We start from the raw sequence: 56,225 nt of genomic DNA on the forward strand, positions 1-56,225 counted from the left end.
CGATTCACCCGCCGGCTCGCGGGATCGCGGCACTGCCGCCGGTCGCCCTCGCGCGGCCGCCCCGAAGCCGAAGAAGCGCAAGACTCCGCCGACCGTGCTGAGCTTCGCCAAACCCGCCCGCCACCAGCATGTCGAGGCCGAGCAATCCGGTCCGAAGAAGTTGCCGTGGGGTGAGGGCGAACGCCTGCAGAAGGTGCTCGCCAAGGCCGGCGTGGCCTCGCGCCGCGCGGCCGAAGAGCTCATCGAACAGGGCCGCGTCGAGGTCGACGGCGCGGTGGTGCGCGAACAGGGCCTGCGCATCGATCCCGATACGGCCGTGGTGCGGGTCGACGGCGTTCGCGTCGTGGTTCGCGACGAACAGGTCTACCTGGCGCTGAACAAGCCCAAGGGTTTCCAGTCGACGATGTCGGACGAACTGGGCCGCCCCTGCGTCGGCGATATCGTCGCCGAGCGGGTGATGGCCGGTCAGCGGCTGTTCCACGTCGGCCGCCTCGACGCCGATACCGAGGGCCTGCTGCTGCTCACCAACGACGGCGATCTCGCGCATCGGCTGATGCATCCGTCGTTCCAGGTGTCGAAGACCTATCTCGCGACGGTGCAGGGTGAAATGCAGCGCGGCGTCGGCAAGCAGCTGCGCGACGGCGTCGAACTCGAGGACGGCCCGGCGAAGGTCGACAAATTCCAGGTGCTCGAGGTCGCCGAGGGTAAATCGCTGGTCCGTGTGATCCTGCACGAGGGCCGCAAGCACATCGTGCGGCGGTTGCTGGCCGAGGTCGGGTACCCGGTGATCGCGCTGGTTCGCACGCATATCGGGCCGGTCGCGCTGGGCGATCAACGGTCGGGCACCCTGCGAGTGCTGGGCCGCGACGAAATCGGGAAGTTGTACGAGGCGGTGGAGTTGTGAGTGGTGTGGACATGCTGGACGATCGGATCCGAGGAGGCCGTGACGTGGTGGAATCCGGCATCGGCGACGACGGCATCCCTGGCGCGGAACTCGTCGTCGCCATGGACGGCCCGTCTGGCACCGGCAAGTCGAGTGTGTCGCGCCGTCTCGCGGCGCGGCTCGGCGCCCGCTATCTCGACACCGGCGCGATGTATCGCGTCGCGACCCTGCGGGTGCTGCGCAGCGGTGTCGAGCTGACCGATCCCGCCGAGATCGCGGCCGCGGTCAAGGATCTGCCGCTGACCATCGGCACCGATCCCGGCCACGAGCTGATCGAACTCGACGGCGAGGACGTGTCGGCCGAAATTCGCGGCGACGCGGTGACCAAGGCGGTCTCCGCCGTCTCCGCGGTGGCCGAGGTACGGACGCAACTCGTCGCCCTGCAGCGTGAGATCGCGGCCGCGGCCGGGCGGATCGTGGTCGAAGGCCGCGATATCGGCACGGTCGTGCTGCCCGATGCCGACGCCAAGATCTATCTGACCGCGTCGGCGCAGGCCCGCGCGGCGCGGCGCAACCAGCAGAACATCGCCGAAGGTCGCGGCGACGATTACGACGCGGTGCTCGCCGATGTGCAGCGCCGCGACAATCTGGATTCCACCCGCGCGGTATCGCCGCTGCGCCCGGCCGCGGACGCGGTGCAGGTCGACACCAGCGAGCTGAGCATGGACCAGGTCATCGACGAGCTGTACCGGGTTGTGGCGCAGCAGATTACGGTGGGAGAGCGCAGATGAGCCCGAGTGTGACACCGAGTTCGAATTCCGACACTCTCGCCGGCGACGGCATCTGGACCGACGAAACCGATTGGGAGATCGCCGATTTCGAGGGCGACGCGGACGCGCACGAGCACGTGCCGATGCCCACCGTGGCCGTCGTCGGCCGCCCGAACGTCGGCAAATCGACGCTGGTGAACCGAATCCTGGGCCGCCGCGAGGCGGTCGTCGAGGACATTCCGGGCGTCACCCGCGATCGGGTGTCGTACGAGGCGAGCTGGGCGGGGCGGCGCTTCCTGGTGCAGGACACCGGCGGCTGGGAACCCGACGCGAAGGGTCTGCAGCAGGCGGTGGCCCGGCAGGCCGAACTGGCGATGCAGACCGCCGATGCGATCCTGCTGGTCGTGGACGCCACCGTGGGTGCGACCGCGACCGACGAGGCGGCGGTGAAGGCGTTGCGGCGCTCCAAGACTCCGGTGATCCTGGTCGCGAACAAGGTCGACGGCGAGAAGGCCGAAGCCGATGCGGCCGTGCTGTGGTCGCTCGGGCTGGGAGAGCCGCGGATGGTGTCGGCGGCGCACGGTCGCGGTACCGGCGACCTGCTCGACGATGTGCTCGCGGTGCTGCCGGAAACTCCGCGCGAGGGCTCCGGGGGAGGGGGCCCGCGGCGAGTGGCCCTGGTCGGTAAGCCGAATGTCGGCAAGTCCAGCCTGCTGAACAAGCTGTCCGGTGACGAGCGTTCTGTGGTGCACGATGTGGCCGGAACGACGGTCGACCCGGTCGATTCGCTGGTCGAATTGGGCGGCAAGACATGGCGTTTCGTCGATACCGCGGGCCTGCGCCGCAAGGTCGGCACGGCCGACGGAACCGAGTTCTACGCCTCGTTGCGCACCAAGGCCGCCATCGAGGCCGCCGAGGTCGCGATCATGCTGATCGACGCCTCCGAACCGATCACCGAACAGGATCTGCGCGTGATCGGCATGGTCGCCGATGCCGGCCGCGCACTCGTGCTCGCGTTCAACAAGTGGGATCTGGTCGACGAGGATCGCCGCTACCAGCTCGAGCGTGAGGTGGAGCGCGAACTGGTGCGGGTGCCGTGGGCGCAGCGGGTGAACATCTCCGCCCACACCGGCCGCGCGGTCCAAAAGCTCGTTCCGGCAATGGAAACCGCACTCCAATCCTGGGATCAGCGGATCCCCACGGGCCGGCTCAACACCTGGCTCAAGGAGGTCATCGCGGCGACGCCGCCGCCGATGCGGGGCGGGCGGTTGCCGCGCGTGCTGTTCGCGACCCAGGCGACCACCCGGCCGCCGACGTTCGTGCTGTTCACCACCGGATTCCTGGAGGCGGGCTATCGCCGTTTCCTGGAGCGCCGCCTGCGTGAGGAATTCGGTTTCGACGGTTCGCCGGTGCGCATCTCGGTGCGTGTGCGCGAGAAGCGGGATCGTTCGAAGAAGTAGTGGAAGTGCCGGTGCGGGCGGATGTTTCGTCCGCACCGGACGTCCCCGCCGACTTCCGGCCTTGAGGAGTTCTGCCAAAGGTGTCTGTCGGTGTTCTTCATTGCCTCACGGACATATGCGCATTCAAACATGTTTGGGCGGCATGTCCGGGCAGGCCCGACTTCGTCACAGCAGCGCCGACTTTTCACAAAGAGGCATAGGCCGAGCCGGCCTGTGGCATCGCGGCCGTCCGCAAGGTGCGGGGGAATTGCGTTGTGGGCGGGTCGGACTCGGCGCGGACGAGTCGGCGCTGCCGAATACGCCGTTTAGGTCGCGGTGTGAACCACATCACGCTACGGTGAATCCGCTTGGCCCACAATCGAAGAGGTTTGCCATGTGGAGCATCGCCGTCCTGTCGGTCATCGCCGCCGCCCTCATCGCCGCCGGATTTTCCGCCGGGTTCCCGGACAAGTAGGCCGGGGGATAATGCGGTTCGCGTCGCTCGCTGAGCATTCCGGACTCGGGAACCGAAGCGATCCCACCCTGAATGGCCGTGCGGGTGTGGAGGGTGGGGGCGATGACGCCGCCGATCCGATGCCGCGTGGCTGGTCAACGACCTATCGGTTAACTCGGATTATCCAATGGCGCAGGGGAATACGCCGATCCCGCCTCGGATGATCACGCAGAGTCCTCCGCGTCGAGTCGGTCGGCGACGAACCGGATCGCGCGGGCGAGGTCACGTCCGCGCGGCGCGCTTTCCGCGTCGATCAGCTGGTGCGCCGCCAACCCGGTGAGCAGCACCTGATACAGCGCGCCGACCGTTTCGGTGTCGGTGGCCGGAGGTGTGGCGCGCACGGCTCCCTCGGTGGGTTCGTCTAGTCCCTCGATCAGTCGCGCGAGGCCCGAGCGCGCCTCGCCGAGGTTCTCGGCCAGCCGGTCTCGGATCTCCGGGTGGGCCAGGGCGTCGAAGGTGGCCGACCAGAGGCCGCGGTGGGTGGCGATGCTGTCGATCACCGCGTCCCACCGAGCCTCGAATCGCCCGGCCGGCGGCGATGTCGCCGGGGGTGAATCCGCCACGGCACCGGCCAATTCCGTTCCCCAGTCGCGGGTGGCCTGGGCGAGCGCCTCGCCGAGCAGCGCCTCCTTGGATCCGAAGTGGTAGCCGATCGCGGCCATGCTCACCCCGGCTGCCGTGGCGATATCGCGCACCGTCGTCCGGTCGTATCCCTTGTCGAAAAGGCATTGCCGGGCTCCGGCCAGCAGATCTTCGCGATTTCCCATGCCCGACAGGGTAGCGCATTTGCCTTAGACAAACGTATTGCGCGTTTGCGCAAATTCGCTGTACGGTTCCACCATGCAGCAGACGAGCAACACCACAGTCCTGATCAGCGGCGCGAGCGTCGCGGGCCCGGCTCTCGCGTTCTGGCTTGCCCGATACGGTTTCGAGCCGACGATCGTGGAGAAGGCCCCGGCACTGCGGGCTGGCGGTCAGGCCATCGATGTGCTGGGCACGGCCACCGAGGTGGTCCGCCGGATGGGTCTGCTGGACCGGGTGCACGAACGCAGCACCGGCAAGCGCGGCACGTCCTACGTCGATGCCGGCGGGCGGGTGCGCGCCAGTATCGACAGCGAGACCTTCAACGGAGTCGGCGCGGACGGCGACACCGAGATCCAGCGCGGCGATCTGGCGGAGGTGCTGTACGAGGCGACGTGCGACGGCGTCGAGTATCTGTTCGGCGATTCGATCGCCGCGCTCACTCAGGACGCGGGCGGCGTGCACGTGGTCTTCGAAAATGCGGCACCGCGCACGTTCGACCTGGTGATCGGTGCCGACGGCGTGCACTCGAACACTCGCAGGCTGGTGTTCGGGCCGGAGTCGCAGTTCCTGCGCCACATGGGCTACTACATCTCGATCTACACGATCCCCAATGTGCTCGACCTGGACCATTGGGAACTCGACTACAACTCGCCCGGCAAGATCGCCGGCAGCTATAGCGCGCGATCGAACACCGAGGCGAAGGCGATCTTCGCGTGGGCCTCCGATCGGCTCGACTACGACTATCGTGACATCGCCCACCAGCGCGAGATTCTCACCGAGACCTTCGCCGGTGAGGGTTGGGAGGTGCCGACGCTGCTCGAGCATCTGCCTGCGGCGCCGGACTTCTACTTCGATGCGATGGCGCAGATCCGGATGCAGATGTGGTCGTCGGGCCGGGTCGCGTTGGTCGGCGACGCCGGTTACTGTGCGTCGCCGCTGTCGGGGCAGGGTGCGGATCTGTCGCTGGTCGGCGCCTATGTGCTGGCCGCCGAACTGGCCGCGGCTCGTGATGATCACCGCGCGGCGTTCGCGCGCTACGAGGAGCGGATGCGACCGATGGTCGACGCCTGTCAGAAGTTCGCCGAGGGTGTCGGCGCGTGGTACGCGCCGGGCAGCAGGGCGATGATCGGATTTCGGAACCTCAACGTGCGGATGCTGCGTTACCTGCCGTGGCGCGGACTGATCGGCGGGGCGCCGCAGAAGGTCGCGCGCACGATCTCGCTGGAAGACCCGGAAACGCCGACGCCGGACGCCTTCGCCGCATAACGGCTCGGTATGTCTGTTATGCGAGACCGGTCGGTCGGAAATAAACATCACATTTCAGTAACGGCGCCGAAAGAGTGGTCGATACGGGCGTGACACGCGCAGTGCGGCGGACCCCGGCGAGGCCGGGGGTCGGGGTGGCGGCACTGGGCACCGTCGCGGCCCGGCGGGGGCGGGGCCGCGGCGTTCGATCACGAAAGGTGCTGTTTACACATGCGAAGATTGCGTCGGCAGAGATCCGGGCGCTCCGGTGCGACGCTCGGGCGGACCCTGCTCGCCTTGGCCCTGGCGCTGTTCGTACCGCTGACCGCCGCGGTGTCGGGTCAGCTCCCGCGGGCCGCGGCCGCCTTCGACCCCGCCGGGTTCGACTTCTGGGTCGACTCGAGTATGGGGCCGATCAAATCGCGCGTCTTCCGCGCCGCCGACGGCAACACCGACCGTGTCGTCTACGCCCTCGACGGCATGCGCGCCCGCGAGGATCTCAACGGCTGGGAGATCGAAACGGATATCGCGCACCTGCTGACCTCGTGGAATATCAACGTGGTGATGCCGGTCGGCGGGCAGTCCAGCTTCTACGCGGACTGGAACGCCCCGTCGAGCTTCCTCGGTGTCGCGCCGGGCTCGGGCTCCTCGTCCGGGTCGTCGTCGGGATCCGGTGCGCTGCAGGCCTTTTCGGCCGGACCGGGTAAGTCCTACACCTACAAGTGGGAAACCTTCCTGACGCAGAATCTGCGCGGCGCGCTGCGGGACCGGCTGGGTTTCCGTGCCGACCGCAACGGCGTCTTCGGACTGTCGATGGGGGGCAGCGCCGCGCTGACCCTGGCCGCCTACCATCCCGATCAGTTCAGCTTCGCCGGATCCTTCTCCGGCTACCTCAACATCTCGGCGCCGGGTATGCGCGAGGCGATCCGCATGGCGATGCTCGACGCGGGCGGTTACAACGTCGATTCGATGGCTCCGCCGTGGGGTCCGCAGTGGCTGCGGATGGATCCGTTCGTGTTCGCGCCCAGGCTGATTCAGAACCACACGCGGCTGTGGATCTCGGCAGGCAGCGGACTGCCCACCGCCACCGACGGACCGAATATGGGCACCGTCAACGGCATGGGACTCGAGGCGCTGGCGCTGGTGAACACCCGGGCATTCCAGGTGCGGATGGCGTCACTGGGCGCGCAGAACATCGCCTACGACTTCCCGGCCTTCGGCATCCACGCCTGGAACAACTGGCGTGACGAGGTGTATCGGATGGCTCCGGACTTGTCGGCCAACATCGGCTGACACGGATTCGCCGACGCTTCCCACGGCGCGGATCGTCGGCGGTCCGCGAACCGCCGCCCGGCGGCGTGTCGCTCACACGGCACGCCGCCGGCTCGTCTTTCGGCGAGACCTCCCGGAATCGCGCGCAGTGGCAGAGCCATATCCACAGTCCGCGGCGGTGCGCTCGCCGTAGGGTCGGATGCGGAACCAGGTGGCGATGTCGGGAGGCGAAGTCTCATGGCGGAAGCGCAGCGGTGGTCGTGGTCGAAGATACTGGGCCCCGAGGGCCCGCCTGCGGTGATCTGCATCCGGTTGGCGGTGGGAATGGTGTTCCTCAGCGAGGGGATTCAGAAGTTCGTCTACCCGCAGGCGCTGGGACCGGGTCGATTCGACAAGATCGGGATACCGGCGCCGACGTTCTTCGCCGACCTCGACGGTGTCGTCGAAATCGTGTGCGGCGCCTTGGTCCTGCTCGGTCTGCTGACCCGACCGGCCGCGGTGCCGCTGCTCATCGACATCGTGCTGGCGATCGCGCTGACCAAAGTGCGTGAGCTGCGCCCGGGCGGATTCGGTGGAGTGCAGGGTTTCTGGGGAATGGCTCACGACGCGCGCACCGATTTCGCGATGCTGCTCGGACTGATCTTCCTGCTGTGGGTGGGGCCCGGCCGCTGGTCGCTGGATGTGCTGATCGCACGGCCCGCCGGTCCGTCACCGGCGGGGCGCGTGTCTGCTGGTGGGCGGGTCAATCCACCATGACGGCGACGTCCTCGGAGTGGGACGCACGAGTGGTCGTGACGGTCATGAGCAAGCCGCAGACGGTGAGGCCGGCGGCGACGAGATAGAGGGGGCGGGGGCCTGCGGGCGAGTCGGCGATCAGTCCACCGACGAGTCCCGCGGCGGCCGCGGCGAGCTGGTAGCCGGAGGCGTTGACGGCCATGGCCAGGGTGGGTGCCGCGGCGGCGGTTGTCATCACGCGCGCCTGCATTCCGGGGATGACCGCGAAGCCGAGCAGGCCGATCGAGACGACCGCGACCACGGTGAGCGCGGTGACGGTCGCGACGAACCACGCGCCCACGAAGGTCGCGGCCAGCAGCCCGAGCAGCGCGGGTTGAGCGAACCGTGGGTTGCGGTCGTAGAGCGTGCCGCCGACGAGATTGCCGATCGTCGCGCCGACGCCGTAGGCGAGCAGCAGCAGTGGCAGGCGGCCGGCGGGATGCCCACCCAGGTTCGTGAGCAGCGGGGCAAGGTAGCTGAACACCATCAGCGCGCCGACGTTGCCGACCGCGGTGATCGCCAGCGCCACCAGCACCGGCCCCCGCCGCAGGACCCGCAACTCCGCGACGGCCGAGGTCCGCTGCGCGCCGGCCGCGGAGGGGAACGCCCAGGCGACCGAGACGAGGCCGATCAGGCAGGCGACCGCGATCGTGGCGAACGTCGCCCGCCAACCCCACTGATTGCCGATCCGGGTGCCGATCGGAGCTCCGAGGATCATCGCCAGGTTCATGCCGAATGCCAAGCGGGCCACCATGGTTCCGGCCCGCTCCGGGGCCGCGGACTGTACCGCGATCACGACGGCCTGAGCGAAGAACGTCGAGGTCACCAGTGCGGTGAGCAACCGGGCCGCCAACAGCAGCCGGAAGTCGGGCGCGAGGGCGGAGACGGCATTGCCGACGACCGCGACGGCCAGCAGGGCCACCATCAGGCGTTTCCGATCGATTCCAGCTGTCACGGCCGTGAGCAGCGGCCCGCCGATGATCATGCCGACGGCGTACGCGGTGACCAGCAGACCGGCGGCGCCGACGCTGACCCCGAGGTCGCCGGCGACCTCGGGCAGGATTCCGGCGACGACGAATTCGCCGGTGGTGACGCTGAATACACAGAATATGAGGATGAGGAGTCGGAGCATGCTGGGACGCTAAACTCTCACGTCCACGTGAGAGTCAAGCCCGAACAGCGAACGGAGCGCCAGGTGAAGATCGGAGAGTTGGCCGAACGAACCGGGGTGAGTGTGCGCGCACTGCGGTACTACGAGGAACGAGGTGTGCTGAAGCCGGAGCGAACCGCCGCCGGGTACCGCGTCTTCGGCGACTCCGACGTCCGCACGGTGGCGCACATCCGCACCCTGCTCGCGGCTGGGCTGCATATGGACCTCATCGGTGAGATCCTGTCCTGCCTGTCGGGTGATTCCCTGCTGTTGGACGGCTGCCGCGAACGACTGGAAGTGGAGCGTCGCCGCATCACCGGTGATATCGACCGACTCGTCCACACCCGATCGTTGCTGGACGATCTGCTCGCGACCACCTAGCGCACCTCGATCGCCCGGATCGGCCGCTTCATGCCCCTGGGGATTGCGAGAACGACATACCGACAGCAACAAGATCACCCCGCTCGCGCTGTCGATCCTGCTGTCGAGTATGCCGCGAATCCTGGTGATGGAGAACAACTTCGGCTTCACCTTGGGAAATGCGGAGCTGCTGGCGCCGGTCGTGCACTATCTCGACATCCTGGAGCCGCCGGCATCGGCGCCCGCCGGCGACTGAGACTCAGGGATTTCCGGAGACGAGCGAAACTCCGAAGATGTGGCTCAGCCGCTCTCCCTCGACCAGGAGAAGGAACAAGCCGTAGTACAAATCGAGCATCAGAGCATTGTGCCCTGCCGCGGTGTCGTGCGACATGGAGATGCGCGAGTTCGGTCCCACTGAGCGGGTTCGGTGATATTCGGACCACCCGGAATGTGACACGGTTCACGCCATCTTGTTCACCTGTCACTCCGGAGGGCCAATGTCCACCTCCCTCGAAGCGACGACACCGTCGGAGCCGGTCGATACCACCGGCCGCCTCGACGGCGCGTCCAAACTGCGCATTTTCACCGTCCTCGCGGTGATTGTGCTGTTCACCGAGGTCGCCCCGATGCAATTCGTCATGGTGTCGGCGGCATTGCGCCAGATCGCGCCGACCTTTCCCGACCAGGGCGCGAATATCAACTGGGCGATCATCATCTTCGGCGTCATCGGCGCCGCGGCCTCGCCGCTGATCGGCAAGATGAGCGATATCTGGGGCAAGAAGCGGATGTTCCTGCTCTGCGGGGTGCTGTTCCTGATCGGCTGCGCGCTGTGCGCGATCACCAGCAACTGGATGATCTTCCTGGTCGGGCGAGGTTTGCAGGCCACCGCGATCGCGACCGCGGTGATCTCCTACGGCCTGATCCGCGATCTCATGCCCCGCAAGTACGTGCCGATCGGGCTGGGTGTGGCCTCCACCGGCCTGGGTGTTTCGGCCGTGGCCGGACCGCTGATCGGCGGCTACATCGTCGACCATCACAGCTGGCGGGCGATCTTCTGGTTCCTGTTCGTCTTCACCCTGATCATGCTGCCGCTGGTCGCACTGATCGTGCCGGAGTCGCGGCTGCGCACGCCGCAGCGACTGGATGTGATCGGCGCGGTGCTGCTGGCCACGGGTGCGGTGCTGACGCTGATCTACCTCGACAAGGGGCAGGATTGGGGCTGGGCGAAGCCGTCGACTCTCGCCTGGCTGGTCGTCGGACTCGTGCTGCTCGCCGCCTTCCCGATCGTGGAAATGCGTGTGCGGCAACCGATCATGGATATGAAACTGCTGTTCCACCCGCGAGTGAGCGCGGTGTTGTTCGTCGCGCTGCTGGCGTCGTTCACGATCGGATACCAGGGCTACGCGGTGGGGTACATGACCCAGTCGCCGCCCGCCGCGGATGTCACCGCCGGTGTCGTGCAGGGCACGCTCGCCGAGATCCACGCCCAGACCGGGCAGATGCTGCCGGCGCAGGTCGTGCAGGTGAGCCTGAATCCGGGCTACACCTACGGCGACAATCTGACGCTGCTCGGATTCGCGGTGCACGTGGCCTTGGCGCAGGCGGTGCTCGGCATGATCGCCGGACTGATCGGCGGGTTCTGGATCCGCCGCTCCGGTGCGCGGCTGCCGCTGATGTCGGCGCTGGTGGTGATGGTGCTCAGCGGGCTGGCCTATGCGGTGCTCGACCACGGCTGGAGTGTGATCGCCCTGGTCAGCGCCGTGTACGGCCTCGCCTTCGGCCTGTACTACGCCTCGACGCCGAACCTCATCGTGGAGGGCGTCCCGGCCGAACAGCAGGGCATCAGCGCGGGCATGCTCGGGGTGATGCAGTCGATGGGCGCCGCGATCGGCATCGCGGTGGCGACCGCGTTCCTCAACGCCAATCCGGTGCGCGCCGATATCTCGGTGGCGGGAAAGCATGTGGCCACCAAGGATATTCCGCTGTTGTTCGCCGACCGCGGATATGAGCTCGGCTTCTACTTCGTGGCCGTGGCCGCCGCTGTCGCGCTCGTCGGTGTGGTGTTCATGAAGCACGGCCGCAGCGCGGCCACCGGTGGTACGGCGTTCTGATTCCGGGACACAACGCGGGCGGTGCGGTGGCCGATGCGGGCCACCGCACCGCCCGCGTGCGTGGAACAGTCAGAGGCCGTGCGGTTTCGGCGGCGTGCCGGGCAGCTCGAGCGGCAGCGACCCCGGGGCTTCGAGTTCGCGTTCGAGCAGATCCGCGATCACGTCGGCATGCACCCGGTGGTGGAAGTACCAGCCCTGGGCGGTATCGCACTGCAGTCCGAGCAGCCGGTCGGCCTGATGTCGGGTCTCCACACATTCCGCGGTCACGCTCAGACCCAGATCGTGGCTGAGATCGATGATCGTCTCCAGGATCAGCAGATCGCTGCGGCCGACCGTGCCGGCATTGCGGATGCGATGGATGAACGGCCCCGCCAATTTCACCACGTGCAGCGGAAGCTGGCCCAGATAGGCCAGATTGGAATACCCGGTGCCGAAATCGTCGATGGCGATGCGGATTCCGGATTCGGCGAGGGTGTGCAGCGCCTGCAGCGGCCGGCCGATGGCGTGCATGAAGGTACGCTCGGTGAGCTCCAATTGCAGCCGGTCCGGCGGGATTCCGGTGTCGGCGACGATCTTCTGCACCCGCTCGAGCCAGGCCGGATCGGCGACCTCCTCCGCCGAGACGTTCACACTCACCACCGGCGCCTTGTCACCGAAGCGGTCGCACCAGCGCCGGCCTTCCCGGCACGCCTGCTCCAGCACCACCGTGCCGAGCGCGATGATGTGGCCGCCGCCCTCGGCCAGGTCGATGAACCGGGCCGGACTCAGAATTCCCAGCTGCGGGTGGTGCCAGCGCACCAGGGCCTCCACCGCGACCGGCCGGTGGTCGCCGAGATCCACGATCGGCTGGTAGTCGAGGAAGAATTCGCCGCGGGCCAGCGCGCCCGGGAGATCGGCGAGTAGTTCGGCGCGGGTGTGCTCGCGGCGGCGCCGGCTGGGGTCGAAGACCGCGTAGCGGCCGCGGCCGTCGGTCTTGGCCCAGTACATGGTCGAATCGGCGGCCTGCAGCAGTTCTTCGGTGGTGGTTTCGGCGGCCTGTTCGGAGATGACGCCGATACTCACCCCGATCCGCAACCGGTGCCCGTCGATGTCGAACGGCACGGTGAACGCGTCGAGCACCGTGCGGGCCAGATCGATCAGTTCGCGCCGACGGCGGGTGCGGGGCACCAGAATGACGAATTCGTCGCCGCCCATCCGGGCCACGAGATTGTTCTCCCCGACCGCGCACGCGCACAGCCGGGCCGCCGCGCGGGTGAGCAGTTCGTCGCCGATGGAGTGGCCGAAGGTGTCGTTGACGGCCTTGAAATGGTCGAGGTCGACGTAGCACAGGCCGACTCGCGCGTCCGGATCGGTGAAGGCCTCGGTGAGCGCGTCGAAGAACCGGGACCGGTTGGCCAGGCCGGTGAGCGGATCGTGATGGGCCCGGTAGCTCAGGCGCTCGCGCAACTCGCGCTGTTCGGAGATGTCTTCGACCAGCACCAGCGTGTACTGCGGCCGGCCGTGATCGTCACGGATCAGCGAGACGTTGATATTGGTCCACACGGTGTGCCCGTCGCGATGGCGATACGCCTTCTCCATCTGCGCGTGATCGTGGTCCCCGCGCAGCACGCCCGCGTACAGCTCCCACATGCCCGGCGGATCGTCGGGATGGGTGAGGTCGGTGACCTCGAGTTCGTACATCTGTTCCGGTTCGTAGCCGAGCATGGCGGCGAACGCGTTGTTGACCTCGATGATCCGGCCGGTCATATCCGACAGACCCGTGCCGATCCCGGCCTGGGAGAACACGGCCCGCAATCGGGCCTCACTGGCGCGCAACTGTTCCTCCACCACACTGCGCGCCGCGATATCGGCGGTGCGCACACTTTCCTGTTCGCTGAGCAGCCAGGCCCGGAAGGCGCGCACGTAACCGCCGGCGAAGGCGCCGATCAATTCCGCGGCCCGGCCGGAGGCGATGTCGAGTTCGGCGAAGTAGGTGGCCAGCACCGTCATGGTGCGGCCGAGGACCTCGTCGCCGACGAAATGAGCGCGGGCCAGATCGCCGCCCAGTTCGGCGACCCGCGCGGTACCGCCGGAGTCGGCGGCGTCGATCAACCCCCGGGCGAGGGTGACCAGCAACTGGCGGGCCTCGGAAACGCTCATGGGTACGACGTGATCGCGGACCCCGCCGCCGAGCGCCGCTGCCCATCGGTGCGCCAGGTCGGCGTGCGGACCGTCGGGTTCGGACCCATCCCACGCCATGTCGATGATGGTAGCCGGGGCGTGGACTTCGTGTGAACCGCGGGAGTTTCGCACACCTGTCGAATACGATTGCGTGGCTTCGCCTTCCGGCGGGGTTGGATTCCAGAGAGGTTGCGATGACCAGACCTAGTTGGGCGCCGGAAGGTATCGACCTGGATCGGCCCAGCGCATCGCGGGTGTACGACTATTTCGTCGGCGGGATGCACAATTTCGAGATCGATCGCACGCTGGCACGCCAGATCGAGTCGTTCACCCCGAATGTCGCCGAAACCATGCGCGCCAACCGAGATCTGTTGCGCCGCTGCGTGCGTCATCTGGTGGACGCCGGCATCACCCAATTCCTGGATCTGGGCTCGGGCATCCCGACCGTCGGCAATGTGCACGAGGTGGCGCAGGCGCGCAATCCGCAGGCTCGTGTCGTCTACGTCGATATCGACCCGGTGGCGGTGGCGCACAGCCGGGCGATCCTGGACGGCAACCCGCATGCGGCGGTCGTGCAGGCCGATGTCGCCGAGCCGGACACGATTCTGAACGATCCGCTGGTGCGGGAGGTGCTGGACTTCGACCGGCCGATCGCCGTATTGCTGTTGGGCGTCCTGCATTTCGTCCCGGACGAGGCCGATCCGGCCGGATGTGTGGCACGGCTGCAGCAAGCCGTCGCCCCGGGCAGCTATCTCGCGATCACCCATGCCACCGCCGACGGGCAGCCGATCGAAGTGCTGGAGGCGCAGAAGCTCTCGGGACGCACCTCGACCGAAATCGTGCTGCGCGACAAGGACCATATCGCGGGATTCTTCCACGACTGGCCGCTGCTGGAACCCGGACTGGTGCATCTGCCGCTGTGGCGGCCCGACAATCCGGCGGACGTGGGGGAGCATCCCGAATTCTCCGGTGCCTATGGCGGTTTGGCGTTGCTGAACTGAGCGCGACTGTAGGGTGTGGACGCCCGTTTGAATATGGAAGGAATGCGGTGCGTACACCTTTGCTGATGGTTGTGTTCGGTCTGGCGCTGACGGCCGGTGGGGCGAATGCGGTTGCCGGGGCCGACCCGATTCCCGCTGTGCCCGGTGCCGTGCAGGCGGTATCGGAGCCGATCATCGTCGGTACCGACGGCGACGGCGGAACCACGACCCTCGACGTCGGACAGGAACTGGCGGTGGCCCTGCCCGACAACCCGACGACCGGATACGTCTGGCAGATCGGCGAAGTCGACCGCGGGGTGCTCGCTCAGGAGGGTGACCCGGTGTTCCGGCCGGGCAGCTCGATGCCGGGCGCGCCCGGTACCAGCGTGTGGACCTTCACCGCCGCCCACGCCGGCAGCACCCGCCTGAGCCTGGTGTCGGTGCGGCCCTGGGATCAGGCCAACCCGGGCCAACGGTTCTCGATGACCGTCACCGTGCGGTAGTACGTTCGATATCGAAACGGCCCGTCACCGGAAGGGACGGGCCGTTCGTGTATCCGCGGACGCCTACCGCCCGCGGATTCGGACGAGTATCACCGGTGGGGCGGCGGTTCGTGTCCTGGTGTCGCGGCGGCGTTGTCGTCGGCCAGGCGGCCGTCCGTGAGTCGCAAGCGCCGGCTCACCCGCACCTCGGCGAGGAAGTGTTCGTCGTGACTGACGACCACGATCGCGCCCCGATAGGACTCCAGGGCGCCGACCAGCTGTCCGACACTCACCAGATCGAGGTTGTTGGTGGGTTCGTCGAGCAGCAGCAGTTGCGGCGCGGGTTCGGCGAACAGCACGCAGGCCAGTGTGGCCCGCAGTCGCTCCCCGCCGGAGAGGACGCCGACCGGGAGATGGGCACGCGAGCCGCGGAACAGGAAGCGCGCCAACAGATTCATCCGCTGCGCGGCGGGCAGGTGCGGGGCGGCGGCGGCCAGATTCTCCGCCACGGTCCGGTCGGCATCGAGCAGGTCCAGCCGCTGGGACAGGTAGGCGATCCGGCCGTCGGCGCGGGTGACGGTACCGCTGTCGGGGGTGAGGTCGCCGTGCACGATGCGCAGCAGCGTGGACTTGCCCGCGCCGTTGGGTCCGGTCAAGGCGATGCGCTCGGGTCCGCGGACGGTGAGATCGGCGCCCTCGCCGGCGAACAACTCGCGCTCGCCGAAGCGGAACCGGATGTGCTCGGCGGCGAACAGCGTGCGGCCGGCCGGGACCTCGGTATCGGGCAGGTTCAGCACGATGCGCTGTTCTTCGCGCAGCGCCCGCCCGGCCGCGTCGAGGCGGTTCTTCGCGGCGTCCAGCCGGGCGCCGTGGGTTTCGTTCGCGCGACCCGCCGATTGCTGGGCATTGCGTTTCATGGTGCCGGCGAAGATCTTCGGCAGTCCGGCGTTGCCGAGATTGCGCTGCGCGTTGCTCGCCCGGCGCGCGGCGCGTTCGCGAGCCTGCTGCAATTCCCGCTTCTCGCGCTTGACCTCCTGTTCGGCGGTGCGAATGTTCTTTTCCGCCACCGCCTGCTCGGCCTGCACCGCCTGCTCGTAGTCGGTGAAACTGCCACCGTAGTAACGGATTTCGCCGTCGTAGAGTTCGGCGATGCGATCGGTGCGGTCGAGCAGGGCCCGGTCGTGGCTGACCAGCAGCAGGCAGCCGTTCCAGTCGGTGAGCACATCGTAGAGCTGGTGGCGCGCCTCGAGATCGAGGTTGTTGGTGGGTTCGTCGAGCAGCAGCACATCCGGTCGCCGCAGGAGCTGCGCGGCCAGTCCGAGCGAGACGATCTGCCCGCCGCTGAGGGTGTGCAGCCGCCGGTCGAGCGGCAACGCGCCCAGCCCGAGCCGGTCCAGTTGAGCGCGCGTGCGTTCCTCGATGTCCCAGTCGGTGCCGATGGTGGTGAAGTGCCGCTCGTCGGTGTCGCCGGATTCGACGGCCGCCAGCGCGGCCAGCACCGGGGCGATGCCGAGAACTTCGGCGACCGTCAGCTCTCCGGTCAGGGGCAGATTCTGCGGCAGATATCCGAGGACGCCGTCGACGGTGATGCTGCCCGCCGAGGGGGTCAGTTCGCCGGCGATCAGCCGCAGCAGCGTGGTCTTCCCGGCGCCGTTGGGGGCGACCAGGCCGGTCCGTCCGCCCGGCACGCTGAAGGACAGATCCCGGAACACCGGGGTGTCGTCGGGCCAGGTGAACGACAGGTTCGAACAGACGATGAAGGCATCGGACATGGTGAGACCTCGAAAGTCGTTGCGGCACGGTGCGATCGCGCCGCAGGGTGATCGGGTGAACGACGACATGGCCACGTCGGCGGCGCCGCGTGCGCCTACCGGTGGCCGTGACTTCCGGGTCTATCCGGAGATGTCGAGTTCACCAACCATGTCTGGTCTCCTTGATCTACCGACTCCACCCGACGATAACAGCCGGACCGCATCGCACGGAAAAGGTCAGGTCGGGTTGCCGCTCGTGCGTCGACAGGTCGTCCGGGCGCGCCGCCGCCGCCGTCGCGGCGGCATTCCGAGCCTGTTCCGGGCCGGGATCGCGCCCCGGAGTCCGCTGGTTCGCCCGTGGAACCGATAGTGTCGACGGCATGCCGAGTTCGCTCGGTGTGTTGCTATCGCCCCGCGGTGACCGGCGCCGGCCGGTGCCGGGACCGGACAGGAGTGCTCACGGATGTCGCTGGTCGGACGGGAATCGGAACTCAAATATCTGGACGAGTCGATCACCGGCATCGCCGAGCGCGGCGGCGTCGTCGTCATCGCGGGCGAAGCCGGGATCGGTAAAACCGCGCTCCTGCACGAGGTCGCGGCGATGGCCAGGCTGGCGGGCGTCCGGCTCGTCACCGTGACCGCGACCGAGGCCGAACAGCGGCTGCCCTACGCCGGATTGCATCAGATCGTGTTTCCGCTGTGTTCCGGCATCGATGCGCTGCCGCCCACCCACGCCGCCGCACTGAACGCCGCGCTCGGATTCGTCGACGCGGTCGCACCGAGCGAATATCTGATCGGTGCGGCGCTGCTGACTCTGCTCAGCGATCGGGCGGCCGAACAGCCGCTGCTGCTGGTGGTGGAGGACCTGCACTGGCTCGATGCCGCCACCGCCGGCGTGCTCGGCTTCCTCGCCCGCCGACTGGAATCCGAGCCGATTGTGCTGGTCGTCGCCACCCGGGATGCGCAGACGTCGCTGTCGCAGGCCGGGCACCCGACGCTGGCACTCTCGCGACTGGGCGAGGAGGAGGCGCGGCAGTTGCTCGACACCGCCGCGCCCGGCCTCGATGATCACCGGCGAGAACGGGTCCTGGCGGCCGCGGCCGGAAATCCGTTGGCGCTGAAGGAATTACCGTCGGCCACCGATCGGCCCGAGGTGGCGTTGCCGCTCACCGAGCGGCTGGAACGTGCGTTCGGTCTGCGGGCCGATCAGCTGCCCGAGACGACCCGCACCGTCCTCATGCTCGCCGCGCTCGACGAACTGTCGGTAGCGGAAACGCTCGCGGCCGCCGCACTGCTGGTCGGCGGCCCGGTCGACGACGCGGACCTGACCCCCGCCGTCACCGCGGGGTTGATCGAGATCGATTCCGGCGCAGTGCGATTCCGTCATCCGCTGATGCGGTCGGCGATCCCCGCCGGGGTGCGACCGACCGCCCGCCGCGCCGCCCATCGTGCACTGGCCTCGACCCTGCGCGAGCAGCCGGACCGCGCCGCCCGCCATCACGCGGCCGCCGTCACCGGACCGGACGATGCCGCAGCTGCCGAACTCGAGGCCGCGGCCGAGCGGGCGTTGCGCCGGGGCGGGGTGGCGGCGGCGATCACGACCCTGGAACACGCCGCGCGCCTGACCGAAACGCCGGCGGCGCGGGCGGGACGACTGTTGCGCGCCGCCGAGCTGGCGGTGGAATCCGGCGAGCGCGACACCGTGGATCGACTGCTGCGGGAAGCCGGTCGCCAGGATCTCGACTCGCGCCAGCGCGCCTTGGCGACCTGGCTGGTCAGCGGATTCGACGACGGCGTCGGTGAGGATCCGGCCCGCACCACCGAACTCGCGAAGCTGGCCGAAAACGTTGCGGCGGAAGGGGATCGCGACCTCGCGATGCGCATCCTGTGGGGGACCGCCATGCGCTGTTTCTGGTCCGAGCCGGGTCCGGACGCGCGCCGCGCCCTGCTGACCGTCGCCGACGGTATGGGTCTGCCACCCGGCGATCCGCGGATCGTGGCGATCACCGCCTACGTGGCCCCGTTCGAGCGCGGCGCGACGGTCTCGGAGCAACTGCGCGCACTGGCCGGGCGCACCGGCGCCGATCCGGAGGTGGACCGCTATCTCGGCAGCGCGGCGTTGCAGATCGGCGCCTTCGCGCTGGCCGGCCGCTTCTCCGCCACGGCGATCACCGGCCTGCGGGAACAGGGCAGGCTCGGCCTGCTGACCAGAGCGCTGGCGGTGCGTGCCTGGAGTTGTGCGCGCACCGGTGATCTGGTGGGCGGTGCGGCGGCCGCGGCCGAGGCCGGGCGCCTCGGACCGGAAACCGGCCAGCACTTCATGTACGGTCTCGCCGTCGCCGTCGGAGCCGAAATCGCCGCGCTACGAGGCGATTTCGACGAAGCGGTCGAGCGAGCCGAGGAGGCCGAGCGGATCGGCGCGGCCGCCGGCGCGCGGCCGGTACTGGCCACCGTGCAACGGGCCCGCGCTCTCGTCGCGCTCGGACAGGGCCGCTACGACGACGCGCTCGCCGACCTGCGCCGAATTCTCGACCCCGCCGACCCGGCCTATCAGCTCGCCCTGCGCGCCTACGTCGTGGGCGATCTGGTCGAGGCCGCGGTGCGCGCCGGGCGCGTCGGAGAGGCGGAGGAGATCGTGCGCGAATTCGAGGAGCCGGCCCGGCGTAGTCCGTCACCGGCCCTGCATGTCGGCCTGCGCTACGCTCGCGCCCTGCTCGCGTCGGCCGAGTCCGCGGAAGACTTGTTCACCGCTGCTCTCGACGCCGATCCGGACGGGTGGCCGCTCGAACGCGCCCGCGTCCAGCTCGCCTTCGGGGAGTGGTTGCGGCGGCAGCGGCGCATCGTCGAGTCGCGGGCACATCTGCGGGCGGCCCGCGACACCTTCGACGCGCTGGGCGCGCGGCCCTGGGGCGATCGCGCGCGGCGCGAACTGCGGGGCGCGGGGGAGACCAGCCCGCGCCGCGACCCCGACGCCCGCGACAGCCTGACCCCGCACGAACTGGGTATCGCGCAGCTGGCCGCCGAAGGGCTCACCAACCGGGAGATCGGGCAGCGGCTGTATCTGTCGCATCGCACTGTCAGCACCCACCTGCACCGCATCTTCCCGAAACTCGGTGTCACCTCCCGTGCCGAACTGGCCGGCGCACTGCGCACCGCGACGGATCCGGTGACGTAGCCCGCGCGCGATGACGTACGCACATACCGTCATCCGACGGGCGCGACAGCACACCCGTGCCGCCTACCGTTTCTCGTATCGCAGCCGTGGCAGTGGGCGCGGCGGACGAGAACACGGGAGATGAGCAGATGTTCACCAAGAAGCGGTTCGCGCAGATCGTCGCGGCGGCAGCGGTAGCGGCGTCGCTGGCGGCGTGCTCGTCGGGTACGGATGCGCAGGCTCCCGCCGCTCCGGCGAGCGCCGCGGGCGTCGGCGCCGGTGAGCACACCACGCTCGGGCCGATCAAGCACATCACCGCCGGTGTCCTCGACACCGCCTACGTCGAATACGGTCCGGAGAACGGCCCGGCGGTCGTGCTGATCCACGGCTGGCCCTACGACCCGGCGAGCTACATCGACGTCGGCCCGCGGCTGGCCGCCCAGGGCTACCGGGTGATCGTGCCGTATCTGCGCGGCTTCGGTCCGACGCGATTCCTGTCCCCGGATACCGCGCGCAACGGTGAGCAGGCGGCGGTCGCGCACGACATCGTCGCGCTCATGGACGCGCTGCACATCGACAAGGCGATCCTCGGCGGATACGACTGGGGGGCAAGGACGGCCGATGTGATCGCCGCGCTGTGGCCGCAGCGGGTGAAGGCGCTGGTTGCCGTGAGCGGATACCTGATCACCGATGTCGCGGCCAACCAGCAGCCGCTCGCGCCGGCCGCGGAGGCCGGCTGGTGGTACCAGTACTACTTCGCCACCGACCGCGGTGTGCTGGGCTATCGCCGCAATGTCCACGACTTCGACAAGTACATCTGGAAGACCGCCTCGCCGAAGTGGAACTTCGACGACGCCACCTACGACCGCAGCGCCGGCTCGTTCGACAATCCCGACCATGTCGACGTCGTGATCTCCAACTACCGCTGGCGGCTGGGCCTGGTCCCCGGCGAACCGCAGTACGCCGCGGAGGAGACCACGCTGGCGCAGGGCCCGGCGATCACCGTCCCGACCGTCACCATCGGCAGCGATTTCGACGGCGCCAATGCCGACGGCAAGAGCTACCGCGCGAAGTTCACCGGCAAGTACGAACACCGCACCCTGCCCGGGGTCGGCCACGATGTCCCGCAGGAAGCGCCCGCGGCCTTCGCGCAGGCCGTGATCGACGCCGACCATCTCTGAAACCCGCTGGGAGACAACGCAACACCCGCGCCGATGATGCGGCGCGGGTGTTGCGTTGTCTCCGGGCAGTGGTGCTATGTGCGCGCCCGCGCTCTCGCCGTGCGGAGGCTATGACTGTTGCGCGACGGGTCGCAGGCGGGTGAGTGCGTCGTGGTCGCCGCGTGCGGTGAGGCCGAGCTGCTGTGCCACATTCAGATCGATCACGCCGGTGAGCAAGCCGAGAACCGCAGTGGCGGGTCCGTCGAGGATCAGATCGGCGGCGTCGGTGCTGCCGACGCGGGTCTCGACGCGACCTGCGCCTATGTCGACGACCGCACGCACCTCGTCGACGACGAGTTGAATCACCACCGGTGCGGCCGCGGGATCGGCGTCGGCGGTGAACCATCCGGCTGCGTAGGCCAGCCACTGCGGGAGGAACGCGTCGTCCGGGTCGACCGTATCCATGTACCGCAGTCCCCAGCGTCCCAATGCTCGCAGTGCGGGTTCCAGTTCCCGGCCCGCATCGGTGAGCCGATAGAGAGCCGATGCGACGGGCGGCGGCGCGTCGGCGCGGTCGATCAATCCGGCGTCCTCCAGTTCGCGGAGGCGGGTGGACAGCAGATTCGCGGCGATGCCGGGCAGCCCGTTCTTGAGATCGGTGAATCGGCACGGCCCCTGGATCAGCAGCTCGCGCACGATCAGCAGGGTCCAGCGATCGCCCACCACATCCAGCGCGCGGGCGATCGAACAGTACTGGCCGTAGCTTCGCATGTGTCCACTATATCGGCCTGAAGTAGAGATTCTAAATTTGTTAGTTGAAAAACTCTACTTTCTTGCCCTAGCATGAAATGGCAAGGTCGGTCGCCGAGTGGCCGGGAATTCCCTCTGTATCGGAGCAAGCGCATGACTCGCAGCCAGATCCCCGCCCAGTACGCCACCGGCGCGGCCCGGGCCGATATCGAACGGGCGTTGCTGGCCGCCGGAAAGGATCTCGGCCGCCTGCGGCTCGACGATCTGGCGATGCTCGAGGACTTCCACACCAGTGGGCGCATCGCCACCGGCGAACTGGCCGACCTGGTCGACATCTCTTCCGCCACCGAGGTTCTCGACGCCGGCACCGGTATCGGCGGCACCGCCCGATACCTGGCGGACCGATTCGGCTGCCGGGTCACCGGAGTCGATCTGGTCGAGGAGTATTGCGAGATCGCCCGCTGGCTCGACCGGCTCGTCGGGTTGGACGACCGCATCACCGTGCGGTGCGCCGACGTCACCGCACTACCGTTTCCGGACGGCGCCTTCCAGGTCGTATTCAGTCAGCACGTCCAGATGAATATCGCCGACAAGAACGGCCTCTACCGCGAAATGCGCCGAGTTCTCGCCCGTGGCGGACGGCTCGCGCTCTGGGATATCACCACCTCCGGCGCCGGTGAACCCGACTATCCGCTCCCGTGGGCCGACGGCCCCGGCTTCGGTCACCTCACCACGCCCGCCGCCCTGCGGACGACGATCGAGGTGGCCGGATTCGCCGTCGAGCGGTGGGACGACCGCACCGACGAGGCCGTGGCCGTGATGCGCATGGTGCGACAGCTACCACCGAGCCCGCTCGGCCTGCACGCCTTCGTGCCCGACTTCGCCACGCGCGCAGCACATCTCACCGATGCGCTGGCCGACGGGCGGCTGCGCGCGATTCGCGCGGTGGCGCGGGCGCGGTGACCGGTCAGCGGGGTGTGAGTGCGGCACTTCGGGTGGCCAGGTAGTCGCGTTCGCGTTGATTTCCGGTGAGGCGGGCCGCGGTATCGAAACTGCGTCTCGCCTCGTCCGTCCGGCCCAGGCGGGCAAGCAGATCCGCCCGGACGGCATGGAACAGGTAGTGCTCGGTCAGGTCCAGGCCATCGACGAGACTCAGTGCCGCGGCCGGTCCGTCGACCTCGGCCACCGCCACCGCTCGATGAAGTGCCACAACGGGATTCGGGTCCAGGCGCGCCAACCGGTCGTAGAGCGCGAGGATCTGCATCCAGTCGGTGACCGGATCGGTGTGCGCGGCATTGATCGCGGCGAGCAGCTGATACCGGCCGGGGCGGTTGCGGCGCAGGCAGGTGCGGACGATGGCCCGGCCCTCCGCGACCAGTGCGGCATCCCAGCGGCCGCGGTCCTGGTCGACGAGCCGGACGAAGGCGCCGGTCGCATCGGTGCGGGCGTCGCGGCGAGCGTGGGTGAGCAGCATGAGGGCGAGCAGGCCCGCCGCCTCCGGCTCGTCGGGCATCGACTCGACCAGTGCGCGCGTGAGCCGCACGGCCTCCTCGCACAGGTCCGCGCGCAGCAGTTCCGTGCCCGACGAGGCGACATATCCCTCGTTGAAGATGAGAAACAGGGTGGCGAGCACCGAATCGAGCCGCTCGGGCAGCTCGGCCTCGCCGGGCACCCGGTAGGGGATACGGGCGTCGCGAATCTTGGCCTTGGCGCGGGCCAGTCGCTGCGCCATCGTCGCCTCCCGGACCAGGAACGCGCGGGCGATTTCGGGCGTTGTCAGCCCGCCCAGCAGCCGCAGCGTCAGCGTGACCTGCGCGGGCCGGTTCAGTGCCGGATGGCAGCAGGTGAAGATCAGCCGGAGGCGCTCGTCGGGCACGGCGGTCTCCTCGGCGTCGTCGGGCGGGGTGTGCACGATCGCCGCCTCGGCGTACTTGCCGGCCCTGGCGGATTCGCGGCGCAGCGTATCGATGGCTCGGCGCCGGGCGGTGGTGATGATCCATCCGGCCGGACTCGGCGGCGGCCCGTCCTGCGGCCAGCGGCGCAGCGCGGTGGCGAAGGCGTCGGCGACCGCGTCCTCGGCCGAGTCGATATCGCCGAGCATGCCAATCAGCACGGCGACGGCCCGGCCGTATTCGGCGCGGAAGACGGCGGCGATCTGATCCGGTGTCATCGCGTCAGAACGGCGGAACATCCCGGAACGGGCGGATTTCGATCGGCAACGTGGTGGCCGCCGCGGCCTTGCGTCCCCATGCCAGCGCCGCGTCCAGATCGGCCGCGGTGATCACCCAGATGCCACCGATATGTTCCTTGCCCTCCAGATAGGGCCCGTCGGTGATCAGCCCGTCGGCTCGCACCACGGTCGCGCTGTCCGCCGCGTGCAGGCCGCCGGTGAACACCCACGACCCGCTCTCGCGCAATTCTTCGTTGAGGCGGTGCAATTCGGCGACGATCCGTTCCATGGTCTCGGCATCGGGCGCACCACTGTCGGGTTGGTAGATCGAGAGCAGATACTCGGGCACGGCCCTCTCCTCAGCGCCGGGCGTAGCGGGCGATGATCACACCCGCGGTGGTCGCGACGCTACCGAGGAGGCGAAATTCGGTCAACGGCGCCGCGCCCTCGAACAACCTGGTCCCCGCACCGAGGGTGAGTGGGTGGATCACCAGCGTGTACCGATCGATCAGCCCGGCGGCGTGCAGGCTGCGCACCAGGGCCGCACTGCCGATGATCGACAGATCCTTCCCTGGACGTGCCTTCAGTTCGCGCACGGTCCGAGTCGCGTCGCCGCGCAAAAGAATCGAGTTCTGCCACGCGTCGACGTCGTCGAGGCCGGTCGATGCGACGTACTTCGTCGCCGCATTCATATGTTTGCTGTAGGGGTTGTCGTCCGCCCGTCCCCACACGGTGGTGAAGTCCTCCCAGGTGCGCCGCCCGAACAGCATGTCGCCGGGCCGGGCCATATCCCTGCCCATCTCCCGGGTGAGCACCTCGTCCTGAAATCGCTGCCCCCAGCCGCCGAACGGAAAACCGCCCCGGGTGTCCTCGTCCGCGCGTCCCAGCCCCTGTACGACACCGTCGAGCGTGACATTCATGGTCACCGTGATCGCTCGCATCGCCCTGCTCCTCTCGATTCCGGGAACGCGCACGATCGCGCCCCTCACCTCCTATACGAACGGCCGCCGCCGAAATCGACATCGCGCGAAGAATTGTCGAATCGGTGGCGGCGATCCGATCTGAGCGCCGCCGAGCTACGGCTTCGGATTCGGTGTGAGCGTGGTCTTTCGCGATCGCGTGGCGAGCGCTGAGCGCTGGGCCGCGATCTGGCCGCGCAGGGCGTGGCAGCGGCGCAGGACGTCGGCGCGGTCGGGTTCTTCCGGGATGAGCGGGACGGCGTGCTCGATCATCGTCGCCTGTTCGAGGATCACCCGGAGCCGGTCGGGGTCGGTGACGCGGTCGGCGATCTGTGCCAGCGCGTCGAGCTGGCGGATCATCACGGCCGGTTGCCCGGCACCCGCCTGGCGGATCTTCTCGAACGCGCGCTGCACCAGCCGCTCGTAGCTGACCTGGGCGGCGAGCACCCGGATATGACCGTCCTTGTCGCGGCGCACCGGATTCGGCTCCCAGGTGACCGCGATCCGCGACAGGCAGTCGCCGAGCCAATCGATACACGTCAGCACCGTGAACGTGTCGTTGGTCGCGGAGGCGAGCGCACGCAGTGCGACCTCGACGATCTGATCGACGCCGAAGGAGACGTCCTGCACCAGGCTGCGCATCGAGCCGGTGACGTGGCCGCGGGAGAATTTCTTCTCGATCCCCTTCGCGGCCTGTGCCGGCCACACCCGCGCGATCACCTGCCCCTCGGTCACGAAATGCCCTGGGCGATAAGGTAAATGGATGACCGCATCCGCTTCGGCGGCCAGCCGGATCAGCCGCTCGTAGCGGATGTACTGGAGATATCCGCTGCTGGAGGTGCGCACCTCGCCACCGGAGCGGGCCAGCAGATCGCGGAGTTCCCGCGCCGACGGACCGTGTTTCGCCCCGCTCGCGGTGGTGTCGGCGTTGGCGTCGACCGCCGTGCGCACTTCGCGGGCGATGTCGGCGACCACATTCGGCAGTTGGATCTGCCCGCCGATGTGATTGATGAAGTAGATGAGCACCGCCAGATCCACCACCAGCGAGCCGATCGACACCGTCGCGCTGATGTGCGGGACGAAATTCTCGCCGACCGACACCAGTGCCGCGATGGCGTAGACGAAGGTCGCGACGAAGGTGCCGAGCGTCAGCTGGGTGCCGCGGTCGCGGATGAAGTTGCGCAGCATGCGCGGCCCGAACTGGGTGGAGGCCAGCGTCAGCGCCAGGATCGTGATCGAGAAGACGACACCGACGACGGTGATGATCGCGGCCGCGATGGCGGTGAGAACTTGGCGTGCCGCATCGGGCGTGCCGCCCAGCACCCAGGTGGGCAGGCTCGTGCCGTTGTGGTAGGCCGCGCGGTCGAACGTGAAGGTCAGTCCGAACAGCGCCACCGCGGCCAGGACTTCCAGCGTCGGGACGAACCACAGATTGGTGCGCAGCCGTTCCCGCCACCGATCCGCCTCGAGCGAGATCCCGTGCACGCTGGACCTCCTTGCGTTCTCGCCGACGACGAATCTCCGGCCTGTCGACCCGAACCTACCTCCACCTCTCGGCGGAGATCGAATCGTGGCGCGGCGCGATCGCAACCCGTTGAAGCGACAATACGTTCGCAATTGCGCACCTATTGTCTTAAAATGGCCGTGTTCGATGCGCCCTGCGGATTCTGGAGGCCCGACGTGCTGGAGGTGTTGCGGCACGACCGTTTCCGGCGCTTGTTCACCGCGCAGGTGGTGGCCCTCGTCGGAACCGGTCTGCTGACGGTCGCGCTGGGTTTGGCGGCCTACGATCTGGCCGGATCCGATGCCGGTGCGGTGCTGGGCACAGCACTCGCGATCAAGATGGTCGCCTATGTCGGCGTGGCGCCGGTGGTCTCGGCGCTGACCGATCGGGTGCCGCGGCGACTGCTGCTGGTCTCGGCCGATGTGGTTCGGCTGGTCATCGCCCTGCTGTTGCCGCTGGTCACGCACGTCTGGCAGATCTATGTCCTGATCTTCGTGCTGCAGGCGGCCTCGGCGACGTTCACCCCGGCATTTCAGGCGGTCATTCCGTCGATCCTGCCCGACGAGGAGGACTACACCCGCGGGCTGTCGCTCTCGCGGCTGGCCTACGACCTGGAATCGCTGCTCAGTCCCGTACTGGCGGCGGCCTTGCTGACCGTGGTCGGCTACCACCTGCTGTTCGTCGGCACCGCGGCAGGGTTCGCGACCTCCGCGATCATGGTCGTGCGCACCTCGCTCCCTCGATCGGTGCCCGCCGACCGCTCCAGCTCGCTGCCGGCCCGGATCACCTGGGGCGCACGGCTCATGGCGGCGAGTCCGGTGCTGCGTGGGTTGCTGGCGATGAATGTCGCTGTCGCCGCGGCGACCTCGCTGGTCGTGGTCAATACCGTGGTCTACGTCCGCGACCTGCTGCACGGGCCGGCACCCGCGGTCGCGGTGGCGCTGGGCTGCTTCGGCGGCGGTTCGATGATCGCCGCGCTGGCGATCCCGCGACTGCTCACCGGCATTCCCGATCGGCGCCTCATGCTGATCGGCTGCGCGATCCTGCCCGTCGGCCTCGCCGGTGCCGCGACGCTCGCGGCGCTCGAGCCCGGACCACGCGCGGGCTGGGTGCTGCTGGGGGTGGCCTGGTCGATCATGGGGGTGGGCACCTCGCTGATCAACACGCCCTCGGCGCGCCTGCTGCGCGCCCAATCCGCCGGCAGCACCCGCACGGCCGTGTTCACCGCGCAGTTCTCGCTCTCGCATGCCTGCTTCCTGGTGACCTATCCGATCGCCGGCTGGCTGGGCGCCGCCGCAGGACAGGCCGGCGCGGCGCTGACCCTGATGGTCTTGGCGGCCGTGGCCGCCGTGGTTGCCGCGCGAATGTGGCCGGTGCACGTATCGTCGGGTGCGCAGATGGCCACAGCAGGAAGTCGGTGAACCAGCCCATGACCGGTGAGGAAACCCCCGCAGTCGGCGCCCTGCCGCCCAGCCTGGTGCACATCGTCGAACCCGACCCGGCCCGCCTCGAGGCCGCCACCTCGGTGTTCCGGATGCTCGCCGACCCGACCCGGCTGCACATCCTCTGGGTTCTCGCCGACGGCGAGGCCGACGTCACCGCCCTCACCGAGGCCTGCGGCGGCTCTCGCACCGCGGTCAGCCAGCACCTGGCGAAACTCCGCTTCACCGGCATGGTCGAGACTCGCCGCGAAGGCCGCCGCATCGTGTACCGCATCCGCGACGGCCACCTCGCCCGCCTCGTCCGGGAAGGACTCAATCTCGCCGACCACATCGTCACCGGCGAGCTGCCCCACGAATAAGGCACGGTTCGCGGGCGGTGCTTTCGCGAGCGACCCGCCTGATCCGTGCCGGGCGGCACCGTCGGGTCACGGTGTGGGATCGATCCGGGGTCGGCGGCGAATGCGTTGTCCCCCGAGGGCATCGGCGCCGAATCACTTCTGGGCCGTGTCGATCGGCCCGGAAGGGTGTGAGTCATCATGTCCGCCGAAGATCGAGATGCTCGCCCGCCGGCGTCGGATGCGGAACTGTCCACCGATGATCGCGCCGAACTCGAGCGGTTGCGCGCGTATGTCGCAGCGCATCCACCGCGCCCTTCTCATCGGCATGCCTGGCGCTGGACCGGCGTCGTGCTGCTGCTGGTCCTGACCGCGCTACTGATCATGGGATCGGTGACGACGCGGTTCGTGCGCAGTCAGATCTTCGATACCGACCGCTACGTCACGACCGTCGCACCGCTGGCCACCGATCCGGCGATCCAGAAGGAACTGGCCGACAAGGTCACCGATGCGATCGTCGGTCGCGTCGACATCAAGGCGTACACGGCGGATGCGGTCAACGCGCTCACGCAGAATGTCGGGCAATTGTCGGATCGCCCCCGTGCTGTCGCGGCGTTGAACAGTCTGCCCGCGCTGGTGGCCGATCAGGCCGAGAACTACATCCACCAGGCCGCGACGGCCGTGGTGACCAGCGATCAATTCCGCGAGGCGTGGGACACCGCCAACCGCCGCGCGCACGACGCACTGGTCCACGTGGTCAAGGGTGAGACCAGACCCGGAATCGAGGTCAGCGACAACGGCACCGTGAGCATTTCGCTGAAGCCGATCCTCGCGACCGTGCGCGAACGGCTCGACGCACGCGGAATCAGCTTCGCCGACAAGATTCCCGATGTCGACACGCAATTCGTCATCTTCCATGCCACCGAGCTGCCCAAGTACCAGAAATGGCTGCGCACGCTCGACCGCGCGGCGAACATCCTGCCGTGGGTGGCGCTGGCCACCGCGGCGGGTGCGGTGTGGCTGGCTCCCCGCGGGCGGCGGCTGCGGACCCTCGCACTGGTCGGCGTCGCCGGTGCGGTCGCGATGGTGCTGCTGGCCGTCGGGGTGGTGATCGCTCGCAGCATCTACCTCGATTCCGTTCCGCCCGATACGTTGTCGCCACCGGCCGCCTCCGCGCTGTTCGATACCGTGATCCACCCGATGCGGGTGTCGCTGCGCGCGGTCGCGGTCGTCGGCCTGGTCGTGGCCGCGGTGGGATATCTGGCGGGGTCGTCCCATTCGGCGCAGTCCGTGCGTTCCGGCTTCGGGCGGCTCATGGTCGCCGTCCGCGGCCGGCGTGGGCGCCCGCCCAATGTGGTCGAGTCGTTCGTCGCGCATTACCGCACACCGCTGCGCCTCGCCGTGCTCGGCGGCGCGGTGCTCGTGCTGGTGCTGTGGCCCTACGCGACCGGTTTGGTCGTGGTGGGGATCGTGCTGGTCGCGGGAGCGCTGCTGCTGATCGTCGAAATTCTCGCGCGGCCCGCGGCGGCGCCCGAAACCACCGCGGAGACCGAGCCCACGGCGACCGGGTGACGCGGAATACGGCGTTTCGGTTACGTTTCGGGGTCGATCGCACGGTCCATCGGTTCGTGATTATCCGCGAGGTTTTCCGCGACGAATCGTTAGATGCCCGGTTGGCTCGCCGAATTCGTCCATCGAGCGATGTACCAGGTCGATGAGCGAACCGGGACCATCATCCGCCGCGGCGGCTGGTCAGGAGGCAGCGCAGGGCCGTATGTCACAACCCACCGGAACCGACGTATGTCGGTACGCGCCGGCGGATCCGCCGGCGCGGTTCACGAAAAGGGGTGAGCCGTCGTGACGGCTACGGAACATGGAACACCGAACGGGCGATCCGACACCCGCAATGCGGTAGCGGCGGGCACATCGCTGGCCGCGGCGGCCCTACTGGCCGTCACCGGAATCGTGTCCATCCTGCAGGGCATTTCGGCCATCGTGAAGGACGACGTCTACGTTTCCGGACCGCAATACATCTACAAGTTCGACATCAGCGGATGGGGATGGATCCACCTGATCCTGGGCATCCTCATGGTGGCGGCCGCCGCCGGGTTGTTCACCCGTTCGACCTGGGGCCAGATGTTGGCGATCGCGCTACTGGGTTTGTCGATCATCGCCAATTTCCTGTGGCTGCCGCACTATCCGTGGTGGTCGATCCTGGTCATCGCCCTCGACATCGTGGTGATCTGGGCGATCGCCACCTGGGATCCGCGCAGAATCTGACTTCTAACGCCGGCCGGACCGCGTCTCGGGGACTCGGTCCGGTCGCCGGGCGCTCACCTGCAGCCACCGCATCGGCGCGTCGAATTCCCCCACTCCGTATCGCTCGCGCAGCGCCTCGGCTGCGATCGCGGTCGCGGATTCGAGATCGAGCGAGGAGTGTCGTTCGATCTCGCCGCGCAGCGGGGTGCCCTGGCAGAGGGCGACCGCCGCGGTCTCGGCGGTCGTCCGGCTCGACCCGTCGATGTATTCACCGGTGATCTGTTCGAAGCCGGCCGCCGCGAGTTCGCCGCGAATCCGATCGATGTCGAAATATCCGTGGGGCGTGCGGCGAAAGAACTCGAGCGGCTCGTCCGGTGCCGCCGCGCACAGCGCCTCGGTGACGACCAGGGTCACGACATTGGTCTCGAGCCGGTCCCAGACGTTGAAGATGAACACGCCGCCGGGGCGCAACACTCGCAGGGTCTCGGCGTAGCCGCCGACCTTGTCCGGCAGGAACATCGCGCCGAACTGGCATGCCACCAGGTCGAACGAGCATTCGGCGAACGGCAGGTGCCGGGCGTCGGCGACCTGCCACCGCACTCGATCCGATGCCGTGCGGTTCGCCGCGGTCGTCAACATGGGTTCGTTCAGGTCGGTCGCCACGATGTCGCGACCGTCGAGCTGGGCGAGCGCTCTGGTCAGCACCCCGGTCCCGGCCGCGGTTTCGAGGATGTCGACCGCGTCCGTCGCGGCCACCGCCTGCGCGAGCAACCGGGCGGGTTCGGCGAAGATCATCGGAACCAGCAGCGTGTCGTAGATCTGCGGGATCGATCCGGTGAAGGACGTGTCCCCGCCTTCGGCCGGTGCGCCCGGCCCCGGATCACCACTCACGGCAGGTGATGCTACGCGCGCTCTGCGGCTGCCGGGCGAGATCGCCGCGGCGCCGGGCGGTTTCGCCGCGCGGCGATCAGATGGCGCGCGCGTACGCGAGGGCCTCGGGCGTCTGCTCGAAGATCTGCGTCTCGCCGCCCGCGGGCAGGGCGCCGAGCGCCGCGAGCCGACGGCGATGCTCGTCGCGCAGGCCCGACATCAGGACCGTGATGTTGCGGTGCTGCAGTTTCGCGATGGCGTCCTTGAGGACCAGTGCGCCGGTCGTGTCGAGGGCGGTGACATGCGCCATGCGAAGCACCACCACATGGACGTCGGCGACCTCGGTCAGCTCCAGCAGGAAGCGGTGCGCGGCGGCGAAGAACAGCGGCCCGTCGATGCGGTAGGCGACGATACGGTCGTGCAACAGGCGGTGTTCCTCGCTGAGGTGGTCGCTCTCGTCGAGCGGAACCTGTTGCAGCCGAGCTTCTTTCGCCACCGAACGCAGCGCCAGGACGATCGCGATCGCGACGCCGACACCGACCGCGGTCACCAGGTCCATGGCGACCGTGACCAGGAACGTCGCGGCCATGATGAGTGCGTCGCCGCGTGAGGCACGCGCGATGGCGGTCAGCGACGCGGTTTCCACCATGCGGACCGTCGTGGCCAGCAGCACCCCGGCCAGCGCCGCGACCGGGATATCGGCAACGAGCGGTGCGGCCAGATAGATGATCGCGGCCAGCACCACCGCGTGGGCCAGCGCGGCCAGCCGGGTGCGCGCGCCGGAGCGGACATTGACGGCGGTGCGGGCGATCGCACCGGTCGCCGGCACCCCGCCGAACAGCGGTGCGGCGATATTGGCCAAACCCTGTCCGAACAGTTCGCGGTCGGGATCGTGGCGGGTGCCGACGGCCATGGCGTCCGCGGCGGTTGCCGACAGCAGCGATTCGAGTGCACCCAGCGCGGCGACCGCTAGCGCCGGCGCCACCAGTGATCCGAGGCTGCCCCAGTCGAGGAAGTTCAGGGTGGGAGCACTGAGGCCCGACGGGAGGGCGCCGATGGCCGCGGTGGGGATGTCGAAGACCGCGACCACGACGGTCGCGCCGGCCACGGCCAGCAGCGCGAAGGGCAGCTTCGGCAGGAACCGCCCGCCGACGAGCATCACCGCGGCCACCGCGACGGCGATCACGACCGGCGCGAGATGGGGTTGCGAAATATATTGGCGCACAGCGTCATAGGCCGACTGCCAAACCTTGTCCCCGTGCGCGTGCGCGATGCCGAGAGCGTTGGGGAACTGCTGCAAGGCGATCACCACGGCGATGCCGGCGGTGAAGCCCTCGATCACCGGGGCCGGCATGTATCGCACCGCACGCCCGGCCCCGGCGACCGCGAGCGCCACCAGCACGATGCCGGCCATCAGGCCCACAGCCAGCACCCCGCCCCCGCCGTGCTGGTGGACGATCGGAACCAGCACGACGGTCATCGCGCCGGTCGGTCCCGACACCTGGAAACGGGAGCCGCCGAATATCGCGGCCACGATGCCCGCGACGACCGCGGTGGTCAGTCCGGCCGCGGCGCCGAGTCCGGAGCTGATGCCGAATCCCAGTGCCAGCGGCAACGCCACCAGGGCGACGATCAGGCCTGACAGCAGATCCGGGCCGGGGGTGCGGAGGGCCGGACGCCAATCCGACCAGCGGGGGAGCAGTGCTGCGATGTTCACAACCGGGCTGCCAGACGCAGTTTCAGCGCGGCGAGCTGTTCCCGCAACGCGTCGGGCAGGCGATTGCCGCCGATGGTGGCGAACCAGTGGTCGATGTCGGCCACTTCGGCCACCCACTCGTCGATGTCGACCGCGAGCGACGCTGCCGTCCGGGCGCGCTGCCGGTCGTCGAGGCCGGTGAGATCGAGGGCCTCGATCGCCGGCACGTAGCCGATCGGCGTCTCGACCGCCTCGGCGGTGCCGTCGAGACGCTCCAGAGCCCACTGCAGCACGCGCACGTTGTCGCCGAAGCCGGGCCACAGGAATTCGCCTTCCGGACCTCGTCGAAACCAGTTGACCTGGAAGATCTTCGGCAGTTTCGCCGGGTCGGCGGCGGCGCCGAGCCGGAGCCAGTGGGCGAAGTAGTCACCGACGTGATAGCCGAGGAACGGCAGCATCGCCATCGGATCGCGCCGTACGACGCCGACCGTCCCGGCCGCGGCGGCGGTGGTTTCCGACGACAGCACCGAGGCGGTGAACACCCCATGGGCCCAGTCGAAGGACTCGGCGACCAGCGGGACGGTGGTGGCGCGACGGCCGCCGAAGAAGATCGCCGAAATCGGCACGCCGGCCGGATCGTCCCATTCGGGAGCGACCGAGGGACACTGTCGAATCGGTGTGCAGTACCGCGAATTCGGATGCGCTGCAGGCGTTCCCGAGGCCGGCGTCCAGTTCTCGCCGTGCCAGTCGACGAGATGGGCGGGCGGTTCGGCGGTCAATCCCTCCCACCACACGTCCCCGTCGGCGGTGCGGGCGGTGTTGGTGAAGATCGAATTGCCCTTCGCGATGGTGGCGATCGCGTTGGGATTGGTCGTGGCGCCGGTGCCGGGGGCGACACCGAAGAATCCGGCCTCCGGATTGACCGCGTAGAGCCGGCCGTCGGCGCCGAAGCGCAGCCACGCGATATCGTCACCGACCGTCTCGGCGGTCCAGCCGTCGAGCGCGGGTTCGAGCATGGCCAGGTTCGTCTTGCCGCACGACGACGGGAACGCCGCGGCGACGTAGTGCGTCTTCCCTTGCGGAGAGGTGAGTTTCAGGATCAGCATGTGCTCGGCCAGCCACCCTTCGTCCCGGCCGAGTACCGAGGCGATGCGCAGTGCGAAACACTTCTTGCCCAGCAGCGCGTTGCCGCCGTAGCCGGATCCGTAGCTCCAGATCTCGCGACGCTCGGGAAAGTGCGAGATGTATTTGGTGGTATCGCACGGCCACGCCGCATCCGGCTCACCGACGCCCAGCGGTGCGCCGACCGAATGCAGGCATTTGACGAATTCCGTTCCGGTCGTGAGCTTTTCCCAGACGGCGTCGCCGGACCGCGTCATGATCTGCATCGACACCGCGACATATTCCGAATCGGTGATCTGCACACCGAATTTCGGGTCCTGCGCATCCAGCGGCCCCATGCAGAACGCGATGACATACATCGTCCGGCCGGCCATCGCGCCGCGATAGTGCTCGGTCATCACCGTGCGCATATCCACCGGGTCGACCCAGTTGTTGGTCGGACCGGCGTCGGTCTCGCGCTCGGAGCAGATGAACGTGCGATCCTCCACCCGCGCCACGTCGTCGGGATCGGAGACACACCAGAACGAGTTCGGCTTACCGGTCAGTGGAACGAACGTTCCCTTGTCGACCAATCGTGCGGTCAGCCGATCCCACTCCGCCCGGGAGCCGTCGCACAGGACGATGTGCTCGGGGGCCGTCAGCTCGGCGACCTCGGCGATCCACGCCAGAACGCTCTCGTGGGCCACCGGAACCTCGTCGAGCTGTGCGATGACACGTGAACTGTCGGACACGAGACCTGCCTCCTTGATAAAGCTGCAATGTAGTTAGTTTAGAAAACCTGCAAACAGCGGTTGCATTCGGGCCCCTCGCTCCGCTGGTTCCGGCGCCCTATGCCCGGATCGTCAGGCGAGCTCTTCCAGCGCCTCCGCTTGGCCCGCGACCACGCCGGTCAAGATCGCCCGCGCCACCGCCAGCAATTCGGCGACCTGCGGGGAGGTGAGCTCGTAGGTCACCGACAGTCCCTCCCGCCGGGCCACGACCAGCCCGGCTCGACGCAGAATCGCGAGCTGCTGGGACAGATTCGCCGGCTCGATGCCGATCTCGGCCAGCATCTCGGAGACCGCCTGTTCGCGCTCGCTGAGCAGTTCGAGCACGCGAATCCGGATCGGATGCCCCAGCGTTTTGAAGAACTCCGCTTTCATCTGATAGAGGGGTCTGCTCAGTCCGGGCACGCGATCACTCCTTTTGGTACGCGGCCCCACGGCCTGCCCCGTCGCTCTTGATTGCAGAGTTTAGCAAACAGGAAAAGTGCCGAGCTGTTCGCCACCCCCGATCAGTCGGCCAGCCGCCACGGCGGATTGCGCCTGTTGCCGGCGGCGTGGAACAGGCACAGCCGGTGGCCGTCGGGATCACGTAACCGGGCTTCGCGCCACAGCCAAGGCATATCGGCGGGGGACTGCTCGAATGCGATGCCGGCATCGGACAGGCGCCGATACTCGCCGTCGAGGTCGTCGGTCTCGAAATAGACGGTGACTTCCTCACCGCCCGGTACGGCGTCGACGCGGTCGACCGAGAAGGTGCTCTCACCCGCGGGGCATTCGAATCGCAGATAGTGCTCGGTCTTGACGATCAGGCGCAGACCGAGCAGCAGATAGAAGTGCTCGGCTCGATCGAGGTCCGTGCTGCCGACGGTGACCTGGTTCAGACGCATACCGTCCAGTGTCACCATCGCGGCGCCGGATCGGCTAGCCACGCTCGGGTGGGAGCGCGGCGGTGAGGGGGTGGGCGAGGCGAAACCTCTCAAATCCACCTCGGGCCTCCGCGGGGAGAACCGCGGTGGCGGTCGGTGAATACCGGTAGCGGAGCATGGGGCGAAACGATCTGTCATGCAAACTTTTCCGGCCAGGCGCGAAAGTGGTTGTTCCTCTGCGGTTCTGGCTGCCGCCGGCGCGGACGCTCGGTGACGGGTGATCGAATGTCCGACTTCCGTCTATTCGTTTCCGTGGAGGTCGCCTCACGCCTGCGGAGGCGGACATGGTGTGGCTGGAGGCCGAGCGCGTCGCTTCGGCATTGGAACGCGGCTGCTGGTGGCTGCCGCGCTGGCAGGGCTGGACACCGGAGCCTCGGTAGTGGTGGCGCGCCGAATGTGTTCAGGAACAAAAGAATTCGATGGACAGAAGGGTGCACCCGATGGCTGTGCTCAGGAGGGCCAGCGACAGCGGCAGAAACCAGAGGAGATGAGTGCCGGGCTTGCCCTCGATACGGAACCGCTCCGGTGTGTCCGGGAGATACCTGACCCGGACGACCTCACCCGGCGTCCACGTCCGGCCCTGCCACTGGCCACGCTGCGAGACGGCGACGAACCGGTCCTCGTAGCGGCCGGCTATCGTGCGCGCTCGCGCGACGATCGCCGACTCCCGCATTTCCCGGCCGTCGGCGGTGCGGAAGGCGACCACCGGAGACGAATACTCCACGATCGTTTCGGTGCCATCGCTGTCGGGAACCGTCCGGTGACTGCGCTCGAGGTCGACGATCCGCCCCGCTACCACGACCCCGTCCCGAGCGAAGCGGAGACCGAACCTAGCCGCCTTGGCGCTCAGAGGCAGACCACCCACCCCGCCCCAGAGAAAGACCATGGCGACGAACCAGTAGCCCATCGCAGACCCTCGCGACGCTTGTGGAACGAGCTTCCAGACTGCCACACGGCGACTTCGGAAGAGCGGCACATCGATTCGGCTCGTCATCGTGCCGGCGCATCGGCGAAAATTGACCCTGCCGCCGCCGACTTGTGGCCGCCGTCCGCCTCGGCTGGCGCCGGCCAGACGAGCCGCATCAGGGACCGCGCTCCGCCTGCGCCCCCGGGCGGGATTGCCCACAAGCAGCCGATTTGCTCCAACAAGGGGGTAGTGAGGTAATCTCTTCGAGCACCCGCAAGCGGGAGCAACGGGCTGTGGCGCAGCTTGGTAGCGCACTTGACTGGGGGTCAAGTGGTCGCAGGTTCAAATCCTGTCAGCCCGACAGACGAAAACCCCTCCTGACCTGGTCGGGAGGGGTTTTGTCATTCGCTGACGACATGAAGCTGGGGACCATTTGGGGACCGTAGGTGCCGTGACAGCATGTTTCCGTCCTCGGTCAGCGCCGCCATATCCGGATGCAGATACCGCTGCGTGATGCGCGGGTCAGTGTGGCCGGCTATCCGTTGGAGCCGATGCAGCGGCACCCCGGCGTCCGCCATCCAGGTCAGCCCCGTATGCCGGAGATCGTGACGCCGAAGGTGGTCGTATCCCAGCTTCGTGACTACTGCGTCCCAATGCGTTGCCCGGCGAAGAACGCCAGTGCTGATTCGTCCGCCGCGGGGCCCCACGAACAGCCGCGCGTCAGGTTGATCCCGGCGGCCTTCCAGTCGCCTGGCGACGATCGGGCGTAACTCCTCGATGATCGGAATACGTCGAGCCCGCTTGCCCTTCGTGCCTTTATCAGCCATCCCGCCAGGGCCCGGGGTGGTCTGCCGGCGCAAGGTCCACACCCACCGATCCGCATCGATATCACCGACCCGGCAGCCGGACGCCTCACCGATCCGGGTAGCTGTGCACGCCATGAACGTCACGACATCACCCCAGCCCCGATACTTGTCCGCCGATGCCGCGACCAGCGCATCCGCCAACGTCGTGAGGGCACGCCAATCAGGCAACGCCAGTGCTCGCGGGTCTTCCAGCTCGTCTTCGTAGCGCGCGAATTGCTTCTGCCAGCCGACGACCGCCACGGGATTCTTGTCGATCAACTCGTCACGCACGGCCTGTTCCATGACCCGCACGAACGCGGCCAACGAGTTCTTGACCGTCGATTTCCCGCACCCATCCGCGATCCAGGCAGACACGGCACGGTCCGCAATACCCGCCGTGATCATCGTGACGGGCAGATGACCGACGCTCGGAACGACACGTTTACGCCAGCCCGCGAGATACGGATCGAGCGTCTTCGGCTCGACACCACGCATCGCAAAGTCCATGTTCGCTTCGCCGTAGTCCGCCAGCTTGGCCGTCGCGGTCTTCGGATCGACACCTCGGGACGCGGCGCGTTTGATCTTGTCGAGCCATTCTTGCGCCTCATCCTCAGTGTCGAACGACTCGGACTTGGACGGCCGTGCTCCGGTCGCTGGGTCGGTCCAACGAACGCGGGCCCGAAACGGCTTGGCCCGATCCCGCTTTTCGATGTCACCCCGAACGGGGACACCGAGCGGCACAACCTGTTTGCCGGCCATCACGCCGCCATCGGATCAACACGTTTGCGCCGCAGGTACTCGGCCACGTCATCCGAGTGATACCGGATCACACGGTCCGAGACCTGAACGAAGGGCGGCCCCTGCGGAGGACGAGCCGCACGCCACCGCCGCAAGCTCGATGGGTCGATCTTGAGCATTGCCGCAACCTCTTCCGTTGTGTACCAACGATTCTCGATCACTTCGACCTCCGTTGTCACGCCGCGTTCTTCGTTGCCGAACCTTGTTCGCCTGGTGGACTGGCTGCCAGGCGTGCGTTTTCGTATTGGGCGCGCCATTTGATCCGCTGAGCGATCGAGGCCATGATCAGGTGCTCTCGCGGTGGCACGTTCTTGTCTCCCGGTTCGACCGGTTTCACGATCAGCCGGGACGGGTCCGGGCGTTGGATGCCGACCTGGGCGAGGATTTGCCGAACGAACTCGGCGCGGTCGGCCTTGTGGTCCGGGAGGGTCTTGCCGGTCCAGCGACGCGAGACCAGCACGCGGCGTCCGCGCAGGCCGAGGGTTTCGCGGCGGTGGGCTTTGCCCTTGCAGCGGCCGGGCTGGGTCTTGTCGCTGGCGCCCTTGGGAGCGATGCCGTAGCGCAGCCAGATCGGGCAGTTGGGCGAGCACGGCACTTTCTGGAGTTCGGCGTGGAGCCGCTCGTAATGCTGTGCCGCCCGGTCGGTCTGGGGTTCGATGACCTCAGCGATGGACTTGGTCAGGTATTTGGTCAGGTAGCCGACGTGGCGGGAGGCTTCCTCGGTGCCTCCGAGCACACCTTGGACGTCGACCTGGCGGCCGAACTTCACCACGTGGGCGGGTTCGAGGTCGTCCACCAAGTCGAGCATGTCCATTGCCTCGTCCCATAGCGGCAGCGGTTCGGCGGTGTCGGGGTCGACGAATCGGCCGGCGGAGTAGTCCCAGACCGGCATGTGCCCATCGGTGTACTGCTCGTTTTCCGGGTCGAAGTGCGGCCACCACACCTGGTGGTAGGTCGCGGCCACGATTTGCCGAATAAGCTCCCGAGGGTCGGTTCCGCGGATCGCCATGTGAATGTGCGGGGCACCACGGCGCTGGGGTTCCACGGTGGCGAAGTACTGGATATCGCGACCGGTCGCACGCCGGTAGTTCTGAACGAACCGATCGAACAGCGCGGGCCAGAACACGATGTCACGGGCAGCACGGCGGTAGTCATAGGTGTCCGGGTCGACGGGAGAGCCGTCACCGCAGGGTTCGCCCTTGCTGTTGACCGCACCGTCACCGTTCATGCGCCCGTAGCTGTCGCAGGTGAGGGTGAGAAAGATCGAGGGCCGGTACTTGCCCGCGTACTGACGTCCGATCGTGGACTTATCCACCTTCTTGCGAGGCAGGTCCGGGACGTCCTGGCGGCGGCGGGTCGACCGTTTGCGCTCCGATTTCGGCGCAGGATCCAGCGCCGGAAGACGCCCGCGCACACCGGTCTCCCGCAACTCCGCATCCAGATCCGCCACCACTTCCCGGATGCCGGCCATCTCGTCGTGATCATCGCGAGCCTTCGCATCCTGGTACAGGTCCATCAAGCTCGCGCGAGCCTCGACCAGTGCACGTTGTTGCTCGGTGGGGTCGCGTTTGTCGTCCACCGGTTCGGTTTCGATATGCCAGCCTTCGTGAGCCTGCTGCATCCGCAGAGCGCGAGCCCGAGCCGCGCACGAGGGGCACACGCTTTCGAGTGTCGATTTGCAGGGTGCGCCAACGTATTTCGATTCGCCGGTGTCGGGGTCGAACGAGTACATCGGGATCGGTCGGCGGCACTCCCCGTGTTTGTCAGCCGCCGCCTGAGCGATGTCGTACATGCTCGGCATGGCACGCCGATCGGCCGCGGTTTCCCGGACCGGCGCGGGGGAGGCCGTTCCGGTGTCAGGCTGTTGGTCTGTCATGGTCGGGCCTCCCTCGCTGTCGGTGGTGGTTGTCACGCGGCTTTGTTGTCTTCCTGGCGGGGCGGTCCTCCCAGTCCGCCGGGGATGTGCGGGAAATGCACCGGAATCGGCTCAGCGAGCGAATCAGCGTGCCGGAACACCAGTTCCACCCGAGCCGGGCCGACGATGCTGGCGCGGCATTCCTGTGCGCCGAATGCGTGTGCCAGGTGGGCGGTGCGGTTGGTCCAGTCCTCAGGGCATTGGCCCGACAGCATCCGCACCTGCACCCGGTCGGTCGAATCCCCGATCTGGATGTCCAGGAGCCGGGGCACCTTCACGGCCTGCTGTTCGCGGCGTGTCAGGTTGCAGTCGTTGAGGCGCTTGCCCCACTGGCGCCGGTATCGGAACCAGGCCAGGAACCGTGATCGGGCGCGGTGAGTGATCCAGCGGGAGAACGATTCCGGATACCGGACCCGCCACAGTCCCAGAGCAGCAGTCGAGGCGATGCCGAGGCCGAGGGCGGGTGCCCAGCCGTAGAGCCAGAAAAGGCCGGCGGTGGCTGCGATCGGCAGGGAGACCATCGGGAACAGCAGCGCCCACCAGGCCGCGGTGAACACCGCCACGATCCCCCAGCCGAGCAGATGCATGATCGCGGTCAGGATCTCGTCCACCGGGTCGCGGTGGGTCGTTGTCGTGGTGGTTGTGGTGCTCACCGCTTCACCTCGGATTCCTCGAACAACCCCGATTGGGCGCGGCGCTCTCCGCCCAGGAGGTCTTTGGCATTGCGGCGCTTGGAGTTGCGAACCTGATCCGCTGCCGCCTGGACGATCGGGTTCACCTGTACCGCTTCGGGTTTCGTGTTCATGCGGCCCAGTCCCCGCCGTCGGGGTCATAGCCGTGGCCGAACACCTCTCCGGTTTCGGCGAGGATGTTCACCGCGATGCCGATCGGGTCGAGTCCGCGTGCTTCGAGCTGGCAGCGGCGACGCGCGTGCAGGTCGATCACGTCGGCGTATTCGCTTGTCCGCTTGCTCATTTCAGGTTCTCCTGTTCGTCATCGGGTGCACCGCAGCGGTCGCAGCGGCGAAGATCGTTCGCAGAGGGGAAGCGATGGCCACGCAGGTCGCACTCGGCGGTGATCGCGCAGCCGTCGCAGGTGATCCGGTCACCGTCGTAGAGCCAGCCATTTCGGCCACCGGCGAGGTAGTAGGCGGCCTGGTGGGTGGAGGTGAAGCAGACTGCATCCCCGGCAGCGTCGGTGTAGAGGTCGCCGCAGGAATCGCAGTAGATGACCACGTGGTTTTCGGTGACGAGTCCGCGTTTCATGCCGCCACCGGACCTGTGTAGCCGTCGCCAGGGATGTCGTCGTCGCCCAGGTCGTCGGGGTCGAAGTCGTTGTAGTCGGCGGTCGGCGCGAAATCGGTTGCGGGGGAATACATGTCCACGATCGCGTCGGCTTGCTCGTCGGAGATCCAGAACGCACGCACCCGCACGAACTCCGTGGTGCCGTCTTCGCCGACGTAGCCGACACCGGGCGTGGTTTCGGGGATCTTGTCGCACAACGCACCCCGATCCCTGGCGCCCTGCCCGTGCACCATCGCGGTCTGTGTCGGTTCGTCCAGGCGCAGGCCGATACGGACCGGGAACAGTTGCCGGTTGGGCATCGTCTCCTTGGACGGGTCCTGCAGGGCCGCGATCACCGAGACACCGGCCGCGCGGCCCTTGGACTGCAACATGCCGGTCAGACGCCGGAATTCGTTCTGCTCGTCGCGGTCGGCATACGACGACAACGACGCCGCCTCATCGATGATGATCACGATCAGCGGCTCATCCGGCGACGGGACCAGCTTGCGCACTCCGGCAGCGCGCATGCGGGCCAGGCGTTCGTCCATCTCGGTCACGGCCTCGCGCAGCATGGCGAGGATGGTGGAGGCGTCGACGGCGAAGCGGACGAACAAGCGGTTTTCACCGCGCCCGAACTCCACACCGCCTTTCGGGTCGGCCATCCACACATCCACGAACCCGGCTTTGATCGCCGGGCCGAGACCGGCCAAGATCGACCACAGCACCGAGCCCTTACCCGACCCGGTAGCACCAGCAAGAAGGATGTGCGAGTACAGGATTCGCAGCAACCACGGCGTACCGTCTTCCCGCACACCCACCGGAACCGCTTCCAGATCGACACCGGCAACAACCGTGTCGGTGGTGACCGAATCGGCCAAGGTGTCGTGCACCCGCAGTTCCAGCCGCACCCAGCCCGGAGCAGGCGAAGACACAGTGACCTGCTCGACACCGACGTGGTCAGCGATGCGGGAGCGGGTGTCGTCATTGCTCCAGTCGGACAGGGTTTGCCCGCCCCGCATCAGCACGTCGACCGTCAGGCCGTGACGGGAGTAGTCCCACCACTCCACGCGCGGGAACCCGGTCTCGGGTGAGCCGAGCTTGAGCAGGGCGAACATCAGCTGGGCGTGGGCGGTCGAAGCGAACGACAGCACCGCAGGACGCAGAACTTCCGGCGCTTCGGCCAGGTCGTGTTCCAGGCCCGCAGCGGTGGTGGTGGCGGGACGGCGGCCCCACGGCAGGATGTGTGCCGCGAAGATCAGCGCGCCCGCTGCCGACGCCGCGTACGGCACCATGTCGACAACAGTCATGATCAGCTCCCGATCGGGACAGAGACCGGCAGCAACGGAGGCTGCACAGGTCGAGAAACAGGAATCGATTGCGCCACAGGAATCACAGGCGCAGCAGGCACCACCGGACGAGCCGGTTCGGGGGCCGCAGGCTCCTCGGACTCCTCCACAGCGGTCCGCGCGTCCTCCTCGGCCTCAGCCATCGCCGGAGCAGGGGCCGGGGCCGGGGCCGGATCGCTTTGTGCGGCACGGAACAGCACCGCCAATCCGTGGGTGTCCACGAGCAGCGATATCGGGGCGATGGCCGCCACGATCGCGCACAGCCACGCCGGAAGCTCTTTGCCAGCAGCTACGGCGTGGATGCTGTTGCCCGCCACCGACACCAGCGCCCCGACCACCAGAACCCAGGTGAAGAACTTCCGTTCCGCCGACTTGGCCAGAACCAAAGCGCCGGCAGTGGCCTGAACGATCGTGCCGTCGATGATCAGCGGGAACAGCCACGCATCCGACGCCGGAATATGCGCCAGCTTGGCCAGATCCCGCAGCGTGGCGAACGACAAGCGGAAGGCGGCGGCGCCGACGCCCACGATCACCAGGACCGCGAACACCCGCGCCGCACGCATTCCCCGCTCAGGCGTGAACATCAGGCAGCCTTCTCCGCTGCCAGACGCTCCGCCACGTCGTGCATCATCAGAATCTGCGGCAGCTGCTCAGCCAGGGTGCGAGCATCCTCGATCGACAGGTACAACCGCGCATATCCGATGGCCTCGTGGTTCATCTCCACGCTCACCGAGGCCCGGAGCGGCCCCGATGCGGTTTCGCGCGCCGGGCAGTATTCGGCTTCGATGCCATCGAACTTGCTGATGTGTGCGCTGATGAACGACATGGCGGTCACGCAGCCTTCGCGTCGCCGCGTGCCGGACGAGCGGCACCCGGATCGGCCGCGGGAACCTTGGCGCCGGAGTTGTCGCCCGCGATGCCCGTGGCGCGCACGGTCCAGCCGAGGGTCTTGAACTCGCCCTGACCGGTGACCTTCGGCTGAAGGGTGACGTTCTCGAGCACGATCGAGCGCATCCCGGGCAGCACCTCGGGCGTCGAGGGCACCGGGGCCACGTCCGCCAGGAAGATCACCTGAATGCTGGACTTCTTCGGGTTCGTCTCGGCCGGGTTGGTCGCGGTGGCCTTCCACTGCCGCAGACCGGTCACGGGGTCGACCTTCTGACGAGCCGGAGCGTTGCGGTTCTGGTTGTACTCGGTGTCCGGCTCGACCTCGCCGACCAGGACGAGCCCCTTCTCGAACGCTTCGTTGAACGCGACGTTGAAACGCAGATCCTTGAGTGCCATGGGGATGTTCCTCCGTTGTGTGCTGGAATCCGTTGACACCCATTACTTTCCGGATTTCGCAGTGACGTCAGCACCACATACGTGGACATCTTGAGACGTCTCGAGTACAGTCAAGACGTCCCTACTCGTCCCTAAGGGGTTGGCATGGCGAACGAAAGATTGCGAGAGGCCCTGCTCCGCAACGGGCTCAACACCGGCCACGTGGCCGATGCAACGGGTGTGGATCAGAAGACCGTCGAGCGTTGGATCACGAAGGGGCGCGTCCCCTACCCGCGTCATCGCCACACCGTCGCCGCCCTGGTCAAAGAATCCGAGACCTACCTGTGGCCTGATGCGATCAGCCAGGACAGACAGTCCGAGATTGCGCAGTCCGAAGTCGTTGCCGTCTACCCGCACCGGAACTCAGTCCCGAGTGATCTGTGGAGCCGACTCCTCGCCAACGCCAATGAGCGCATCGAGGTGCTGGTGCTGGCAGGTCTCTTCCTTGCCGAGGAACCGTCGTTCACTCGGACCATCAAGCAAAAGGCCGCTCAAGGGACGTCGATCCGTCTCCTATTCGGAAATCCGACAGCGGCAGAAGCCAAGAAGCGAAGCTCCGAGGAGCGTTTGGCGGAGGGCACCGTATCCGCACGAATCCAGAACGCATTAGCCTTGATTGCGCCTTTGGCGGATATCGACGGGGTAGACCTCCGCTATCACGAGACCACGCTGTACAACTCGGTGTTCCGTTTCGATGACCAGATGATCGTCAACATGCACGTCTACGGCCAACCCGGGGCGTATGCGCCGGCTATGCATCTCCGGAAATTGGCCGGCGGGGACCTGTTCGAGACCTACACGACAAGTTTCGAGCACGTCTGGGCGACATCGACCGTGCCGAATCTCCAGGTTGGTGCCGCATGAGAACCGACTATCTCGATGACCCGAAGGCCCCCGCCGCGAACAGCCTCAAAGTCGCTGTGAGCGCCGTAGTTCGGGACGACGATGGCCGAATCCTCCTGATCCGCCGGACCGACAACGACCGGTACTCGATCCCAGGAGGCGGGATGGAGCTCGGCGAAACCGTTGCCGATGCCGTGGTCCGCGAAGTCGAGGAGGAGACCGGAGTACTAGTCCGCGCAACAACGCTCGTCGGTGTCTTCTCAAACCCGAAACATGTCATCGCCTACGACGATGGCGAAGTGCGGCAAGAGTTTTCGATCTGCTTCGCCGCGGAACCGATCGGCGGTGAACTCCGCTCAAGCTCTGAATCCAAAGAGGTGCTGTGGGTCGATCCCGCCGGCCTCGCCGATCTCGACATTCATCCGTCGGTCAGAGAGCGGATCAGGAAGGGGCTTGATCCCGCTTCCGGTCCCTACTTCACATGAGACCGCAAACGCCCCTCTGTCCGCGTCACAGCCTCCCGTAGATCCGGAGTCGCCTCCCGGATTGAACGGCTGACGACATGATCCGGCCCGTACCGCCGGTATACGTCCGCCACGCGTTCATCGAACGTTGTATCGTCGCCTGCCGCCGTGGTGGTCATATCCGCCCACCACAACGCATCCCGCAGCGAGGTCTGCTCGTCTTCCCACTCCAGCGGCACGCCACGATTTCGTGCTTCTACGCAGGCACAGGAGTGGTTGGCCACCAGAGCGCACAAACGATCCGAGGCGCCTATCTGAGCGAGATAGGTCGCACCATCGACGGGATGGAATCCGGTCCGCACCAACTCCGGTGCATACCCGATGTCATGGAGCCACGCCGAGGCCACCAGCATCGCCGCGTCGTCAACGAACCCTGTCGCCAGAGCCGCCCGTCGAGCGACGCCGGCAACATGACGCCACCGACGCGGCAACCCGTGCAGCTGCTCCTGGGCCAGCTCCGCCGCCCAGCCAGCGAGATCGTTCCCCGTCACGACTCCACGGTAACGACCTGCACCGACTGACTGCGTGGGTCGTTGCCGAATTTGGCTATAGAGGATCAAGGGCGGCGCTTCGCGCCGCCGAGCGGCGCCGCCACGCGGCGCCGCGCAACCGCCCGCCTCCGCAAGCTGCGGCAAGCGGGCGCGTCGGGCGCGTCGGCGCCGCTCTGGCGACGTGGTAGAACGCCACCCGTTCCTATCTGGCCACTTCACGCAACGATGTGGCAGTGCTGGGCGCGACGTCTGCCGTACCCGGCCGGGCCTCCCGCAGCCGAGGACCGAATCGGCCGGCCACCAGCTCAGTCGACCGGCTGTGGTCGCCCTCGGTAGCCGGATTCCGAGGAAGCTCACCAGGATCTCGGTGCCGGGGTCGACGCAGTTCGGTTCCACACCAGCAGGTTCCGGCGCTCACCGATCCTTCCCCATTGCTATGGACGATCTGCCGAAGGCATACCACCGGCGCAGGGCACTCCAAAGGGCGCATTCGCGTCAGCTTCGCTGATGGGCATTCGCCCACCCTTTTCCGCACCCCACACCGGTGGTCTGGACAAGCCCAGATCGACCACAGCAACGAGGAAGGACCTCCCGATGACCACCACCACTTACGTCTGCGGAATCCGCGGTTGCGACGCCCCCGCCACCGAGATCCACCCGATGCCCCGATTCGGACGCACCATCTACCGCTGCCACCCGCACCACGTGCAGGACCTCGCCAGCCAGGCAGCCGCCGACAGCTACGACCCCGCAGCCGCCTACGAGTGACCCCGAGGGGGCTCCGGCCCCTTCCCACCGCTTCGGCCACCGGCAGCGCCGCCGGTGAGTGAGTCGCCAACGACGTCGACTCCGGCCGATCACCCCGATGCTGGTCACATCGGGACACCGGTGACCCGGTGCGGACGACGGTCCTTCCGTCCGCATCGGGTTTCCGCCAGCAGATACGTTGGTTCGCTGCCGAATTCGCCTTATGTCTATAGATAGAGAGGTGTCGCCGAGGTGGAAGAGGTGCCGGGCGGCAGGTACCACCTTCCTCACGCCGAATGGTCTCGCTCCAGCCGAACGAGTCAAGGACCACCTGACGGTGTCCGCTACGCGGTGCCTGCGGCATCCTTGACACGCTCAGCTTCCGCTGAGGGCGGCATGTATGAGGAAGGTGAGCTAGCAGTCAGGATGGCAGGAACCCCCCATATGACGCCGTCGCGTTACAGCCTGTAGGTAGACAGCGATATCTTCTGGCCCCTCCCCTCTAAAGGAAGTTTCACGCCGATGCCATCTGATCCGTCCAAGCTTCATGATGCGATCCGTCACGTCCTCGCCGATGACGAACATGGGATACCGAAGTGGGCCACGGAGATGGACATCGGTAACAACCTCGATACTCAATCGGTAGAAGAGCTCGAAGAGCGACTTGCCGAAGTGGAAAATGTCCTCGCCATGGAAGTCGACAAGTTCGGCTTCAGCGAGAAGCAGGTCCGAAATCTGTTGACGTTCATGCGAGCTCGCCGCACGCTCATCTTGAATCGGATAGCGGTGGTTTCTCAGCAGCAGCGCATGAAGGAACTCGAGGAAACCGTCCGCGAAAAGGTCAACGACCCTGCCACGCAGAACATGATCGCCGACATGGTGTCTGAGAGCGCCCGACAACTTGAGCGCGATACCCGACGAGTTCGGGAGTCTGAGGAATCAGTCAGATGGCAGAAGCTGGAACAGCGAGAACGCATATGGAACATGCGGAAGTCTTTGCTTGAGCGTGAGCCGGTTGCCGTACTAATCGGTGGGCTCCTACTGCTGGGCATCGCCATAGTGCTGGTTGTAGCAATGTTCACCCACACGACCGTGCCGGAGATAGTTTCAAGCGCGTTCTTGCTGGTCCTGGGCTACTTCTTCGGCCAGAGTAATAGCCGGTCGGGCGAGAGCCGCGGGAAGAGCGACTGAGCACCCTAGCCTTCGACCCAGAGCGCGATGGTTGTCTGAACTCGGGGACCATCTGGGGACCACACGCCATGCGCACCCTTGCACAACGCCTGCATATGGTCGCGCACCGCCATCCCGCTTTTCGCGCATGACGTGCGCAAACAGCCGATCCCGATTCCTGGGGGTCAAGTGGTCGCAGGTTCAAATCCTGTCAGCCCGACATAAGAGAATCCCCTCCGACCAGGGTCGGAGGGGATTTTTTGTTGATCGGGAGACGCTCGGGATTCGATCCGAACTCACAGAAATCTCACGCTTTCGGTCCTACGCCGCGGGCCCACTGCTCGAGGACCGCCCGGTTGTCGGGTGAGGTCTCGGGGACGTCGATGTAGTGGGCCTTGGCCACTGCCTCGGTAGGTGTTGCCGAGCTGTCGCGCGGCCCGTTCGGGGTCGCCGTAGGCGTTGTCGATGACCGTGGCGACCACTCGGCGGAAGGTCCGTGGTGTCACCCAGGCGTAGTTGTCCCCGCGCGCGGCCCGCCGCACTCGCCCGAAGTTGTTCGGATTGCGCAGTGAGCCGTTGCGAGCTGGAAACAGCACACCGTGCGGGTTGGGCTGGCCGGTCACCTCGAGGTCCTTCATCGCCTCGCGGCACGCCTGCACCGAATGCTCCGGTAGCAATATCCTGCGCCAGCCGTGCACAGCGAAAGTACCTCTCCCGCAATCCGAGTTACCGTCCAGGTGTGGAAACAAGATCGTCAACACCCCAAGATCAGGGCATCGGCCACTTCGCCAACCAATCAAGCAGCCTGACGTATCCCGGTCTGGGTCAATCACGAAATGTGAACCGGAACCACCATTCAACCGAAGTTGACACATCGCGATCGCGGCGGACGCTGCTGGCTCAACGCGGCTTCTTTACCAAATGATCGCGTATTCCGACAAGGTGGAGACGCCGCCGCTGCACCCGCAGATCGGATTTTTCGGTCATGCAGCGACCTTGCGTGGTTTCGACGAAGCCGCCCAGTGGTTGGCCGATCGACTCGCCGGGCAGAGCCGTCCGCGCGGGTGCAGCAGCTAGTTCTAGCTGCTGCGGCCCGCGAGTTCGCGCCGACCGCGTGACGTGGTCGATGTTGCCGATTCCGTCGGGTGAAGCAGTCGGCAACTACGTCGACGCCGGCTGAACCCCTAACCTTCCACGCCAGGGTATGGTCAGCGCCGCTTCCTGAGCCCTGTTCGCGCGCGAGCCGGCGCCGCGTTTGCGTGGGTAGTAACTGGCGGGTCTCTATCTTCCGCCGATCCGATCCGCGGTGGAAACCTGGACTTCGCCGCGGATCGTGCCGCCGCGTCGCTCCGTCATCGCCCGCTCTTCGTCAATGGGGCTCACGTGCACTGCGTCTCCCACCGTCCGTGGCGGGGCGGCGTTCGCCCTCGAGGTCGTGAAGCAAGTTCTCGATGAGCTCGGTTACGTCACGGTGGCCGAGATGTACGTCGAAGGCTTCCTCCATTCGCAGAAATCTCGAGATGCTGGACATCAAAAGGATTATCGCGCCGGGAGTATAGGTATCGGACTCGAAGCGATACTCGGTCAGGATTTTCGATACCGAATCGAGTTGTAGCTTCCGAAATCGCTTGGAGGACTCCGAGATTTCGGCGCGAATCGCTTTGCGATGATTGGCCAGGGCGATGAACTCCATGGTCAGCGCGGTCTGGGACTGATCGTGAATCGCCTCCCAGAGTGCCCACAGCGGCTGCGGCGAATTCAGGGCGTCGATCTGGCGCTGGTAACTGCGGTCGGCGCCGCGCCGGAAGAGTTCGACGAACAGATTGTCCATATTGCCGAAGTAGTAGTAGACCAATGCCGAGTTGGCGCCGGCGCGGGCCGCCAGCCGACGGATACTCACCCCGGCGTATCCGTCCTCGAGCATGAGTTGCTCTGCGGCGTCGAGCAACGCCGCTCGCGTCGGGGAGTTCTCTGGGTCCGCGTGGCGGCCCGGCTTCATCTGATGGCCTCCTCTGAACCCCATGTGGGCCGCGATTGTGCCGCGGTGGTCGACCGTCGGTGTGATCAGTGTACGGCGACCGCGATCCGCTGATGACCCGCCGTCGGTGAAAGTTCCTGCGACGTATGGCTGTTGACAGGCGGGACGTCGTGTCGTATACCTTAATCGACCGATTAATTAATCGATCGATTAACATCACCGGGTTTGCCCCGGAGAGTCGGGACCTGACCGACGGACGAACCGTCGCGGGTAGAGGAGCGCGCAGAATGACAAGCACCCCGACGTCCGGCCGAAGCCGACCGGAAGCCCGACCGCGTGGGACCGGACGTGTCGCAGTCGTGACCGGCGGGGCCTCCGGGATGGGGCTGGATATCTGCCGCGCCTTCGCCGTCGAGGGCTACCGAACGGCGATTCTCGACATCGATGGCGCCGCGGCCGCGCGCACGGCCGAGGAGTTACGCTCCGCCGGCGGTGACGTGATCGCGGGTGAGGTCGACGTGACCGATCGCGTCGCGGTCGAGAAGGCGTTGAGCGCGGTGCGAGCGCAATTCGGCCCGGTCGAAATCCTGGTCACCAGTGCCGGTGCGGTGGGCTTCGCGCCGTTCACCGAGATCTCGGAGCAGGAGTGGCACCGGGTACTGGGAGTGAACCTCACCGGGACCTTCCACTGCGTACAGGCTGCGATCACGGATATGGTCACCGGCGGATGGGGGCGCATCGTGACAATCTCGTCATCCAGTGCGCAACGTGGCTCGCCGGGCATGGTCCACTACACCGCGTCCAAGGGCGCCGTCGTCGCGATGACGAAGGCCCTGGCGCGCGAGTACGCGGCTCGCGGCATCACCGTCAACACCATTCCGCCTTCGGGAATCGATACCCCGATGTCACGGCAGTCGCAGGCAGCCGGACATCTGCCCGACAACGCGACCATGGCCAAGGCCATCCCGGTCGGACATCTCGGCACCGGCGACGATATCGCCGCGGCGTGCCTGTTCTTGTGTTCCGAGCAGGCCGGGTACATCACCGGGCAAGTGCTGGGCGTGAACGGCGGGTCCGTCATATGACCACCACCTCGCCACCGCGGCTGGCACCGCTGCCGGCCGACCAGTGGGACGAGCGGGCCCGGAGCATGCTGCGCGGTCACGTACGGCTGGCCGACCGCTATCTGTCCGGCCGGCCCGACGCGCCGCCGATGCCGAACGTGCTCGGAATCCTGGGCCACCACACCGAATTGGCCGCCGCCTGGCTCGCCTACAACGGAGTGCTGCTCGAACAGTCCGCACTCGACGCGCGCTGGCGCGAACTGCTGATACTCCGGATCGCGCGGCGCACGGACTCGGCCTACGAATGGGCCCAGCACGTGCGGATCGGGGCCGGGTGCGGGATCGGCACGGACCACGTCGCGGCCGTCGCCGACGGTCCGGAGCATCCGCTGTGGTCGCCGGTGGAACGACTCCTGCTCACCGCTGCCGACGAACTGCTCGACCGGTACCGCGTCACCGACGCCACCTGGTCCGGTCTCGCGGCGCACTTCGATGCCCGGCAATTACTCGAAATCCTGTTCGTGGCCGGGTCTTATCTCTGCCTGGCGCTGGTGTTCAACAGCGTCGACCTGCCACTGGACCCGGGCATGGACCGGGCCGCACCGACACCGCCGCAGAAGGAGGAACAGCCGTGAGCGAGCGTGAGCAGTCCACACCCCGCCGATGGCCCAAGCCGCCCGAGGGCAGCTGGACCGAGCACTATCCCGAACTCGGCACCGCGGCCGTCTCGTTCGAGGATTCGGTATCCCCGGAGTTCTTCGAACTCGAACGCGAGGCGATCTTCAAACGCGCCTGGCTCAATGTCGGCCGGGTGGAACAACTTCCGCGCACCGGCAGCTTCTTCACCAAGGAAATCGACATCGCCCGCACGTCGATCATCGTCGTGCGCGATCGCGACGGCTCGATCCGTGCCTTCCACAACATCTGCCGCCATCGTGGAAACAAGCTGGTGTGGAACGAACTACCGCGCGAGGAGGTTGCGGGCACGTGTCGGCAGTTCACCTGCAAATACCACGGCTGGCGCTACGGACTCGACGGCGCACTGAATTTCGTTCAGCAGGAAGAAGAATTTTTCGACCTGGACCGAGCGGACCGCGGATTGGCCCGGGTGCGCTGTGACATCTGGAACGGCTTCGTCTTCGTCAACCTCGATCCGGAACCGCGCCAGACCCTGCGTGAATTCCTCGGCCCCATGATCACCGCGCTCGACGGCTACCCGTTCGACGCGATGACCGAGTGGTACGAGTTCAGCGCCGACAACAACAGCAACTGGAAATTGTTCGCCGACGCCTTCCAGGAGTACTACCACGTCCCCGGCCTGCACCCGCAGCAGATCCCGGGCGCGGTTCGTACCGGGAAGGGTTTCGAATGCGCCCATTTCCAGATCGACGGCCCGCACCGGGTGGTGTCCACCGGCGGCCCGCGCCGCTGGACGCTCCCGCCCGAATACATGTATCCGATCGAGCGCATCACGCGCAGCGGCCTGGTCGGACCGTGGGAATCGCCGGAATTGGGGGATATGCCGCCGGGGTTGAATCCGGGACGTGTCGATCCGTGGGGTATCGACAACTTCCAGATCTTCCCGAATATCGAAATCCTGATCTATCGCGGCTGGTATCTGCTCTACCGGTATTGGCCGACCTCCTACAACACACATCGGTTCGAGGGCATGCTCTGCTTCCAGCCGGCCCGCACGGTCCGCGAACGCATCGAACACGAAGTCGCCTCCGTCGTTTTCAAGGAATTCGCCCTGCAGGACGCCGGCATGCTCACCGGCACGCAGACAGCGCTGGAATCCGCTTACCGCACAGCGGGTTTGACCGAATTCCCGGTGAACGACCAGGAGATTCTGGTGCGCCACTTCCACAAGGCGGTCGCCGACTGGGTCGAGGCGTACCGGCGCGAACCGGTGAAGGCGTGATCCAGATGGCCGAGAACCTGCTGCCCTCCGAATTCGCCGAACTCGAGCGATTCGCGCACACCTGGTGTCTGGCAACCGAATCCGAACGCTGGGCCCGCCGGATGGCAACACCCATGCCGGAACTGGTCACCTTCCACGACGCCTTCCTGCCCCGGCTCGATGAGGCCATAGCCTATTGCGACAAATTCCCGTTCGACGAACTGCCCGACGATGCGCTGAACCTACTGCGGCTGATCTATTCGATGGTGATGGTCGCCATGGCGGTGGAGATCTTCCAGCAACCCACACCCACCGACTGTGCCGACGCCATCCTTACCCGCATCGCCGAACCCATGCCGTAATCCCTGTCTCGCAGCCGTATTCGGCGCGAAGCGGAAGGAAATCCGATATGACGATCACTATCGACACGCTCGGCCACGACGTAGGAGCGCAGATCTCCGGTGTGGACCGCGAACAGCTGCTCACCGACGACACCGTGGCCGCCGCCGTCCTGGATGCCCTGGAAACCCATGGCGTCCTGGTCTTCCGCGATCTGCACCTGGATCCGGAGACACAGGTGGCGTTCTGCCGCAAGCTGGGGCCGATCGACACCGAACCCGGCCACCACCCGGTCGAGGGCATCTACCGGGTCAGCCTCGACACCGGCAAGAACTCCTCCGCGAGTTATCTGCGCGCCACCTTCGACTGGCACATCGACGGCTGCACACCGCAGGACGACGCCTACCCGCAGATGGCCACCATGCTGTCGGCCGAGGCCGTGGCCGCCTCCGGTGGGGACACCGAATTCGCGTCCACCTACAAGGCTTTCGACAATTTGAGCGCGACCGAGCGGGAACAGCTGGCGGCGCTGCGGGTGGTCCATTCGCTGGAGGCGTCCCAGCGCCTCGTCACCCCGGATCCCACCCCGGAGCAGCTGGCCGCTTGGCGCCGCCGGCCGTCGAAGGAGCATCCACTGATCTGGACCCACAAGACGGGTCGCAAATCCCTGGTGCTCGGCGCCTCGACCGACCATGTCGTCGGGATGGATCCGGTGGAGAGCAGGCAGTTGCTCGACGACCTTCTGGACCGCTGCACGGCACCGGAACGGGTCTACCGCCACGAGTGGTCGGTCGGTGACACCGTGATCTGGGACAACCGTGGCGTCATCCACCGCGCGACGCCCTACGACACCGGATCGCCGCGAGAAATGTTGCGCACCACCATCCTCGGTGACGAGCCCATCCGCTGACAACCGTTTCCAGGAGCACACCATGCCGCGATGGCCCAAGCCCGCCGAGGGCAGCTGGACCCAGCACTATCCCGAACTCGGCACCACGCCCATGTCCTACGAGGACTCGATCTCGCCGGAGTTCTTCGAACTCGAGCGCGAAGCTATCTTCAAACGCGCCTGGCTCAATGTCGGTCGCGTGGAACAGCTGCCACGCACCGGAAGCTACTTCACCAAGGAGATCGCCGCCGCCCACACCTCGGTCATCGTGGTGCGCGACCGCGACGGGCAGATCAACGCCTTCCACAACATCTGCCGCCATCGCGGAAACAAACTGGTGTGGAACGAACTACCGCGCGAGGAGGTCGCGGGCACGTGCCGGCAGTTCACCTGCAAATACCACGGCTGGCGCTACGGACTCGACGGCGCACTGAATTTCGTTCAGCAGGAAGAGGAATTTTTCGACCTGGACAAGAGCGCACTCGGACTCGCACGCGTGCACTGTGAGGTCTGGTCCGGGTTCATCTTCGTCAATCTCGCCCCGCAACCGCGGCAGACGCTGCGCGAGTTCCTCGGCCCGCTGATCACCGGATTGGACGGCTATCCGTTCGACAAGCTCACCGAGCGGTTCTGCTACCGGTCCGAGGTGGGAGCCAACTGGAAGCTGTACATGGACGCGTTCCAGGAGTTCTACCACGCTCCTGTGCTGCACGGTAAACAGACGCCGGACAACTTCTCCGTCGCCGCCCAGCAGGCCGGCTTCGAGGCGCCGCACTATCAGCTCGACGGACCGCATCGGCTGGTCAGCACCTCGGGAGTGGTCACCTGGGAACTGGATCCCGAAATGCGCAAGCCCATGGAGGACATCACCCGCAGCGGCCTGTTCGGGCCGTGGGACACACCGGATCTCGGGCCGATGCCCGCCGGGCTGAATCCCGCCGGCTGCGATCCGTGGGGACTCGATTCGTTCCAGCTGTGGCCGAACTTCGTGATCCTGATCTGGTCGGGAGGCTGGTATCTGACCTATCACTACTGGCCCACCTCCCACAACACCCATATCTTCGAAGGCAACCTGTATTTCCCACCGGCGCGCACAGCGCGCGAACGCGTCGCCCACGAGATGGCGGCGGTGACTTTCAAGGAATACGGGCTGCAGGACAGCAGCACCCTGGAAGCGACCCAGATCATGCTGGAATCCCGCGCGGTCACGAGTTTTCCGCTCAACGATCAGGAGATCCTGCTGCGCCACCTGCACAAGGTCGCCGGCGACTGGGTCACCGACTACTGCCGGGAACGAGCGGAGGTGGCACCGCGATGACGCTGTTGCCGAGCGAATTCGCCGATCTCGAACCGTATGCGCCGACCTGGTGCCTGCCCAGCGAACGCGAACGATACGCCCAGCGGCTGGCGAGCACGATGGATGATATGCAGCGGTTCTACGATGCGATCACCGCGCGCGCCGAGGACGTGCTGACCTATTGCGACACCTTCCCGCTCGACGACCTCCCCGACGAGGTGCAGAACCTGTTGTATCTGCTGTATTCCATGATCACGGTGTCGTTCCCCGTCGAAGTGTGGAGTCAGCCGAAGATTCCCGATACCGGTGCGGCAGCACTGGACTGCGTGATCGAGCCGGTCCCGTGAGCACCGGCGAGAGCGTGCTCCTGCGGGCGGCGCGCCGGGTCGACGTGGAGACGGGTGAGGTGCACTCTCCTGCCGCTGTCGCGGTGGAGGGCAACACGATCACCGCGATCGATCCGCCACAGCTATCCCCGGGGGCTCGGGTCGTCGATCTCGGTGACCTCACGCTGCTGCCGGGGCTGATGGATATGGAGATCAACCTCCTCATCGGCGGTCCCGACAATCCGTCCGGCCTGCCCAATCCCCTGCACGGGGTCCAGGACGACCCGGTCTACCGGACCCTGCGCGCGACGATCAACGCTCGCACCACCCTGCACGCCGGGTTCACCACCGTCCGCAATCTCGGTCTGATGGTCAAGACCGGCGGCTACCTGCTCGACGTCGATCTGGGCCGTGCCATCGACCAGGGGTGGGTC

59 protein-coding genes and 1 tRNA gene (1 of these 60 running past the window's edge) are annotated in these 56,225 nt (G+C 67.1%); 31 read left to right on the top strand and 29 right to left on the bottom strand.

Annotation, left to right across the window (positions count from 1 at the left end; genetic code table 11):
* The 3 genes from NE2_RS10775 to der all read left to right on the top strand — a co-directional run.
* The coding region (locus tag NE2_RS10775; protein ID WP_233429736.1) for a pseudouridine synthase at positions 1-904 on the top strand (904 nt) is incomplete at its 5' end.
* 101 nt (positions 905-1,005) lie between these two features.
* The gene (cmk, locus tag NE2_RS10780) at positions 1,006-1,674 is read left to right on the top strand and encodes a (d)CMP kinase (protein ID WP_063018201.1); all 669 of its coding nucleotides are present in this window, start codon (positions 1,006-1,008) and stop codon (positions 1,672-1,674) included.
* Positions 1,671-3,113, top strand: a complete 1,443-nt coding sequence (gene der / locus NE2_RS10785) for a ribosome biogenesis GTPase Der (RefSeq protein WP_063025805.1) — start codon at positions 1,671-1,673, stop codon at positions 3,111-3,113. Before cmk ends, der begins: the two co-directional genes overlap by 4 nt.
* A 657-nt stretch (positions 3,114-3,770) precedes the next feature.
* Here der and NE2_RS10790 read toward each other — a convergent pair.
* A complete protein-coding gene (locus tag NE2_RS10790) occupies positions 3,771-4,373 on the bottom strand; it encodes a TetR/AcrR family transcriptional regulator (RefSeq protein WP_063025806.1) in 603 nt (200 codons plus the stop codon).
* A 73-nt stretch (positions 4,374-4,446) separates the two neighbouring features.
* On the opposite strand from NE2_RS10790, the gene NE2_RS10795 reads away from it, so the two are divergent.
* The 3 genes from NE2_RS10795 (at position 4,447) to NE2_RS10805 (ending at position 7,683) form a co-directional block, all read left to right on the top strand.
* Positions 4,447-5,676 (top strand): FAD-dependent monooxygenase, encoded by a 1,230-nt coding sequence (locus NE2_RS10795; protein WP_063025807.1) that lies wholly within the window; start codon positions 4,447-4,449, stop codon positions 5,674-5,676.
* A gap of 210 nt (positions 5,677-5,886) precedes the next feature.
* Entirely contained in the window at positions 5,887-6,948 is a 1,062-nt protein-coding gene (locus NE2_RS10800; protein ID WP_063025808.1) for an alpha/beta hydrolase, read from the top strand.
* A gap of 216 nt (positions 6,949-7,164) precedes the next feature.
* On the top strand, positions 7,165-7,683 hold the full coding sequence (locus NE2_RS10805; protein WP_063025809.1) for a DoxX family protein: 519 nt from the start codon (positions 7,165-7,167) through the stop codon (positions 7,681-7,683).
* On the opposite strand, the gene NE2_RS10810 is transcribed toward NE2_RS10805, so the two are convergent.
* Positions 7,670-8,833 carry an MFS transporter gene (locus tag NE2_RS10810; RefSeq protein ID WP_063025810.1) on the bottom strand — a complete coding sequence of 388 codons (1,164 nt, stop codon included), beginning with the start codon at positions 8,831-8,833 and terminating at the stop codon, positions 7,670-7,672. The two genes, NE2_RS10805 and NE2_RS10810, sit on opposite strands and share 14 nt — an antisense overlap.
* Positions 8,834-8,896: 63 nt before the next feature.
* Here NE2_RS10810 and NE2_RS10815 point away from each other — a divergent pair, with 63 nt between their 5' ends.
* From NE2_RS10815 to NE2_RS10825, 3 genes are all read left to right on the top strand, one after another.
* A complete protein-coding gene (locus NE2_RS10815; protein ID WP_063018199.1) occupies positions 8,897-9,232 on the top strand; it encodes a MerR family transcriptional regulator in 336 nt (111 codons plus the stop codon).
* A 43-nt stretch (positions 9,233-9,275) separates the two neighbouring features.
* Entirely contained in the window at positions 9,276-9,467 is a 192-nt protein-coding gene (locus tag NE2_RS10820; protein ID WP_063025811.1) for a hypothetical protein, read from the top strand.
* 241 nt (positions 9,468-9,708) lie between these two features.
* Positions 9,709-11,322 (top strand): MFS transporter, encoded by a 1,614-nt coding sequence (locus NE2_RS10825; protein WP_063025812.1) that lies wholly within the window; start codon positions 9,709-9,711, stop codon positions 11,320-11,322.
* 69 nt (positions 11,323-11,391) lie between these two features.
* Here the strand turns inward: NE2_RS10825 and NE2_RS10830 are convergent, their stop codons facing one another.
* On the bottom strand, positions 11,392-13,560 hold the full coding sequence (locus tag NE2_RS10830; protein WP_063909359.1) for a putative bifunctional diguanylate cyclase/phosphodiesterase: 2,169 nt from the start codon (positions 13,558-13,560) through the stop codon (positions 11,392-11,394).
* A gap of 116 nt (positions 13,561-13,676) precedes the next feature.
* Between NE2_RS10830 and NE2_RS10835 the strand changes: the two genes are divergently transcribed.
* Both NE2_RS10835 and NE2_RS10840 read left to right on the top strand, forming a co-directional pair.
* A complete protein-coding gene (locus NE2_RS10835; RefSeq protein ID WP_063025813.1) occupies positions 13,677-14,483 on the top strand; it encodes an SAM-dependent methyltransferase in 807 nt (268 codons plus the stop codon).
* A gap of 65 nt (positions 14,484-14,548) precedes the next feature.
* Positions 14,549-14,965 carry a protease inhibitor I42 family protein gene (locus NE2_RS10840; RefSeq protein WP_051756297.1) on the top strand — a complete coding sequence of 139 codons (417 nt, stop codon included), beginning with the start codon at positions 14,549-14,551 and terminating at the stop codon, positions 14,963-14,965.
* A gap of 89 nt (positions 14,966-15,054) precedes the next feature.
* Here NE2_RS10840 and abc-f read toward each other — a convergent pair whose 3' ends face one another.
* A complete protein-coding gene (abc-f, locus tag NE2_RS10845) occupies positions 15,055-16,716 on the bottom strand; it encodes a ribosomal protection-like ABC-F family protein (RefSeq protein WP_063025939.1) in 1,662 nt (553 codons plus the stop codon).
* 442 nt (positions 16,717-17,158) lie between these two features.
* Here abc-f and NE2_RS10850 point away from each other — a divergent pair, with 442 nt between their 5' ends.
* On the top strand, positions 17,159-19,870 hold the full coding sequence (locus NE2_RS10850) for an ATP-binding protein (RefSeq protein ID WP_063025814.1): 2,712 nt from the start codon (positions 17,159-17,161) through the stop codon (positions 19,868-19,870).
* 128 nt (positions 19,871-19,998) lie between these two features.
* Positions 19,999-21,030 carry an alpha/beta fold hydrolase gene (locus NE2_RS10855; protein ID WP_063025940.1) on the top strand — a complete coding sequence of 344 codons (1,032 nt, stop codon included), beginning with the start codon at positions 19,999-20,001 and terminating at the stop codon, positions 21,028-21,030.
* A 108-nt stretch (positions 21,031-21,138) separates the two neighbouring features.
* Here NE2_RS10855 and NE2_RS10860 read toward each other — a convergent pair whose 3' ends face one another.
* Positions 21,139-21,780, bottom strand: a complete 642-nt coding sequence (locus tag NE2_RS10860; RefSeq protein ID WP_063025815.1) for a winged helix-turn-helix transcriptional regulator — start codon at positions 21,778-21,780, stop codon at positions 21,139-21,141.
* Positions 21,781-21,912: 132 nt separating this feature from the next.
* Here NE2_RS10860 and NE2_RS10865 point away from each other — a divergent pair, with 132 nt between their 5' ends.
* Positions 21,913-22,722 (top strand): class I SAM-dependent methyltransferase, encoded by an 810-nt coding sequence (locus NE2_RS10865; RefSeq protein ID WP_063025816.1) that lies wholly within the window; start codon positions 21,913-21,915, stop codon positions 22,720-22,722.
* Between the two features lie 4 nt (positions 22,723-22,726).
* Here the strand turns inward: NE2_RS10865 and NE2_RS10870 are convergent, their stop codons facing one another.
* The 4 genes from NE2_RS10870 to NE2_RS10885 form a co-directional block, all read right to left on the bottom strand.
* A complete protein-coding gene (locus tag NE2_RS10870) occupies positions 22,727-23,929 on the bottom strand; it encodes an RNA polymerase sigma factor (RefSeq protein ID WP_063025941.1) in 1,203 nt (400 codons plus the stop codon).
* 4 nt (positions 23,930-23,933) lie between these two features.
* Positions 23,934-24,278, bottom strand: coding sequence for a YciI family protein (locus NE2_RS10875; RefSeq protein ID WP_063025817.1), 345 nt, complete (start codon positions 24,276-24,278; stop codon positions 23,934-23,936).
* A gap of 10 nt (positions 24,279-24,288) precedes the next feature.
* Positions 24,289-24,870 carry a dihydrofolate reductase family protein gene (locus tag NE2_RS10880; protein WP_063025818.1) on the bottom strand — a complete coding sequence of 194 codons (582 nt, stop codon included), beginning with the start codon at positions 24,868-24,870 and terminating at the stop codon, positions 24,289-24,291.
* A 135-nt stretch (positions 24,871-25,005) separates the two neighbouring features.
* Positions 25,006-26,373, bottom strand: coding sequence for a DUF2254 domain-containing protein (locus tag NE2_RS10885; protein WP_063025819.1), 1,368 nt, complete (start codon positions 26,371-26,373; stop codon positions 25,006-25,008).
* A 153-nt stretch (positions 26,374-26,526) separates the two neighbouring features.
* Here NE2_RS10885 and NE2_RS10890 point away from each other — a divergent pair, with 153 nt between their 5' ends.
* From NE2_RS10890 to NE2_RS10905, 4 genes are all read left to right on the top strand, one after another.
* Entirely contained in the window at positions 26,527-27,813 is a 1,287-nt protein-coding gene (locus NE2_RS10890) for an MFS transporter (RefSeq protein ID WP_228818231.1), read from the top strand.
* 8 nt (positions 27,814-27,821) lie between these two features.
* Positions 27,822-28,193: an ArsR/SmtB family transcription factor gene (locus NE2_RS10895; protein WP_063025820.1), complete on the top strand. Its 372-nt coding sequence runs from the start codon at positions 27,822-27,824 to the stop codon at positions 28,191-28,193.
* A gap of 177 nt (positions 28,194-28,370) precedes the next feature.
* Positions 28,371-29,741, top strand: a complete 1,371-nt coding sequence (locus NE2_RS10900) for a hypothetical protein (protein WP_063025821.1) — start codon at positions 28,371-28,373, stop codon at positions 29,739-29,741.
* 285 nt (positions 29,742-30,026) lie between these two features.
* Complete coding sequence (locus NE2_RS10905) at positions 30,027-30,449, top strand: DUF7144 family membrane protein (protein ID WP_063025822.1); 423 nt, start codon at positions 30,027-30,029, stop codon at positions 30,447-30,449.
* A gap of 3 nt (positions 30,450-30,452) precedes the next feature.
* Here NE2_RS10905 and NE2_RS10910 read toward each other — a convergent pair whose 3' ends face one another.
* The 6 genes from NE2_RS10910 to NE2_RS10935 all read right to left on the bottom strand — a co-directional run bounded on the left by NE2_RS10910 (position 30,453) and on the right by NE2_RS10935 (position 36,713).
* The gene (locus NE2_RS10910) at positions 30,453-31,319 is read right to left on the bottom strand and encodes a class I SAM-dependent methyltransferase (protein ID WP_063025823.1); all 867 of its coding nucleotides are present in this window, start codon (positions 31,317-31,319) and stop codon (positions 30,453-30,455) included.
* A 76-nt stretch (positions 31,320-31,395) separates the two neighbouring features.
* Positions 31,396-33,015 (bottom strand): SulP family inorganic anion transporter, encoded by a 1,620-nt coding sequence (locus NE2_RS10915; RefSeq protein WP_233429737.1) that lies wholly within the window; start codon positions 33,013-33,015, stop codon positions 31,396-31,398.
* Complete coding sequence (locus NE2_RS10920; RefSeq protein ID WP_063025824.1) at positions 33,012-34,847, bottom strand: phosphoenolpyruvate carboxykinase (GTP); 1,836 nt, start codon at positions 34,845-34,847, stop codon at positions 33,012-33,014. Before NE2_RS10920 ends, NE2_RS10915 begins: the two co-directional genes overlap by 4 nt.
* A gap of 111 nt (positions 34,848-34,958) precedes the next feature.
* The gene (locus tag NE2_RS10925) at positions 34,959-35,258 is read right to left on the bottom strand and encodes an ArsR/SmtB family transcription factor (RefSeq protein WP_063016039.1); all 300 of its coding nucleotides are present in this window, start codon (positions 35,256-35,258) and stop codon (positions 34,959-34,961) included.
* Positions 35,259-35,389: 131 nt separating this feature from the next.
* Entirely contained in the window at positions 35,390-35,767 is a 378-nt protein-coding gene (locus NE2_RS10930) for a VOC family protein (RefSeq protein ID WP_030515883.1), read from the bottom strand.
* Between the two features lie 439 nt (positions 35,768-36,206).
* Positions 36,207-36,713, bottom strand: a complete 507-nt coding sequence (locus NE2_RS10935) for a DUF3592 domain-containing protein (RefSeq protein WP_063025825.1) — start codon at positions 36,711-36,713, stop codon at positions 36,207-36,209.
* Positions 36,714-37,000: 287 nt separating this feature from the next.
* On the opposite strand from NE2_RS10935, the gene NE2_RS10940 reads away from it, so the two are divergent.
* A tRNA-Pro gene (locus NE2_RS10940) sits at positions 37,001-37,074 on the top strand.
* Between the two features lie 40 nt (positions 37,075-37,114).
* Here the strand turns inward: NE2_RS10940 and NE2_RS10945 are convergent.
* Genes NE2_RS10945 through NE2_RS10980 form a run of 11 tightly spaced genes read right to left on the bottom strand, consistent with a single transcriptional unit; the run spans position 37,115 to position 44,184 of the window.
* On the bottom strand, positions 37,115-38,317 hold the full coding sequence (locus NE2_RS10945) for a tyrosine-type recombinase/integrase (protein ID WP_063025826.1): 1,203 nt from the start codon (positions 38,315-38,317) through the stop codon (positions 37,115-37,117).
* Complete coding sequence (locus NE2_RS34525; protein ID WP_036507909.1) at positions 38,317-38,535, bottom strand: helix-turn-helix transcriptional regulator; 219 nt, start codon at positions 38,533-38,535, stop codon at positions 38,317-38,319. The genes NE2_RS10945 and NE2_RS34525 overlap by 1 nt, the downstream gene beginning before the upstream one ends.
* On the bottom strand, positions 38,532-40,232 hold the full coding sequence (locus NE2_RS10950) for a replication initiator (RefSeq protein ID WP_063025827.1): 1,701 nt from the start codon (positions 40,230-40,232) through the stop codon (positions 38,532-38,534). Before NE2_RS10950 ends, NE2_RS34525 begins: the two co-directional genes overlap by 4 nt.
* 32 nt (positions 40,233-40,264) lie before the next feature.
* The gene (locus tag NE2_RS10955) at positions 40,265-40,924 is read right to left on the bottom strand and encodes a hypothetical protein (RefSeq protein ID WP_063025828.1); all 660 of its coding nucleotides are present in this window, start codon (positions 40,922-40,924) and stop codon (positions 40,265-40,267) included.
* Complete coding sequence (locus tag NE2_RS35610) at positions 40,921-41,076, bottom strand: hypothetical protein (RefSeq protein ID WP_157110929.1); 156 nt, start codon at positions 41,074-41,076, stop codon at positions 40,921-40,923. The genes NE2_RS10955 and NE2_RS35610 overlap by 4 nt, the downstream gene beginning before the upstream one ends.
* Positions 41,073-41,246: a hypothetical protein gene (locus NE2_RS35615; RefSeq protein WP_157110930.1), complete on the bottom strand. Its 174-nt coding sequence runs from the start codon at positions 41,244-41,246 to the stop codon at positions 41,073-41,075. The genes NE2_RS35610 and NE2_RS35615 overlap by 4 nt, the downstream gene beginning before the upstream one ends.
* Positions 41,243-41,536 (bottom strand): hypothetical protein, encoded by a 294-nt coding sequence (locus NE2_RS10960; protein ID WP_063025829.1) that lies wholly within the window; start codon positions 41,534-41,536, stop codon positions 41,243-41,245. The genes NE2_RS35615 and NE2_RS10960 overlap by 4 nt, the downstream gene beginning before the upstream one ends.
* Positions 41,533-42,861 (bottom strand): FtsK/SpoIIIE domain-containing protein, encoded by a 1,329-nt coding sequence (locus NE2_RS10965; RefSeq protein ID WP_063025830.1) that lies wholly within the window; start codon positions 42,859-42,861, stop codon positions 41,533-41,535. Before NE2_RS10965 ends, NE2_RS10960 begins: the two co-directional genes overlap by 4 nt.
* A 2-nt stretch (positions 42,862-42,863) precedes the next feature.
* Positions 42,864-43,484: a DUF2637 domain-containing protein gene (locus tag NE2_RS37030; protein WP_233429739.1), complete on the bottom strand. Its 621-nt coding sequence runs from the start codon at positions 43,482-43,484 to the stop codon at positions 42,864-42,866.
* Entirely contained in the window at positions 43,484-43,735 is a 252-nt protein-coding gene (locus NE2_RS10975) for a hypothetical protein (RefSeq protein WP_063025832.1), read from the bottom strand. Before NE2_RS10975 ends, NE2_RS37030 begins: the two co-directional genes overlap by 1 nt.
* Entirely contained in the window at positions 43,732-44,184 is a 453-nt protein-coding gene (locus NE2_RS10980; RefSeq protein WP_063025833.1) for a hypothetical protein, read from the bottom strand. Before NE2_RS10980 ends, NE2_RS10975 begins: the two co-directional genes overlap by 4 nt.
* 144 nt (positions 44,185-44,328) lie before the next feature.
* On the opposite strand from NE2_RS10980, the gene NE2_RS10985 reads away from it, so the two are divergent.
* Positions 44,329-45,087 carry a DUF5919 domain-containing protein gene (locus NE2_RS10985; protein ID WP_063025834.1) on the top strand — a complete coding sequence of 253 codons (759 nt, stop codon included), beginning with the start codon at positions 44,329-44,331 and terminating at the stop codon, positions 45,085-45,087.
* Positions 45,084-45,551, top strand: a complete 468-nt coding sequence (locus NE2_RS10990) for an NUDIX hydrolase (protein ID WP_063025835.1) — start codon at positions 45,084-45,086, stop codon at positions 45,549-45,551. The genes NE2_RS10985 and NE2_RS10990 overlap by 4 nt, the downstream gene beginning before the upstream one ends.
* On the opposite strand, the gene NE2_RS10995 is transcribed toward NE2_RS10990, so the two are convergent.
* Entirely contained in the window at positions 45,539-46,081 is a 543-nt protein-coding gene (locus tag NE2_RS10995) for an HD domain-containing protein (RefSeq protein ID WP_063025836.1), read from the bottom strand. The two genes, NE2_RS10990 and NE2_RS10995, sit on opposite strands and share 13 nt — an antisense overlap.
* Positions 46,082-46,675: 594 nt before the next feature.
* Here NE2_RS10995 and NE2_RS35625 point away from each other — a divergent pair.
* Both NE2_RS35625 and NE2_RS11000 read left to right on the top strand, forming a co-directional pair.
* Positions 46,676-46,849, top strand: a complete 174-nt coding sequence (locus NE2_RS35625) for a hypothetical protein (protein ID WP_157110931.1) — start codon at positions 46,676-46,678, stop codon at positions 46,847-46,849.
* A gap of 501 nt (positions 46,850-47,350) precedes the next feature.
* Positions 47,351-48,019: a hypothetical protein gene (locus NE2_RS11000; RefSeq protein WP_146165296.1), complete on the top strand. Its 669-nt coding sequence runs from the start codon at positions 47,351-47,353 to the stop codon at positions 48,017-48,019.
* Between the two features lie 275 nt (positions 48,020-48,294).
* On the opposite strand, the gene NE2_RS35630 is transcribed toward NE2_RS11000, so the two are convergent.
* Positions 48,295-48,657, bottom strand: coding sequence for a hypothetical protein (locus tag NE2_RS35630; RefSeq protein ID WP_146165295.1), 363 nt, complete (start codon positions 48,655-48,657; stop codon positions 48,295-48,297).
* Between the two features lie 710 nt (positions 48,658-49,367).
* Positions 49,368-49,997, bottom strand: coding sequence for a TetR/AcrR family transcriptional regulator (locus tag NE2_RS11005; RefSeq protein ID WP_063025838.1), 630 nt, complete (start codon positions 49,995-49,997; stop codon positions 49,368-49,370).
* Between the two features lie 266 nt (positions 49,998-50,263).
* On the opposite strand from NE2_RS11005, the gene NE2_RS11010 reads away from it, so the two are divergent.
* The 8 genes in view from NE2_RS11010 to NE2_RS11045 are tightly spaced (at most 47 nt apart) and all read left to right on the top strand, a layout consistent with a single transcriptional unit that may run on beyond the window.
* Positions 50,264-51,061 carry an SDR family NAD(P)-dependent oxidoreductase gene (locus NE2_RS11010; protein WP_084493957.1) on the top strand — a complete coding sequence of 266 codons (798 nt, stop codon included), beginning with the start codon at positions 50,264-50,266 and terminating at the stop codon, positions 51,059-51,061.
* On the top strand, positions 51,058-51,675 hold the full coding sequence (locus NE2_RS11015; protein WP_063025840.1) for a carboxymuconolactone decarboxylase family protein: 618 nt from the start codon (positions 51,058-51,060) through the stop codon (positions 51,673-51,675). The genes NE2_RS11010 and NE2_RS11015 overlap by 4 nt, the downstream gene beginning before the upstream one ends.
* Positions 51,672-52,961, top strand: coding sequence for an aromatic ring-hydroxylating oxygenase subunit alpha (locus NE2_RS11020; protein WP_063025841.1), 1,290 nt, complete (start codon positions 51,672-51,674; stop codon positions 52,959-52,961). The genes NE2_RS11015 and NE2_RS11020 overlap by 4 nt, the downstream gene beginning before the upstream one ends.
* A 5-nt stretch (positions 52,962-52,966) precedes the next feature.
* Complete coding sequence (locus NE2_RS11025) at positions 52,967-53,302, top strand: hypothetical protein (protein ID WP_063025944.1); 336 nt, start codon at positions 52,967-52,969, stop codon at positions 53,300-53,302.
* A 47-nt stretch (positions 53,303-53,349) separates the two neighbouring features.
* Positions 53,350-54,189 carry a TauD/TfdA dioxygenase family protein gene (locus NE2_RS11030; protein WP_063025842.1) on the top strand — a complete coding sequence of 280 codons (840 nt, stop codon included), beginning with the start codon at positions 53,350-53,352 and terminating at the stop codon, positions 54,187-54,189.
* Positions 54,190-54,211: 22 nt separating this feature from the next.
* Positions 54,212-55,486, top strand: a complete 1,275-nt coding sequence (locus tag NE2_RS11035) for an aromatic ring-hydroxylating oxygenase subunit alpha (RefSeq protein WP_063025843.1) — start codon at positions 54,212-54,214, stop codon at positions 55,484-55,486.
* Positions 55,483-55,812, top strand: coding sequence for a hypothetical protein (locus NE2_RS11040; RefSeq protein WP_063025844.1), 330 nt, complete (start codon positions 55,483-55,485; stop codon positions 55,810-55,812). Before NE2_RS11035 ends, NE2_RS11040 begins: the two co-directional genes overlap by 4 nt.
* A protein-coding gene (locus NE2_RS11045; protein ID WP_063025845.1) for a metal-dependent hydrolase family protein crosses the window boundary here: on the top strand, positions 55,809-56,225 show its beginning. 831 nt of this gene lie beyond the right edge of the window; the window shows 417 of its 1,248 coding nt (coding positions 1-417); its start codon is at positions 55,809-55,811; its stop codon lies beyond the right edge, outside the window. Before NE2_RS11040 ends, NE2_RS11045 begins: the two co-directional genes overlap by 4 nt.

This window comes from Nocardia elegans NBRC 108235, from assembly GCF_001612845.1.
Taxonomy (GTDB): domain Bacteria; phylum Actinomycetota; class Actinomycetes; order Mycobacteriales; family Mycobacteriaceae; genus Nocardia; species Nocardia nova.

Bases quoted from the DNA above. Each gene is read 5' to 3' on its own strand.
- NE2_RS10945 (WP_063025826.1), bottom strand. From the start codon at position 38,317: ATGGCCGGCAAACAGGTTGTGCCGCTCGGTGTCCCCGTTCGGGGTGAC.
- NE2_RS10810 (WP_063025810.1), bottom strand. From the start codon at position 8,833: ATGCTCCGACTCCTCATCCTCATATTCTGTGTATTCAGCGTCACCACC.
- NE2_RS10840 (WP_051756297.1), top strand. From the start codon at position 14,549: ATGGTTGTGTTCGGTCTGGCGCTGACGGCCGGTGGGGCGAATGCGGTT.
- NE2_RS10835 (WP_063025813.1), top strand. From the start codon at position 13,677: ATGACCAGACCTAGTTGGGCGCCGGAAGGTATCGACCTGGATCGGCCC.
- NE2_RS35625 (WP_157110931.1), top strand. From the start codon at position 46,676: ATGACCACCACCACTTACGTCTGCGGAATCCGCGGTTGCGACGCCCCC.
- NE2_RS11035 (WP_063025843.1), top strand. From the start codon at position 54,212: ATGCCGCGATGGCCCAAGCCCGCCGAGGGCAGCTGGACCCAGCACTAT.
- NE2_RS10980 (WP_063025833.1), bottom strand. From the start codon at position 44,184: ATGGCACTCAAGGATCTGCGTTTCAACGTCGCGTTCAACGAAGCGTTC.
- NE2_RS11030 (WP_063025842.1), top strand. From the start codon at position 53,350: ATGACGATCACTATCGACACGCTCGGCCACGACGTAGGAGCGCAGATC.
- NE2_RS10880 (WP_063025818.1), bottom strand. From the start codon at position 24,870: ATGCGAGCGATCACGGTGACCATGAATGTCACGCTCGACGGTGTCGTA.
- NE2_RS10800 (WP_063025808.1), top strand. From the start codon at position 5,887: ATGCGAAGATTGCGTCGGCAGAGATCCGGGCGCTCCGGTGCGACGCTC.
- NE2_RS10895 (WP_063025820.1), top strand. From the start codon at position 27,822: ATGACCGGTGAGGAAACCCCCGCAGTCGGCGCCCTGCCGCCCAGCCTG.
- NE2_RS10850 (WP_063025814.1), top strand. From the start codon at position 17,159: ATGTCGCTGGTCGGACGGGAATCGGAACTCAAATATCTGGACGAGTCG.
- NE2_RS11000 (WP_146165296.1), top strand. From the start codon at position 47,351: ATGCCATCTGATCCGTCCAAGCTTCATGATGCGATCCGTCACGTCCTC.
- NE2_RS35615 (WP_157110930.1), bottom strand. From the start codon at position 41,246: ATGAGCAAGCGGACAAGCGAATACGCCGACGTGATCGACCTGCACGCG.
- NE2_RS37030 (WP_233429739.1), bottom strand. From the start codon at position 43,484: ATGTTCACGCCTGAGCGGGGAATGCGTGCGGCGCGGGTGTTCGCGGTC.
- NE2_RS10935 (WP_063025825.1), bottom strand. From the start codon at position 36,713: ATGGGCTACTGGTTCGTCGCCATGGTCTTTCTCTGGGGCGGGGTGGGT.
- NE2_RS10805 (WP_063025809.1), top strand. From the start codon at position 7,165: ATGGCGGAAGCGCAGCGGTGGTCGTGGTCGAAGATACTGGGCCCCGAG.
- NE2_RS11010 (WP_084493957.1), top strand. From the start codon at position 50,264: ATGACAAGCACCCCGACGTCCGGCCGAAGCCGACCGGAAGCCCGACCG.
- abc-f (WP_063025939.1), bottom strand. From the start codon at position 16,716: ATGTCCGATGCCTTCATCGTCTGTTCGAACCTGTCGTTCACCTGGCCC.
- NE2_RS11025 (WP_063025944.1), top strand. From the start codon at position 52,967: ATGGCCGAGAACCTGCTGCCCTCCGAATTCGCCGAACTCGAGCGATTC.
- NE2_RS10890 (WP_228818231.1), top strand. From the start codon at position 26,527: ATGGCCGTGTTCGATGCGCCCTGCGGATTCTGGAGGCCCGACGTGCTG.
- NE2_RS10855 (WP_063025940.1), top strand. From the start codon at position 19,999: ATGTTCACCAAGAAGCGGTTCGCGCAGATCGTCGCGGCGGCAGCGGTA.
- NE2_RS10925 (WP_063016039.1), bottom strand. From the start codon at position 35,258: ATGAAAGCGGAGTTCTTCAAAACGCTGGGGCATCCGATCCGGATTCGC.
- NE2_RS10965 (WP_063025830.1), bottom strand. From the start codon at position 42,861: ATGACTGTTGTCGACATGGTGCCGTACGCGGCGTCGGCAGCGGGCGCG.
- NE2_RS10865 (WP_063025816.1), top strand. From the start codon at position 21,913: ATGACTCGCAGCCAGATCCCCGCCCAGTACGCCACCGGCGCGGCCCGG.
- NE2_RS10830 (WP_063909359.1), bottom strand. From the start codon at position 13,560: ATGGCGTGGGATGGGTCCGAACCCGACGGTCCGCACGCCGACCTGGCG.
- NE2_RS10930 (WP_030515883.1), bottom strand. From the start codon at position 35,767: ATGCGTCTGAACCAGGTCACCGTCGGCAGCACGGACCTCGATCGAGCC.
- NE2_RS10825 (WP_063025812.1), top strand. From the start codon at position 9,709: ATGTCCACCTCCCTCGAAGCGACGACACCGTCGGAGCCGGTCGATACC.
- NE2_RS11040 (WP_063025844.1), top strand. From the start codon at position 55,483: ATGACGCTGTTGCCGAGCGAATTCGCCGATCTCGAACCGTATGCGCCG.
- NE2_RS10900 (WP_063025821.1), top strand. From the start codon at position 28,371: ATGTCCGCCGAAGATCGAGATGCTCGCCCGCCGGCGTCGGATGCGGAA.
- NE2_RS10870 (WP_063025941.1), bottom strand. From the start codon at position 23,929: ATGACACCGGATCAGATCGCCGCCGTCTTCCGCGCCGAATACGGCCGG.
- NE2_RS10985 (WP_063025834.1), top strand. From the start codon at position 44,329: ATGGCGAACGAAAGATTGCGAGAGGCCCTGCTCCGCAACGGGCTCAAC.
- NE2_RS10860 (WP_063025815.1), bottom strand. From the start codon at position 21,780: ATGCGAAGCTACGGCCAGTACTGTTCGATCGCCCGCGCGCTGGATGTG.
- NE2_RS35610 (WP_157110929.1), bottom strand. From the start codon at position 41,076: ATGAACACGAAACCCGAAGCGGTACAGGTGAACCCGATCGTCCAGGCG.
- NE2_RS10790 (WP_063025806.1), bottom strand. From the start codon at position 4,373: ATGGGAAATCGCGAAGATCTGCTGGCCGGAGCCCGGCAATGCCTTTTC.
- NE2_RS10950 (WP_063025827.1), bottom strand. From the start codon at position 40,232: ATGACAGACCAACAGCCTGACACCGGAACGGCCTCCCCCGCGCCGGTC.
- cmk (WP_063018201.1), top strand. From the start codon at position 1,006: ATGGACGGCCCGTCTGGCACCGGCAAGTCGAGTGTGTCGCGCCGTCTC.
- der (WP_063025805.1), top strand. From the start codon at position 1,671: ATGAGCCCGAGTGTGACACCGAGTTCGAATTCCGACACTCTCGCCGGC.
- NE2_RS11015 (WP_063025840.1), top strand. From the start codon at position 51,058: ATGACCACCACCTCGCCACCGCGGCTGGCACCGCTGCCGGCCGACCAG.
- NE2_RS11005 (WP_063025838.1), bottom strand. From the start codon at position 49,997: ATGAAGCCGGGCCGCCACGCGGACCCAGAGAACTCCCCGACGCGAGCG.
- NE2_RS10960 (WP_063025829.1), bottom strand. From the start codon at position 41,536: ATGAAACGCGGACTCGTCACCGAAAACCACGTGGTCATCTACTGCGAT.
- NE2_RS10795 (WP_063025807.1), top strand. From the start codon at position 4,447: ATGCAGCAGACGAGCAACACCACAGTCCTGATCAGCGGCGCGAGCGTC.
- NE2_RS10990 (WP_063025835.1), top strand. From the start codon at position 45,084: ATGAGAACCGACTATCTCGATGACCCGAAGGCCCCCGCCGCGAACAGC.